Raw genomic sequence first — 55860 nt, forward strand, 5'->3', positions numbered from 1 at the left:
AGCACCCGGGGCCTAAAAACCCCCGGACCTGGCGCCGTCGCCCACATGTCCCTTCATCTAAATATCACAATGTCAAAGAGCCGAACCGGTTTGACCCGGTTACCACCGACAAAAAAGCGGACACCTAAGGTTCCCTGATATTGCTACCAGAGGAGTAGGTGACCCGTTTGTTGGCGACCGAACCGCAGAAACTCTTGCTTCCCGTCCGGTGAGAGGGCCTCTAAAGTGACTTCAGGATTCGGTCAACCGCCATTTGCAATTTTATTACAAAAAAAATGCACTTCTGTCGTAAATCTACGGTTTTCTGCGGCCTTCAACCAATCCGACCTTCGTGGATTTCGCGCGATTAGATAATGTCCCTGACCGACGAAAGTTCCATTTTCGGCCAAAATTGGCTGTTTTTGCCTATTCCGATACTCTGATTCTTACTGGGCACGGCATTTGGGATGCGATTCTCGCTGCTGCTCCGAATCTTGAATGTCGGTCACGCACGCCCAGTTGGCATATTATGCCTTCAGCAAACCAATCTCGATCAACCGTTCGCGCAGATAGTCATCGGCGAGAATCGGGTTAGGGTAACGATTGGGATTCTCTGCGCCCACGCATTGCGGCAACGTCGATATTGGAAAGTCCGATCGCAAATGTAAGAAGAAGGGCATTGAGTAACGACTAAACCGCGAGCGCTCCCCGGTCGGGTTCACCACACGGTGCGTGGTCGATGGCAGCATATGGTTGGTTAACCGCTGCAACATATCGCCTACATTGACCGCCAAGCCCCCCTGCGGCGGCGAGACATCCATCCAGCTACCATCGGGCCGCAATATCTGCAGACCTGCCTCCTCTGCCCCCAACAGTAAGGTAATGAGGTTTATGTCCTCATGCGCACCTGCCCTAATACAGCCCTCCGCATCGCCCGATATGGGAGGATAATGCAAAAGCCGCAAAATCGAGTTTCCGTCCGCAATCGCGGGATCAAACCAGTGCGCTGGCAAATCAAGATAGCGCGCGATCGAGGACAATATCCGGGCGCCGACCTTATCCATCTCTGCATAAAGCAGCTGAAACGTCTCTTTAAACTCCGGAACATCCGGCCAGATGTTCGGCAGCATGGATCCCGCAAGCGGACTCTCCGGCGCCACGTCACGACCGACATGCCAGAATTCCTTCAGGTCATGAAAGTCCGCGCCCTTGGCAATTTCGGTTTTAAACGGCGTGTATCCGCGCTGGCCAGCAATGGCCGCGTCAAAGCCCGCGCGCTTTTGCGTTTCGGATTGTTCGAACAGCGCCTTTGTGAGCGCCCACGCCTTCGCGACCAAGGCGGGATCAAGACCATGGTCAATGACGGTCGCAAAGCCATAGGTCTGGAATGAATTGCCAAGTTGCTGGCCAAGAGCATCGGCATCGCCGGTGCTGAGTGAGATTACGGGCATAACTGTCATGGACAGCGCATTACTGCCTGCCGTAAAGGCTTGCTAGCGAAAAGGAGTGACAGGTGGCGAAACAATTTTGGCTCATGAAATCAGAACCCGACGTTTACAGCTATGACGATCTGGTGGCGGAGGGCGAAGGCACATGGGACGGCGTGCGCAATTACAGCGCCGCAAATAACTTACGGTCTATGAAGGTCGGCGATGAAGCTTTTTTCTACCACAGCAATATCGGGCTTGAGATTGTGGCCATCATCACGATCAGCCAAGAGCATTTCATTGATCCCACCGATGAGAAGGCGCGCTTCGTCGCGGTCAAGGTCAAACCTGCGCATAAGTTAAAGCAGCCTGTGACGTTGAAAGCAATTAAAGCGAACCCCAAGCTGGCCGAAATGGAAATGCTTCGGCAGTCCCGCCTGTCCGTTGCCCCAGTCCGCCCGACCGAGTGGAAAGAGATATTGAAGATAGCGGGCGAATGAGCGGTCTTCGTATCGCGATATTGTGCCCGACGCCCGAGTATGAAGAAGATTGGTCACATATAAAGGGCGATTACGCGCGTTTGTTAGGTGACAGCGCTGTTTTCATCGACTGGACCAAGGCGAACGACTTTAGCGGCTATGACCTTGTCACGCCTCTGCTGGCCTGGGGCTATCCCCGTGACTGCGCGCGTTGGTTTGCTTTGCTGGACCAATTGGAGGCCGAAAATGTGCGGGTAAGCAATCCGGTCAGCATATTAAGGTGGAACAGTGATAAGGCCTATCTGGCCGAATTAGAAGCCGCCGGCATTCCTTCGGTCCCCACAATATGGAGCGCGCTACTCGACAGGGTCGCACTTGAAGACGCGCGGAAAAGCTTCAATGTCGAAACGTTAATCGTCAAGCCACCCATATCGGGCGGCGCAGACGGAACCTTTCGCTTGAACCGCGACGATAATGTGCCGGATTCGGTTGCTGGCCAGCGCATGATGATCCAGCCTTATGTGCCTAATATTGCAGAGGAAGGCGAATATTCGCTCTTCTATTTCGCCGGGGCATTCAGCCATTCCATCGTCAAACGCCCGGCCAAAGGTGATTTTCGCGTTCAGGAACAATATGGCGGTCGGGAAGAAGCTGTCACTGCCCCCGACGGCGCGCTGATATTGGCCCAGCGGACATTGGCCGCGACAGCGAAGATAACCAAGTCCGGACCGCTGGCTTATGCGCGGGTCGACATATTGCGCGACGGTAATGGCGTTTTCCGCCTGATGGAGCTGGAACTTATAGAGCCGTCTTTATTCCTGCGCTTTGCGCCCGATGAAGGCGCCGCATTTGCCCAAGCGTTGGTTTCAAGCGCTTAACCGCCAGACACATTGGAACCAACGGCCACCCGCCGGGTTCACTCCTCGCACCGTCCCGCAATTCATGCGCGGCCGGCTGGCACAGAAAGGACGATCTGTATGGGCGAACTAAATGACAAGGCCAAAGGCCTCGGCAACGAAATCGTAGGAAACATCAAGCAAGCTGCGGGTAAGATATCTGGCAATGCACATCTGCAGGCTGAAGGCATGGCGCAAGAACGCAAAGGCGAAGGCCAGAATCTTAAGGGCAAAATAAAGGGCGTAACCGGCGACAAAGTCTAGGTCCCGTTCATTCCCAAGAAAAAGGCCGCCCAAAAGGCGGCCTTTTTCATGTCCGTCCTGCTTTAGCCCTGACGATAATCGGCGGTTATCACACCGCAGTCCCGCAATTCCGCCTCATGGCCCGCTTCGCGCCAGCTCTCGGTCAACGCATCTTTCTCCCAAGCCAGCATCGGCGCGAGCCCAAGCATATGATTCACCCATTCTTTGCCCGCTTGCCCCACATCCAATCCATATGTCCGCACTCGGAACGCGACAGGCGCGAAAAAGGCATCCGCCGCGGTAAATTGGGGCCCAGCTAAAAATGGTCCGCCAAAACTGTCCAGTCCTTGCGTCCATAATTCTGTCAGGCGGGCAACGTCACGCTTCAATGCGGCAGACATCGGCTTGGGTTGCACCCTGACACCGACATTCATCGTGCAGTCGTTCCGCAGGGCGGCAAAGCCACCATGCATTTCCGTGACGGCACATTGCGCCCACGCGCGTGCAGCGGGATCAGACGGCCAGACGCCTTCGTGCCGATCTGACAGATATAAAGTGATGCCTAGCGAGTCCCAGATTGTCCGCGCGTCGTCCAACAGCACGGGCACTTGGCCAGTCGGTGAAAATACACGGAATGCATAATAATTGCTTGCCGCCGCAAAGGGCTCGATGCGGTCCTCAAACGGAATACCCAGCATCGTCATCAGCACCCAAGGCCGTAAACTCCAGCTCGAATAATTACGATTCGCGGTAATAAGCGTATAACCCATGCAGTCTTCCTTTCGGTTTCCGAAGCAGACCAAGCGCTTACCTATTCCGTCAATCCAGTTCCAACCAGCGCGAATCTGTGCGTTGATGGTAACTGTCAAACACGGCAAATGGAATGCGGAAGGGCGTGCCCCAGTTGCTGTTCCACATGGCGACAACACCAACACGCGCTGCCGGATCAAAAATCATGGTCGCGCGGTAGCCGTCAACGGCGCCGGAGTGCCCCACCAAGATATTGCCGTCATATTTGAAGTTGCGCCAGCCAAGGCCATAATGCGCCTCCGAATTTGCCTGTCGCAATTCGCCGCCATAAATCGGGGCCGTATTCACGCGCGGAGATTGCGCAATCCGCAACGTTGATTCGGGGAGCACATCGGGGCGATCGCCCATTGTCGCCTGCATCCAACGGGCAAAATCGACGATATTGCTTTCAACACCCGCAGCCGCCGGGACCCGCCAATAAGTTTCTTTCACGGTACGGACCATGCGCCCATTATGCGGCCGCGCCCAATCTTTCGCATTGGTAAGGCCAGCCATGCCGAAATTGGCGCTATTCATGCCCAAGGGCAGAAAGAAACGCTCGCTCACCGCATCGGGGTACGACCGCTTCGCTGCTTGCTCCAAAATCTCGGTTACGGCGTCAAAGGCGATATTCTGATAGGTGTGACACGAACCCGGCTGACACTGCAACGGCGCGCTGGCCAGACTGGCCCGCAGAGCGCGCGGATCTTGGCCATCCTCCAACCGTTCGTCAAAAGCGTTTTTGGTGAGGCCGGTTTGCTGAGAAAGCAATTGCTGGAAACTCACGCGCGATTCAGCCCCTTCGGGCAAACGCAGCGTTGTATGATAACGCGCAACTGGCCGGTCCAAATCAACCAGCCCCTCATTGGCGAAAGTTGCTGCCAACGTCCCCGCAACGGTCTTGGACACCGAAGCCCATCGGAAAACCGTTCCCAGCGTCACCGGCACATTCGTGTCCCGGTCAATCACGCCATATGTGCGGACAAAGCGCAGTTCGCCATCTTCGACAATAGCAATGGCAAGACCCGCCATTTCCGACCTTTGTGCCATGGCCGCAAATTGTTGGTCCAGTTGGGCATAATTTATTCGACCGCGCCATTCATCAGGCTGGTCCGGCAAATTCGCCTGGGGTTTGGTGAATTCGCGCAATATGGCTACGACCTGATTATCATCAGGCGCGGCACGCATGGCATATAGGCCAGTCAGTCCCAACACAGAAACCGCGATCAAGGCTAATAAAGTCCGCCGCATGTTGGTGATCAGACCGCAACCTCAAAATGCGCCGTTGTCTTTGCCCGTACATCATCAACGCTGACACCGGGTGCAACCTCAATCAACTTGAACGCAGAGGTTTTATTGGCGCGCTGAAACACGGCGATGTCGGTGATGATCATGTCGACGACGTTTTTACCCGTGAGCGGCAGAGTGCAAGCCGGAATGAATTTGGGGCTTCCATCCTTGGCCGTGTGTTCCATCACCACAATGATCTTCTTAACCCCAGCAACCAAGTCCATCGCACCGCCCATGCCCTTAATCATCTTGCCGGGGATCATCCAATTGGCAATGTCCCCTCTTTCGGAGATTTCCATTGCGCCCAGCACGGTCAGGTCAATATGTCCGCCACGGATCATGGCGAAGCTGGCGGCGCTATCGAAATACGCGGTCTGCGACAGCTCACTGATGGTTTGCTTGCCTGCATTGATAAGGTCGGCATCCTCTTCCCCCGCAAAAGGGAAAGGCCCGATGCCCAACATGCCATTTTCCGACTGAAGCGTTACTTCGACACCCGCCGGAATATGGTTGGCCACCAGCGTGGGGATGCCAATGCCGAGGTTCACATAATATCCGTCGCGCAATTCCTTTGCAGCGCGGGCGGCCATTTCGTCACGGGTCCAGCTCATGAATTATCTCCCCGCTCACGTACCGTGCGGAACTCGATCTTTTTGTCATAAGGCGCGCCAACGATCATGCGTTGCACATAAACGCCGGGCAAATGGATGCAGTCGGGGTCGAGTGAGCCAACAGGCACCACTTCCTCCACCTCAACCACGCAGACCTTTCCGCAGGTGGCGGCGGGCAGATTGAAGTTGCGGGCGGTCTTGCGGAATATAAGGTTCCCGCTTTCATCGGCTTTCCATGCTTTGATGATCGACAGGTCAGCAAATATCCCGCGTTCGAGGATATATTCCTCGCCGCCAAATTCTTTCACTTCCTTACCTTCGGCGACCAAAGTGCCAACGCCAGTTTTGGTGTAAAAGCCGGGAATGCCAGCGCCGCCAGCGCGCATCCGTTCGGCCAGCGTCCCTTGCGGGCAAAACTCAACTTCCAATTCACCCGCCAGATATTGCCGTTCAAATTCTTTGTTCTCGCCAACATAAGACGAGATCATTTTCTTGACCTGTTTGGTGCGCAGCAGCTTGCCAATGCCTTCATTGTCGATGCCAGCATTGTTCGACACGAACGTGAGGCCAGTCACCCCGCTGTCGCGCACAGCATCCAACAGGCGTTCAGGAAGCCCGCAAAGGCCAAAGCCGCCGCTTGCAATCAGCAAGTCGTTTTTCAGCACGCCTTCAAGCGCCGATTGTGCATCGGGGAAAAGTTTTTTCGCCATGAATTGCTCCAGATAATGGGAGAGACGGAACAGTCTTTCGCCTAGACCCCAAGTGGCGTGAAGGTCAACGCCAATAGCGCGCCTAAATCCTGCAAAGCTTGATCACCGCTTGTGACTTTGATTGCAGCCATCCCCATGAAAGCAGCCGGTTTGCAGTTAATACCAAGATCGTCCAGATAGATGCATTGCGAGGGCACAACCGCTAAAGCTTCGCACATCATCGCATAAATACGCGGGTCGGGTTTGCGCACCCCTGCTTTGCTCGATTCGATAATATGGTCGAACCGCCCCATGACCGCAGCGATCGCCGCCGCTTTCTCATCGCTCCCGGCCATGCCAGCGCCTTTGCCAGACGGCACATTGTTGGTGATGCAGCCAAGCGCAAAGCCCTTGGACTTCAAAACATCCAATGCGGTCACCATAGCGGGGCGGATGTCACCCGATAGGCAGGCTATCACCGAAGCGCCGTCAAGCTCATGCCCTAATGCCCGCGCTTCCGCAGCGAACAGCACGTCAAATTCTGCAGCATTGCATTCCGCCCGTTCAAACTTTGCCCAGGCATTATCATTCGGGTTGCGGGTGTTCACGCTCCGGACGAAATCATTGGGCAGGCCGCGTATCGCCTCCATGCGGTTGAATGCCTCAAAAGGCGAGGTCGTAATGACTCCGCCAAAATCGAAGATAACAGTATTGAACGCCATGTTTTTCCTATCGCCGCGTTGGCCGTCCTTATGCCTTAATATTGCAGCTTCAATCCCGGCCGCGCCCATCGGGTTTTAACGAGGCGTCCGCTGCCCGAGAGGCAGATATAAGCGTCCATCATATCATCGCCGCCAAAGGCGATGTTGGTTGTAAAAATATCATCGGTAGCAACAAATTCGACCAGCTCGCCAGTAGGCGAAATGACGCTGATCCCGCATTCGCCGATGGTGGCGACGCAGATATTGCCATTGGCCTCCATGCCCAGGCTGTCGAAAAACTTATATCCCGCTGGACGATAAACTGGAATGCCCGGACCGCCAGGGCCCACATCCCCAGCAACCTTGCCTGGCGCGGTGATGTTGAACTGCATCAAGCGGCAGGTGTAGGTTTCGGCAGCGTAAAGCGTGTTCCCATCGGGGGACAGGCCAACGCCATTGGGGTTGTTTGACGGGAAGATAACTTCTTCCAAATGGCTGCCATCCGCCTTGGCATAGAAAATACCGACGACATCATGACTTCGTTTTGCATAATCGATCTTGCCATGATCGGTGAACCAAAACCCGCCATGTGCGTCGAACACAATGTCGTTCGGTCCACGCAGACTGCAGCCGAAGTCGCCGGATTTATACAATATTTCGACTTCGCCAGTTTCGATATCGATGCGTTCAATCCGGCCGCCTGAATAATCCTTCGCAATACCGTGCGGCGCAAGAAAGCCATTGGCTTCGATATATTCGAACCCGCCATTGTTGCAGCAATAAAGCTTTCCATCCGGCCCTATCGCCAGGCCATTCGGTCCGCCGCCGGGCTTAGCGATAACGGATGTGCTGCCATCGGGGCGCACGCGCGTGATTTGGCCTTGCGCGATCTCCACCAATATGATGCTGCCATCGGACATGACCACCGGTCCTTCGGGGAAGCGAAGCCCATCTGCGACCAATTCAAACTCAGCCATATTTTCTCTCTCCTTTACGCACGTCTATCGCACATTCATCCTGTAATCGATTAGGCAGGCTCTCGCGCTGGCGCTGATCGGTCTCCCTCACCAAGCTCGGCTTGCATATAGACGGTGTCAAGCCAGTGACCGAATTTACGACCAACGTTGCGCATACGTCCGGCATGGGCGAACCCCATCTTATGGTGTAAAGCAACCGAGGCGGGTTCGCCGCCGCCAATGACTGCAATCATTTGCCGAAAGCCGCAATTGCTAGCTTGTTCCATTAAAGCGCGCATCAATTGCGCGCCCACGCCCTGCCCTACACAGGCTGGATCGACATAGATCGAATCTTCGCAGGTAAAGCTATAAGCAAGCCGGTTACGAAACGCGGTCACATAGGCATAGCCCATGATCGTTTCGGCACGTTCTGCCACGATGAATGGCCATCCCTTGGACAAAATGTCTAGGATCTTCTCTTCGGTTTGAACCGGTGTGCGGGGAATAGCATCAAAGCTGGCAGTGCCATGTTGCACATGATGCGCATAAATACGGGCAATGGCTTCCGCATCCGCCGCACGCGCAGTTCGTATCGCCAAATTCGTTAAAGCCAGTCTTCCTTCATTCATGCCTCATGGCTGACATAATATCCCACGATTTGAAAGTTTTTTGCAGTGTTTGACGTCCATCAATGACTTTGCCGCGTTTAGGTCAAGAATGGTTTCTGTGAGACCGGCGCAACACATCCGGCCGTTAGGTAAGGAAATGACAATGAAATCTATCATGGTGCATGCAGGCGGTGATACCGCCTTTGAAGGTAGGCTGCAGGTGGGGCTTGACCTTGCTCGGCGTTTCCACGGGCATATGTCGCTCATATTGCCGCGGCCAACGCAGGATTATGTCGCGTTCGACATGTTCGGCGGCGCGCATTTCGTCGCCGAGGCATTTGAAGCAGCCGGAAACGAACGCGAAAAACTGTGCGCACGGATCGATGCGCGGTTGAAGGCAGAGGATGTGCCTTGGGATTGGCAAATGTTTGATGGCACGACATCAGACGCGCTAATCGATGCCGCACGGTTGGCAGATGTCTTGGTCATGTCGTTGGATCCAGTGGGCACTGCGGGTGCTGCTCGCGCTTGGATCAGCGATGTGGTAACAGCATCGCGCACCCCGGTTCTGGCAGTACCTGCGAAAGCCAAACGTCTCTCATTCGACCGAGCTATGGTCGCATATGATGGCGGTTTTGAAGCCGCCAATGCATTGCGTGCAGCATTGCCATTGCTTCAAGCCGCATCTTTTGTCCGCATATCGGAGATTGAAATAGTGCCGGAGCAATTCCCAGTCACCAACGCTGCGATGTACTTATCGCGCCATGGCATCAATGCCGAAATAGCCGTTGCCGCAAAAGGCGATCAGAGCGTCGAGGAGAGGCTTTTGGTAGAAGCCAATGCTTGGGCGCCCGATTTCCTCGTCATGGGCGCCTATAGCCATGGCCGGTGGCGTGAAACATTGTTTGGCGGCGTAACACGGTTCATGCTCGGCGAGCTTGGCATCCCGGTCTTATTGGCTCATTAAACAAAGATTGGCTTTTGCCCCTGTTCATGCCAGCGTGGGATAATGAGGGGGAAAGTCGTGAAGCAAGAGACAGTCGCAACAGAACGGCCGATGGGGTTCTGGATGGCGCTCGCTTTGGTCATGGGCAGCATGATCGGGTCAGGCGTATTCTTGCTTCCGGCAAGCCTTGCACCCTTGGGGTGGAATTCGGTTATTGGTTGGGTGATAACCGTGTCCGGCGCGTTATGCGTCGCATCGGTCTTTGGCGTACTGAGCAAAGCATTGCCCAAGGCTGGCGGGCCTTATGCTTATACAAGAGCTGCGTTCGGCGATGGTGCGGGCTTTGCGATTGCATGGGCCTATTGGATTTCGATGTGGGTTGGCAATGCCGCAATAGCGACAGCGGCGGTCAGCTATCTTAGCCAATTATTCCCTGTAGTCGGCACCCACGGCGTGTCCGCCGCCGTTACCATAGCCATCGTCTGGGCTTTCACGCTGATCAACATTCGCGGTACAAAGCTTGCGGGGCAAGTGCAGATCATCTGGACGATTGCCAAGTTGCTGCCGCTCATCGCGGTTATTGGCCTTGCCGCGTATATATTGACGGTTCAAGGCACTGGCGTTGTCCGCAGCTTCGAACTGTCAGACATTTCAACGGCAAGTATTTCGACGGCTACCATCTTGACGCTGTGGGCCATGCTTGGCCTTGAACTGGCAACGGTGCCAGCAGACAAGGTGCAAGATCCAGAACGCACCATCAATCGCGCGACATTATTCGGAACCGCTAGCGCAGGCGGCATTTATATTTTGGTCTGCTCAGCCGTCGTTTTGATGTTGCCTGTCGCCATCACCAGCGTCTCTGCTGCGCCATTTGCCGATTTTGTGAGCGTCTATGCGGGCACCAACGCTGGCACCGCTATTGCTGCCATCGGCGCAATCAGCGCACTTGGCGCGTTGAACGGGTGGATTATGTGTCAGGCCGAATTACCCGCCGCTTTGGCACGTGATGGTTTGTTTCCGGCATTCATGGGAAAGGCCGCAGCTAATGGCACGCCGCGCAATGCGCATCTGTTCTCCACCAGCCTGTTGACGCTTGTCATCCTGATGAACAGCAGCCGGACGATGGCATCGATGTTTGAATTTCTGATATTGCTGACCACGGCCATCGTGTTGGTCATGTATTTCGGTTGCGCTGCGGCTGCGTTCCGCCTCATCCAGACGGGCATATTGAAGGTCAGCCCAGGATTTAAAGTCATCTTATTGCTGGCCGCTGTTTATTCCTGCTGGACAATTTATGGCGCAGGCGCCGAAGCCTTGGTCTGGGGCATTGCGTTATTACTCGCGGGCTTTCCGGTTTTCTGGCTCTTGCGACTTGCAAGGGGTTCCAAAGCCGTCACCTGACGCCTACAAGCAAGGCACATTAGATTTGCAGGAAAACCGATGAGCTATTCCACTGATTTAGGTCTATATATTGACGGCAGCTGGCGCATGGGCGAAGGCCGCGATACGCATTCGGTTATCAATCCGGCCACTGGTGAGACGCTAGCAGAATTGCCGTTGGCTGCGTCTGCTGACCTTGATGAGGCTCTTGCCGCCACGGCAAAAGGCTTTGCCCATTGGCGAAGCGTAGACGTGAATGCACGCGCGGTTATACTGCACAAAGTCGCTGAACATATTCGCGAACGCGCCGAAACAATAGCCGTGCTGCTCACCACCGAACAGGGCAAACCACTCTCCGAAGCGCGCACTGAGGTGCTGTCCTGTGCCGCGCAGTTCGATTATTTCGCCGAGGAAGCCAAACGCAGCTACGGACGCGTGCTTGTGCGGCCAACCGGGCAGCGGGCGTTGGTACTGAAGCAACCAGTTGGGCCAGTGGCCGCATTTTCACCGTGGAACTTCCCAGTGAACCTGATGTGCAAGAAAATGGCGGCTGCTTTGGCTGCAGGATGCTCGATCATTGCAAAGCCGCCGGAAGAAACCCCCGCAAGCACGAGCGCTATCATGCAATGTGTCATCGATGGCGGTGTGCCTGGTAATGTAGCGCAATTGATCTACGGCGTGCCCGATATGGTCAGCCGTCATTTGATCGCATCTCCCATCATCCGCAAGGTGAGCTTCACAGGATCCGTGCCAGTTGGCAAACATCTGCTTAAGCTTGCCGCCGATGGCGTGAAACGGACCACTATGGAGCTGGGCGGTCATGCGCCCGTGCTAATTTTCGACGATTGTGATCTTGAAAAAGCGATCAGCTTGTCGGCCACCACCAAGTTCCGCAACGCGGGCCAAGTGTGCATCTCGCCCACCCGATTTTATGTGCAAGAAGGCGTATATGACCGCTTCGTTGCTGGCTTTGCGGCGCATACGAAACAGATTCAAGTCGGCAATGGCCTCGACGCCGACACCGTCATGGGTCCATTGGCCAATGCGCGGCGACCGTCGGCTATTGCCGCCTTGGTCGAAGATGCGACGTCCAAAGGCGCCAATTTGCTAACCGGTGGGTCGCGGGGAAATCATGGCTTTTTCTTTACGCCAACGGTGCTGTCCGATGTACCAATGTCGGCCAAGGTTATGGACGACGAACCCTTTGGCCCTATCGCCTTGATGCGGCCGTTTAAGACTTTTGATGAAGCCATTGAACAGGCAAACCGCCTGCCCTTTGGCCTTGCCGCTTATGCTTTCACCGAAAATGCACGCCAGGCGAACCTCGTCGCCGACGCGCTGGATACCGGCATGGTTGGACTAAACAGCTTTATAATCTCAATGCCTGATGCGCCCTTTGGCGGGGTCAAGGAATCCGGCTTTGGCAGCGAGGGCGGTCCCGAAGGGCTTGATAGCTATTATGTGACCAAGGCGGTTCACCAATATTGATAAAGCAGCAGCTTTATCTGTGGGCCGGCTTGCTGGCTCTTGCCTTGGGTACGACAGGCATTGCCCTACCCTTGCTGCCGACGGTGCCGTTCATGATCTTGGCCGCCTTCTGTTTCGCACGCAGCAACCCGGCGCTTGAAGCGCGACTGTTGAACCATCCAAAATTTGGTGCTCATCTTGTGGCGTGGCGGGAAAAGGGCGTCATTAGTCGGCGCGGAAAATGGTCAGCGACTATCGCATTTGGTATCAGCATCGCGATTGGCTTTGTGGCTTTAACCTTGCCATGGTCGCTTGTGCCCGGGGGCGTGGCTGTGCTTTGCCTTAGCTGGATTTGGCTTAAGCCAGAAGCTTAAGGCCAGGACCTTTTAAATGGCAGCATCGCGGACAATCGCGGTGCCAGCCTCGCGTTGTTTTTTAAGGTCAGCTTTCAACTTGGCAGGATCGCGCGCGAATACGAAGCCAAAGCTTACGCCGCCTTCCTTGCCAATAGTTGCATGGTGTAGCTTGTGCGCCTGCACCAACCGTTTCGCATAACCACTGCGCGGGACATATTTGAAATAACGTTGATGCACGAGACCATCATGCACCACCGTATAAATGATGCCGTAAACCATAACGCCAAGGCCAATCCATGTCGCGGGTTCCCAAGCATTGGAGCCAAGGATTAAAGGGCTACCGATTGCGAACAGTGAAATGCTGGTGACTGCACCTACAATGCCATATAAATCGTTCTTTTCCAGTACATTATCATGCGGCTCATGATGGTCACGGTGCCATCCCCAACCCCAGCCATGCATGATATATTTATGGCTGGACCAAGCCACCCCTTCCATGACGAAGACCGTTGCAAGCACGATAAGGATGATGCTGAAAATGCTCATACCTCATTCAATAGACGTAAAGTTTGTAACTTTGAAGTGCAAGCAACGCTACCTCACTTGATTTCGCTGCAATCGCTTCTATGGCATTTTTATTATGTCAGCACCGCAAACACTGTACGAAAAAATCTGGAACGCCCATGTCGTGGAACAACGCGACGACGGGACATGCTTGATCTTCATCGACCGCCATTTGGTTCACGAGGTCACTAGCCCGCAGGCTTTTGAAGGCCTTCGCGTTGCCGGACGCCGTGTAAGGCGACCAGATCTGACCTTGGCTGTGCCGGACCACAATCTTCCAACTACGGCGCGCTTGGACGCCAATGGCATCAATATCCCGATTGCGGACCCCGAAAGCGCGCAGCAATTGGAAGCATTGGAACGTAACGCGCCAGAGTTCGGTATAGCTTATATTGACGCCACGGACGTTAAGCAGGGCATCGTCCATGTCGTAGGGCCAGAACAAGGTTTTTCTTTACCCGGAACGACAATTGTCTGCGGGGATAGCCATACCGCCTGTCATGGCGGGCTGGGCGCTCTGGCCTTTGGTATTGGCACGTCAGAGGTTGAGCATGTTTTGGCCACCCAAACACTTCAGCTCAGCCAGTCCAAGTCGATGGAAGTCCGTGTTGAGGGCGAACTTGCCCCCGGCGTTTCGGCGAAGGATGTTGTCTTACATATCACGGGCGTCTTGGGCGCATCGGGTGGGACGGGTCATGTCATCGAATATACAGGCTCTGTCATTCGCGCGCTCAGCATTGAGGGCCGCTTGACCATTTCGAATATGGCCATCGAGCATGGCGCACGCGCTGGCTTGGTCGCGCCGGACGATGTGACCTATGCCTATCTGAAGGGCCGCCCGATGGCCCCCAAGGGCGACAATTGGAACGCAGCGGTGGCCTATTGGCGTTCACTCGCAACCGATGCAGGCGCAACTTATGACAAGGTCGTAATCATCAACGCCGCCGACATCGCGCCAAGCGTGACTTGGGGCACGAGCCCAGAGGACGTGTTGCCGATTACAGGCGTCGTTCCCGATCCGTCGTCCTTTGCCGATCCATCCAAGCAAGCAGCGGCCCAAAAGTCGCTGGATTATATGGGTCTCACTCCCGGCACACCGATGACCGATATATCGGTGGAAAATATCTTTATCGGCAGTTGCACCAACAGCCGCATTGAAGATCTACGCGCTGCTGCTGCCGTGCTCAAAGGCCGCAAAAAGGCGGCTAACGTCAAATGGGCAATCGTCGTACCCGGCAGTGGCCTGGTGAAGCAGATGGCAGAAGCCGAAGGGTTAGACCGAATCTTCTTAGACGCAGGCCTCGAATGGCGTGAGCCGGGTTGCTCGGCCTGCTTGGGCATGAACCCCGACAAGGTACCCACAGGAGAGCGTTGTGCATCCACCAGCAACCGCAATTTTGTGGGGCGGCAGGGTCCGGGCGCTCGCACGCATTTGGTCAGCCCAGCTATGGCGGCGGCCGCTGCCGTTACTGGAAAGCTGACTGATGTGCGCGCGTTGATGGACTGACATATAGCGTCGCCATTCGCATTTGCGGGCTCTACCTTTCGCACAGATAAGCTATTTTCTTTACTTGTCATAGAAGCCAAAGCTAAGGTTTAACCTATCAAGGAAAAGACATATGACCGATAAAAAATCCGATGGCAGCGACAAATGGTCGACCACTGCAAAGGTTGGCGCAGCCGTAGGATCAGCTGCATTGGTGGCCGCATTATTATATGCTGGACGGCGCAGCCTGACACAAAAAAAGGGCAAACTTGAACCCTTATCGCCGGAACCCGAGGGCTCGCCGATGGGCCACAATCAGCCCAAGACAGATACGGACTAAATGCATGCAGCCGATCAGCAACGTTAAGGGTAGGGCCTATCCGCTTGGGCTCAAAAATGTCGATACGGACATTATCATTCCGGCAGCGTGGTTAAAAACCATAAGCCGGTCTGGGCTTGGAAAAGGCGCGTTTCAATCTTTGCGCAGCGTGCCAGGCAATGTATTTGATGATCCGGCATATGCAGGCGCCCCCATATTAATTGCCGGCGACAATTTCGGTTGCGGGTCAAGCCGCGAACATGCCGCTTGGGCTATGGCTGATCTAGGTATCTCAGCGGTCATCGCCCCTAGTTTCTCAGATATTTTTTCAGGCAACGCGTTCAAAAACGGACTACTAGCCATCGTGCTACCACAAGATGCCATCGACCGCCTGATGGAAGTGGCAAAGACCGATGATATCCATATCGATTTGGAAACGCAGACCGTTACCACACCGTTTCAGGATCGCTTTGCATTTGAAATTGACCCCTTCCGCAAACATTGCCTGATCAACGGCGTCGATGAAATCGGCCTTACGCTCAAAAGCAGCGATGCCATTTCGGCCTATGAAAACAAGTTATCGGCGAGCCAGCCCTGGCTGTCGCCCAACCACGCCTAGGAGACAGACATGCGCGCATTATTATCAACCGCCAGCGGCGGCCCCGAAACGCTTGTTATGGGCGAATTGCCTGAGCCCGTTGCTGGTCCTGGCCAGGTCGTCGTTGCGGTAAAGGCATGCTCAATCAACTTTCCTGACACGTTGATGATTGTCGACCTGTATCAGTTCAAACCAGAACGCCCCTTTGCGCCCGGTGGCGAAATCGCTGGTGTCATCGAAGCGATTGGCGATGGCGTCAGCGGATTTGCCATCGGCGACCGCGTGATCGGTCTGTGCGGCAATGGCGGATTGACCGAAAAGGTCGCGGTTGCGGCGTTCAATTGCTTCAAAATGCCCGACGCCATGTCTTTTGACGATGGCGCGTCGTTGCTGATGACCTATGGCACGTCGATTCATGCTCTAAAGGATCGTGGACATATGAAGGCTGGGGACAATGTCCTTGTCCTTGGCGGGGCTGGCGGTATTGGCATCTCGGCGATTGAATTGGCCAAGGCCTATGGCGGCCGCGTCGTTGCCGGCGTTTCCAGCGAAGCCAAAGCGGACATCGCGCGTGCGGCTGGCGCCGATGAAGTTGTTGTTTATCCGCATCAACCATTTGATAGAGATCAATCCAAGGCCGTGGCCGAAATGTTCAAGGCCGCCGCTGGCCGCGATGGTTTCAACATTATCTATGACACGGTCGGAGGTGACTATAGCGAGCCTGCGGTCCGCTCGATTGCATGGGAAGGTAAGTTTCTGGTCGTTGGCTTCCCCGCAGGCATCGCGAAACTGCCGTTAAACCTGACATTGCTGAAAAGCTGCGACGTCTGCGGTGTCTTCTGGGGTGCCTTTGCCGCGCGCACGCCGCAAAAAAACCACGCCAATATTTCGGAATTGTTCGATCTTTATGCTGCGGGCAAAATCAAGCCACGCATTTCAGAGACGTTCGCACTGGCCGATGCCGGGACCGCGATTGCCCGGCTTGGTGATCGTGCGGCTGTCGGAAAGCTAGTGGTGCATATTTGACGCCATCAGCCTTGTTGATCGGACGCAAAGCCATTATCTTGGGCCGGCAACAGATAGGAACTGCAACATGACAAGTTTCGATAACCGCGAGACCGCTTTTGAAAACAAGTTTGCGCATGACGCAGAAATGCAGTTCAAGATAACCGCTCGCCGGAACAAGCTGCTTGGGCAATGGGCCGCTGAAAAAATGGGCCTTACGCCAGAAGAGACCACCGCTTACGCCACTTCCGTGGTGCAAGCGGACTTTGAAGAAGCTGGCGACGAAGATGTTGTGCGCAAGTTGCTTGGTGATTTGACGTCGGCGGGTGTTGAAATTGACGATGCCATGATTCGTAGCGCGCTTGAAGACAAGATGGTTGAAGCGCGCCGCCAGTTTATCGAGACTGCATGATGGCAATGCAAGCGGACGAAATAGAAGACATGATCAGGGCAGCTTTACCCGACGCCTTAGTCGAAATTACCGACCTTGCAGGTGACGGTAACCATTATGCCGCGCGTGTAGTGAGCGAGAGTTTTCGCGGGCTATCCCGCGTAAAACAGCATAAGGCGGTTTATGACGCGTTGGGTGGACGTATGGGCGGCGTTTTACATGCCTTACAGCTTACAACAGCCATTCCTCAGAATTAGAATTTTTGGAGTATTATACATGAGCATTCACGACCGGATCGAAGAGATCGTCAAAGGCAATGATGTTGTCCTGTTCATGAAGGGTAGCCCCCTATTTCCGCAATGCGGCTTTTCAAGCAAGGCAATTGCCATTCTCGACCACCTGAACGTTGCCTATGAAAGCGTCGATGTGTTGCAAGACATGGAAATCCGCGCTGGCATCAAGGACTACAGCGATTGGCCAACGATCCCCCAGCTTTACGTTAAGGGCGAATTTCTGGGTGGTTCCGACATCATGATGGAAATGTACGAAGCTGGCGAATTGCAGGAACTTGTGGAAACCGAGAGCCTCACAAAAACAGCATAAGCTTTCGATAACTTAGAACTTCATGTGGCGGGTGCCTCGGCTTTCTCAACGCGCCGAATATTTGGTAGCAGCCAATGCAGCCAGCCCAAAGCGAGTAAATAAGACGCAGCCGCAAAGATAAACAGAGGTGTAAAGCCCAGCCCCGCCGCCAAGACGGCGCCTGTCACCAACTGGATCAATGCGCCGCCCATATTGCCCATGAATGCGCCAAAAGCAGTCACGCGCCCTACCTTGCCGCGCGGAACGACATCGGTAATGATAGAGAATATCGACAACGAAAAACCCTGATGCCCTGCCATCACCACGCCCATCATAATCGCCACGGGCCAGAAAGAGTCCAGCGTGAGAACGAAGGGCAAAGGCACCACAATCGCAGCGGAGCCGAACATTATTGTCTTGCGCACGCGGTTGACACTCCATCCCGCCTCCAAAAGCCGCGTTGATAGCCACCCTGCGAATAATGCGCCTGCCCCCGACCCAAAAAAAGCAATAGCCAAAGGAATCGCCAACTCGCCTGTTGTGAGGCCAAATTCTTTGCGGTAAAAATCTGGCAGCCAGAAATTGATCAGCCACCAAGTCGCGTCGGACAACATTTTGGCAATGACAATTGCCCATGTGCGTCGTTCCCTCAATATCGGACCGTAAGGAGCGCCGTCGTCTGCAAAATCGTGATTAGCGTCCTCGGCCTTATCGTCGAACCTCACCCCGCGCGCGAACCACAGCCACAGCGCCAATGTTATAAAACCGCCGATCCCGGCAAAGATGAGTGCGCCGCGCCATCCCCAGATAGCGGCAATCACCGGGATGAAAAAAGGCATAGTGATGGTGCCAATACCGGCAATCGCTGTGCCCACACCAAAGGCAAACGAGCGCTTGTCTGGAGGAAAAAGCGTGGCGACGGTCTTGATCGTCAGTGGCGTCTGCACGGCCTCGGTCGCGCCAAGGCCAATGCGCGCAGCGACGACATGCCAGCCAGCAATTGCCCAGCCATGGGCCATCGCCGCAAGGCTCCACGTCGTGACGCCAGCAATCATTGAGCGGAGCACGCCGATTTTATCAACGAGCCACCCAGTGAACAGGAAAGACAGCGCTGCTGCAACCTGCGTTACAAAAGCGAGGTTGGCAAAATCGGTATCGCTCCAGCCGAGGTCAGCTGAAATATCGGGCTTCAGGATTGCGATAACGGGTCTGTCCATGGCATTGAAAATACCGGCTACACACAGCAGCCCGAATAGGATCCAACGCAGCGTTGGCGTAATTGGCTTCATGTCACTTGGCCCCACTGCATTATTGTCCCCGCTTGGTCGATCGCGCATCCCGCTTTATGCTGGAACTCCTCGCCGACTTGCCTATAGAAGGCCATATGACACCGCAAGACATAAACGCGAATTACATCGCTGATCTGTACGGCGAAACCTACCTTGCAGAGGATAAACCTGTGCGGGCCAAACGGTTGTTGATCAGCGCGCTATTTCCAGGACTTGCGGTCGTCGGTGTAGCCGCTGCGGCTGCAACTTGGTTTTCCGAACATTATGGCATGCCTGTCATCTTGGCGGGTTTGTTGCTTGGCCTTGCACTCAATTTTGTGTCGGCAGAACAAAAGGTGCATCCGGGCCTTGATTTCTGCGGCACCTCTTGCTTGCGCTGGGGCATTGTTTTGTTGGGTACACAGGTCACCGCTATGCAGATTGGCGGGCTTGGCGCGCTCGCATTTTTGGGGCTTATTGGCATCATGTCTTTGGTCATGGGGGCTGGACTTTTGGGCGCGCAGCTTAGCGGGCAAAGCCGCTACGCGGGCTGGTTAGCTGGCGGCGCAACCGCCATTTGCGGTGCATCCGCAGCCTTAGCAATTTACGCCGTCATCGGTCGCGAACGCCTTAATCAATCGCAGTTTACACTCATTCTCGTTGGCGTAGCATTGGCAAGCGCTGTCGCCATGTCCTTCTACCCGCTCATTGCAGCGCAGCTCGATTTCACCGACAGACAAGCCGGCTTCTTGATGGGCGCTGCGGTGCATGATGTCGCCCAATCTTTGGGTGGCGGCTACAGTTTTTCCCAATCGGCAGGTGAGACGGCGACGATCGTGAAGCTGTCCCGCGTCGCGCTTCTCGCGCCAGCAGTCGCGCTGGTCGGGCTCGCCATTGGATCAAGCGATGGACGCTCCAAAAGCCTCGCTTCCAAACTTAAATTGCCGTGGTTCATTATCGCCTTCTTTGTTGCCGTTGCCGTAAATTCGGTCATTGACGCACCCGAGTGGGTGGCGGAATATGGCCTGATCGCATCCAAGGCGATGCTATTGTTTGCGGTGACGGCCACCGCTATGCGATCACGACTTGATTTGTTGCTTACCCAAGGGTGGAGGGCACTGCTTCCGGTGATACTGGCGACCCTCACCGCCTTTATAACTGCAGCAGCATTTGCATGGGCGTTTTTATGAACCAGATAATATATGATTTGGCCGTGATTGGCGGCGGTATTAATGGCGCTGGTATCGCAAGGGACGCCGCTGGCAGGGGTGCGAAAGTTATCCTGCTTGAACGCGGAGATTTGGCGCGGGGCACATCGTCAGCCTCGACGAAACTGATCCATGGCGGGCTCCGCTATCTGGAACATTATGAATTTGCGTTGGTGCGCGAATCCTTAATTGAACGCGAGCGTCTTTGGGCGATTGCACCGCATATCATCTGGCCACTGCGATTCATTTTACCGCATCAAAAGGGCATTCGTCCTGCATGGCTCGTGCGACTTGGTTTGTTTCTTTACGACCATATTGGTGGCCGGAAACTTTTGCCCGCAACGCGGACGGTCCGTTTGAAAACCGAGCCGGCTGGTAAACCGCTTCGGCCCGAATTTGTGAAGGCTTTTGAATATTCGGACTGCTGGGTCGATGACGCACGCTTGGTCGTTTTGAATGTTATGGATGCCGCCGAACATGCAGCAGACGTTCGCACTCGGTCCGAAGTCACGCATCTCGAGCGCCGCGATGGATTGTGGCATATAGAAATTGCAGGACAAGAGCCCGTGTTGGCGCGCGCGGTTGCCAATGCGGCGGGGCCAGCGGTACTGGACTTGCTCGCACGAACAAGTGGGCATGACCGTCCATCCGGTGGCACAATCCGCTTAGTAAGGGGATCGCACATCGTGGTCCGCAAGATGTTCGACACACCGCAGGCCTATTTCTGTCAAAACCCCGACGGGCGCATATTCTTCGCTATCCCGTATGAGGATGACTTTACCCTCATCGGGACGACGGATGCCGATCATAAGGGTTCGCTGGATGATATTCACGCGACGGCAGACGAGATTGATTATATCTGCGCGTCGGCTGCGGCCTATTTCACGCAACCCCTCACTGCGACAGATGTGCTGTATAGCTTTGCCGGCGTGCGGCCATTGGTCGATGACGGCTCAGGCAAACCTGAAACCGCATCGCGCGGATATCATTTCGAAATGGATGTTGACCCGGATGGCGCAGCGCCCATCCTCTCGGTCTTTGGCGGCAAAATAACCACCTATCGGCACCTGGCAGAGAGTGCGGTCGAGCGGCTTTCGAAGCACTTGGCTGTTCTGAAAGGCCAAAGCTGGACATTGCGTCAACCATTGCCAGGTGGGGATTTCCCAATTGATGGCGCCAATCGCCTCGCTTCGGATATTCAACAGGAGCATGCCTATTTACCCGCCGCGCTCGTTCACCGTTGGGTGCGCAGCTACGGAACAAAGACCCGTGCTTTATTAACAAACGCCCGCGCACTTGCCGATTTGGGCACGGACTTTGGACATGGCCTTTATGCCGTTGAGGTGGACTATCTCGTCGATCACGAATGGGCGCAATCCGCCGAGGATATATTGTGGCGGCGCAGTAAGCTGGGTTTGCGTTTCAATACTGAAGAGGCGCAGAAGTTAGAGGATTATATTGTTAGCCGCCGATGCAATTAGGCGCATATAGGCGATATTCGACTTGCAGGACCGGTGCGCCTGATATCTCAACTCAAAGCGGCACTGGCCATTTCCGCAATATTGAATCCTTTCTGGCTTGATTTCCACCCATAAAGGGACCATCTGCCCCAAATCGGAGTAAATTTATCTGATTAGGGGACGCGAGATGCGTTTGTCGAATATGGCTGATTATGCAGTGGTGATTATGAGCGCAGCTTCGCGTCACTGCGGCTTTGCGCGCGTGTCAGCCACTGATCTTGCCGCCGAAACCGGCTTGGCCCTGCCGACAACGCAAAAACTGGTGAGCATATTGACAAAGGCGGGCCTTTTAAGGTCGGCCCGTGGCACGGGCGGCGGTATCACGCTTGCCCGTCCCGCAGCGGCGATCACGATGGCCGACATCATTGAAGCTGTTGAAGGTCCAATTGCGCTGACCACATGTTGCGATTCGCACAAACAGGCGATGGGTCAGCATTGCGTCAAAGAAGGCAGCTGCAACGTCCAGGCACACTGGCCAGTGGTGAATAATGCAGTGCGCGGTGCCTTGGCGCAAATTAATTTGGCGGGATTAACGCGATGAGCGATGACATAGATATCAAGGATAAGGCCGCTTGGGATGCCGCAGATCGCGTGGCGGATTATGAGCATGGCTGGTCGTCAGACATCGAAACCGACTTTGCGCCTAAGGGCCTAACCGAGGATACCGTCCGCTTTATTTCCGCCAAGAAAAATGAGCCCGAATGGATGCTCGAATGGCGGTTGAAAGCGTTCGCAAGCTGGAAAACGATGACGCCGCCTGATTGGGCTAAGCTCAACGTGCCGCCCATAGATTATCAGGACGCTTATTATTATGCCGAGCCCAAAGCCAAGCCAAAGCTTGGTTCGCTGGACGAGGTCGATCCTGAAATTCTGCGCATTTATGAAAAGCTTGGCATTCCAATTGCCGAGCAAGAAGTGTTGGCTGGTGTCGAAGGCGCGCGCCGCGTCGCAGTCGACGCCGTGTTCGATAGCGTATCGGTCGCCACAACATTTCGCGCCGAACTTGAGCGCGCAGGCGTTATCTTCCGCAGCATTTCGGAGGCGATTAAGGAATATCCGGAGCTGGTGAAGAAATGGCTCGGCAAGATCGTGCCGATGCACGACAATTATTTCGCGACATTGAACTGCGCGGTCTTTTCCGACGGAACCTTCGTTTATATCCCCGAAGGCGCGCGTTGCCCCATGGAGCTCAGCACCTATTTCCGTATCAACGCGGAAAACACAGGGCAGTTTGAACGCACGTTGATTATCGCCGATAAGGGAAGTTACGTGTCCTACCTTGAAGGCTGCACCGCGCCGATGCGCGATGAAAACCAACTGCACGCTGCAGTTGTCGAATTGGTCGCCCTCGACGATGCCGAGATTAAATATTCTACCGTACAAAACTGGTATCCCGGCGATGCCGAGGGCAAGGGTGGAATCTATAATTTCGTGACCAAGCGCGCTTTGTGCCAAGGCAAGAACAGCAAGGTTTCATGGACACAAGTTGAAACCGGAAGCGCGGTGACTTGGAAATATCCAAGCTGCGTTTTGAACGGCGAGAATTCGGTGGGCGAATTTTACTCGGTCGCCGTCACCAACAATTATCAGCAAGCCGATACCGGCACCAAGATGATTCATAATGGCAAAGGCAGCCGCTCTACCATCGTCAGCAAGGGTATCAGCGCCGGCCACAGCAACAACACGTATCGCGGCCTCGTCCGCGTCGCGCCAAACGCCGAAGGCGTGCGCAATTTCACACAATGTGATTCCTTGCTCCTAGGGTCTTTAAGCGGGGCACATACCGTGCCTTATATCGAAGTGCGCAACCCAAGCGCGCAGATTGAACATGAGGCGACCACGAGCAAAATCAGCGACGACCAAATGTTCTACGCAATGGCCCGCGGCTTGAACGCCGAAGAAGCGGTAACGTTGATCGTCAACGGCTTTGCCAAGGAAGTATTGCAGCAACTGCCAATGGAATTTGCTGTGGAGGCGCAGAAGTTGCTGGGAATTTCGCTTGAGGGGTCGGTTGGATAAACCAACCAACGCTCAATGACCGAACAAAGCTTTGATGGATAAAAGAAGTAACATGCTCAAAATTACAAATCTCCACGCCAATGTTGGCGACAAGCCTATTCTTAAGGGCCTTACGCTTTCGCTCAACGCGGGCGAAATCCACGCAATCATGGGTCCGAATGGCGCAGGCAAATCGACGCTGGGTTATGTCCTGTCCGGTCGTCCCGGCTATGAGGTGACTGAGGGTGAGGTGACATTTAACGGACAAAACCTCCTCGACCTCGAGCCCCATGAACGCGCGGCGACTGGGTTGTTCTTGGGCTTCCAATATCCCGTCGAAATTCCCGGCGTATCAAATGTCCAGTTCCTGCGCGAGGCGCTCAACGCGCAGCGTAAGAACCGAGGTGAAGCGCCATTATCCGGCGCCGAATTCCTTAAGGTGGCGCGCGAACAAGCGGGCGCGCTTGGCATGGATATGGACATGCTCAAGCGCCCGGTAAATGTCGGCTTTTCTGGTGGCGAGAAGAAGCGCAATGAAATGGTGCAAATGGGCATCATCGATCCGGCGCTCGCGATCCTCGATGAAACCGACAGTGGTCTGGACATCGACGCATTGCGTATTGTGGGTGACGGCATCAACCGTATTATGCGCAAGCCTGACAAGGCCGTGTTGCTCATCACCCATTATCAACGGCTGCTCGATTATGTGAAGCCCGACTTTGTTCACGTACTTGCCGATGGCCGCATCACGCGAAGCGGCGGACCTGAACTCGCGCTGGAGTTGGAGCGAGATGGGTATAAGGAACTAGCGGCTTGAACATGCCCGCACCCACCCGCCACGACGAAGCGTGGCGCTACAGCGATATTGCCGCTGTTGAGGCTGCGTGGCCATTGCCCGCCCCTGAGAGCATCATCGTGCCCTCAGGCGGCCATTTCGCTCGAACAATTGTTCAGGATGCTGGCTCAATTCATCAGCTTGAAATCGCCATTGGCAGGGGTGCAACAGCCGTCATCTATATCCTCAACATCGGCGGCAATTATGGTCGTGTTGAATTGAACGTTACCTTGCATGAGGGCGCGGATTTCAAACTGGGCGCAGTTCAGATTGGAGGCAACACTCAGACGCTCGAGATCATTACGACCGTCACCCATGACGAACCCAACGCAACATCGTCACAGATCGTGCGCTCGGTCCTCGCTGGCACCGCGACCGGGACCTATTTGGGCAAGGTTGCCGTTGCGCGCGATGCGCAACTGACCGACAGCGTGCAGTCGGTGAAGGCTATGTTGCTTGACCGCAGCGCGACTGCCAATGCGAAGCCCGAACTCGAAATCTACGCCGACGACGTCAAATGCGTGCATGGTTGTGCCATTGGTGAGTTGGACCCCATGGGGCTATTCTATCTGCAAGCACGCGGCCTATCGCCAGCGGATGCGAAAAAGTTGATGTTGCAAGCCTTTGTCGCTGGCGTGTTTGAAGGCGCCGTGGACGAGGAAATGCTCATTGAAGCCGCGTTGAAGAAATTAGGCGAATTGGTGTGAGTGCGCTGTTCTCTCTAAGTCGTCGTCACCCTGAACTTGTTTCAGGGTCTATTTTGCCTCTCGTACCTTCAGTCTCGGTTGCACAATGGATACTGAAACAAGTTCAGCATGACGGTGTTTTGGTATGCTGAAATCCACTTCACCCATCCGTGACCAATTCCCTGGCCTGGCTAACAACTGGCATTATCTCGATACCGCCGCGACAGCGCAAAAACCACAGGTCGTGCTCGACGCGATGATGCGGGCGGGCGGCGTAGATTATGCCACCGTCCATCGCGGCGTCTATGCACGTTCGGCCAATATGACCGTTGCGTTCGAAGCGGCGCGGACCCGCGTTGCGCGCTTCATGGGCGCGGCTTCGGCAGATGAAATTGTGTTTGTTCGGGGTGCAACCGAGGGCATTAATCTGGTCGCACATAGCTGGGGTGCAGCGAATCTCAAGGCCGGCGACCGCATCATGCTGAGCCAGTTGGAGCATCATAGCAACATCGTTCCATGGCAAATGGTTGCCGAGAAGGTTGGCGCGCATATTGATGTGTGTCCGCTGACGGACGACGGCCAGATTGACCTTGATTGGCTCGAAGCGCATTTGACGCCAGCGCATAAAATGGTCGCTCTCGCGCATGTGTCCAACGTGCTTGGTTCCGTGCTCGACGCAAAGCGGGTAGCGAATGCTGCACATGCGGTTGGCGCAAAATTACTGCTCGACGGCTGTCAGGCGGCACCCCGAATGCATTTGAACATGGCGGCGTTGAACTGCGACTTTTACGTGATGTCCGGGCATAAACTATATGGCCCGACTGGCGTTGGCGTGTTGTGGGCGAAGGCCGAAACGCTGAACGCGATGCCCCCCTATCAAGGCGGCGGCGCGATGATAGATCGAGTTACCTTCGAAAAGACCACCTATGCCCCTGCCCCATCGCGATTTGAGGCGGGGACGCCAATGATCATCGAGGTGATAGGGTTGCACGCCGCCATCGACTTCATCGATAGCTTTGGACCAGAGGCATTATTCGCACATGAAAGCGCGTTGGCCGCGCAGACACGGGATGCACTGCGTGCGATCAACGCGATCACATTATATGGCCCAGACAAATCTGCGGGTATTGTCTCTTTTTCAATGGAGGGCGTGCATCCGCACGACATCGGGACGATATTGGACGAAGAAAATGTCGCCATTCGCGCTGGCCATCATTGTGCGCAGCCATTGATGGGCCATTTGGGCGTGCCTGCCACCGCGCGGGCGAGCTTTGGTATTTATAATGATGAAGATGATGTCGCGGCGCTGGTGCGCGGCCTCGAACGGGTGAAGAGGATTTTTGGATGAACGAGAACATCCGCGTTGAAGAAGTCGATAGCGTAGAGAAGCCCCCCAAAGCACGGGTCGATGGCCCAAGCGAGACCGTCGAACGCAAGAAGGATTATCTCGAAGGCTTCCTCGCACAAAAGCCTGCCGCGCCTGCGCCAAGTGAACCCGATGGCGATTTGTACGAGGCGGTGATTGCTGCGCTCAAGGAAATTTATGATCCCGAAATTCCGGTGAACATTTATGACCTCGGTTTAATTTATAATGTCGAAATCAACGATGGCCATGCTGTCGTAGCGATGACGTTGACGACACCGCACTGCCCCGTAGCAGAATCCATGCCAGGCGAGGTTGAGCTGCGCGTTGGGGCGGTTCCCGGCATTGGCGATGCCGAAGTGAATTTGGTGTGGGAGCCAGCATGGAGCCCGGCCAATATGACGGATGAAGCCCGTCTGGAGCTTGGAATGTTATGACCGACGTGAAAACACGCGCGCGTCCTGCCGCAGTTAAACTCACCGCGGCATCCGAAGCGCGGATTGCCGAACTTATGTCCAAAGCACCCGAAGGTGCCATTGGTGTAAAGCTGTCCACCCCACGTCGAGGCTGTTCAGGGCTTGCCTATTCGGTCGATTATGTGACTGAGGCCGTGGCGTTCGACGAAAAGATCGAAACCCCGGGCGGCGTTTTATATATTGATGGCGGCTCGGTGCTGTATCTCGTTGGTTCAATCATGGATTGGGTCGAGGATGAATTTGCCGCTGGTTTTGTATTTACCAATCCCAATGCGACGGGAAGTTGCGGCTGCGGTGAGAGTTTTACCGTTTAAAAGTTGAACTGCAGACGGAAGGCCACGCCCATGTCATCGAGCGCGTTTTCAAAATGCCCCGGCTCATGCCGCCAAAACAGGTTCGATGAGAAATAGCCCCGTCTGATGGGAATACTCCATGTAAGCTCGCTGGCGATCTCCCTCCCCTTGGGTACAAGCGAAATCTGGCGGACAGCAAATGTCGTCCCAAGCGTCCCATAATCATAGGCCACAGGTAAATTGAGCGCCAGCCCGCCGTGGGTGACGCGCAAGGGTTGGGCAACACGAAACGCAACTCGGTCATGATTGGTCAGGAGATTGCCGCCCAATAGATCCAACGAAAAGGCATTGCTGTGCAGCGCGCTTTGGCCCGTAAGCGATGCCCCGGCATTGGCGTGTGTCCATCCCTGCCGCCAGCTTGCGCCAAGCGACCAAGCGCCAATAAGTGTGACATCACCCCGGCCGTCGACAAACAGGCTGCGCGCGCCATTTTGGCCAATGAAGTTGGCGAAGCGCGCGCCAAGCACGGTTTCGTTTTCCCGCGTCCAGTTTGCACCAACAGCGAATTTAGCAGGGCCAATCTGTCGATCGAGCGACACGCCGACAGAGGCATAGGGATAGCGATTGAAACTCTTGCGCATAAACTTTGGGCCGCCACGTTCAAACAAACGCGCTTCGCCTGCCTCAACGCTTCCGGTTAATCCGAAGCGCCCAAGTTGATGGCGCAACGCAAAGGACTGCGCCGGCATGCGCTCAAACCCGCTGTCCATTTGCGCGTCGGTGGCGGTCAGAAACGCAGGCCCCGACATGCCCTGCAATGCCACAACTTGGCCTGCAGCCGCTTGTCGGATACCTAGGCTAAGCCGTGTGTCGCGTGCAATGGTGGCACTGATGAGGCCCGCCAGAATACGCGCTTGGTTCTGCTGCCCATTAGACAAAAGCAATGGCGAAAGGCGCAGGTTGCCCGCGTGGTCGGCGCTGATGGAAAAGGCGATGTCGGTTGTTCCGCGCGACATGCTGACGGATCGTCCCTGATCCACCAGAGCAGGGGTTAGCCGAAGACCGGACGCGCTTGGACCTATCCCTTCAGCAATGTTGATCTCATAAGCACGGCCATAAATGTCTAACACTACCGCATTGACGGACATAAGCGACGATGCTGCATCACCCATGGATGCCGATGTTGTCCCACCATTTCCATTCAGTGCAACAGCCGTATTTGTGCCAGCTAGCGACGTTGTTCCCGCGGGCGCAAAGGCTCGACCAATATCCAATATGCCGCGCCCATAAAGCGCGTCAGTGCCAGCATCCCCGGCGTCACGCGCCGACGTCAACAGCAGGTTCACAATCTGCGCGCCGGTTAAATTCGGAAAGGCTTGCGCCAGTAAAGCTGCGGCACCCGCGATCTGTGGCGCGGAATAGGATGTGCCATTATACACGCGCACAGAAGTCCCACCATTCACATCAAAGCGATAAATAGTGTCGTTGCGATATTCGCAGCAAATGCCTTTGCCTAGCGCAGACAACACCGCGTTCTGGGCAACACCCGCTTTGTTGCTGAATTTTGTTATTACACCATTATCATCAACGGCAGTGGCAATGATGACATGGCCATTACCATTGGCCAATAACGCTTGCGCAAAAGGGCTTGGGCTATTCGGGTCAAATGCTGGATCTAATTCATCCGCCTCATTTCCCGCTGACACGACAACCACAATGCCAGCCGATGTCGCACGACTTATCGCGGTACGCAGCGCGCTACTCGCGCCACCCGCGCCACCGAGCGAAATATTAATAACACGCACTTTATTGTCCACGGCACGGTCAACACCAGCGGCAATGGCAGAATCGAAGAACGAGCACCCCGCTTCATCCACGCCCGTGCTTGCTGCGGTGCAGCTTCCCGCTTGATCGGCGCGTAATGCCAATATTGTGGCGTTGTAAGCTATACCGTGGACATCGCGGTCGTCCTTGGCGGCAGCCAAAACGCGGGAAACACTTGTCCCGTGACCATCGTCGTCGCCAAGCGGTCGGTTCGCGCCTGTTACATCCCCAGACTGCGCATGAACTCGGCCCGCAAACTCATGGCTATTTGGGTCAATCCCTGAATCAATTACACCAACAGTGACCCCGCGCCCACTGGCCCCTGCTTGATAAGCCGCGATAGCCCGATGAAAACTTGGGCCGTCTGACTGGATATACTCTGGGGTTGTAAAACTAGGCGGTGAAGGTGGTGGCGGAGGAGGAGGAGGTGGTGGTGGTGGCACCGGTGGCAAATTTGACGAAGGTGGAGCTGGCAGCGGTGTCGAGCGGACGTCGCTTCCACCGCAAGCCGACAGTGCCAGCGCAAAAATGACCGAACTGCCGATTGCAATTTTACGTCCAAAGCGCGGTTCACCCATCAGAATGCCACTTTCAGCGATTGAATTTAAATTTATGCTTAGTTCGCTTTTGCTAATCCTAACGTCCCCGTTGAGTAAAGCTGCTTTTCTGGCTAGGCAGCTGGATGCTTTCGCGTTTCGAACATATCGACAGTTGGATTTTTGATCTAGACCTTACCCTTTACGGGCCAGAGGCAAATATCATGGCGCAAGTTCGGGACCGAATTGCGTTATATGTTGAACGGCATTTTAACATCGGCTCAGACGCTGCGCACCAAATCCGGCATACTTATTGGAAGAAATATGGAACCACGCTGGGTGGATTGATGGCCGAGCATGGCGTTGACCCGCATGGTTATCTCGATTTCGTCCATGATGTGGACATGAGCCTGTTGCAGCCTGCTACCGATCTCCGCGACCAGATCGAAGCTTTACCGGGACGCAAGCTGATCTTCACCAATGCAGATGCACCTTATGCACAGCGGGTTTTGATGGCGCGGGGTCTTGATGGCGTGTTTGAAGATATATTCGACATTCACCGGATGCAGCATCTGCCAAAGCCGGCACCCACGAGTTATGACAGGCTGTGCACTGAGCTCCATATTGACCCCACCCGCGCGCTTTTTGTCGAGGACTCAGCGCATAATCTCGGTCCCGCAAAAGCCTTGGGCATGACAACTATTTGGGTGAATCACGACATCGGAGCTGATAGCAGCGGTGTAGAAGCATTCATTGATCATGAGATTGCCGACATAAGTGGATGGCTTTCCTCAATCCACGCCATTGAAAGAACGATATGACCGACCAACTTGCCACGATCATTGATGCTGCATGGGATGCACGCGATAGCATTTCTAGCGCGACCCAAGGCCAAGTGCGCGACGCGGTGCAGACGGCTTTGGCTGGCTTAGATGATGGGTCATACCGCGTTGCGGAGAAGCTGTCGGGCAGTTGGCAGGTTCACCAGTGGTTGAAAAAAGCTGTGCTTTTGTCGTTCCGCCTGAACGACAATATTTTGGTCGATGGCGGGGCGTCCGGTGCGCCTGCTTATGATAAGGTGCCTTCGAAATTCAGCGGTTGGGATGCCGACCGTTTCCGCAATGCAGGTTTCCGCGTCGTGCCCGGGGCCGTCGCCCGACATGGCAGCTATATAGGCAAAAACGTCATCCTGATGCCCAGCTTTGTCAACATTGGCGCGCGCGTGGACGATGGAACAATGGTCGATACTTGGGCCACAGTCGGTAGTTGCGCGCAAATTGGTAAGAATGTGCATTTGTCTGGTGGCGTTGGCATTGGCGGCGTGTTGGAACCATTGCAGGCCGGGCCAGTAATCATCGAAGACAATTGCTTCATCGGAGCGCGGTCGGAGGTTGTCGAGGGCGTGATCGTCGAAGAAGGCGCCGTTCTATCCATGGGCGTGTTCATCAGCTCAACCAGCAAGATTATCGATCGCACGACAGGCGAGATATTCGTTGGCCGCGTCCCCGCTTACTCGGTCGTGGTGCCAGGCTCGATCCCCGGCAAGGCCTTGCCCGATGGCAGCCCCGGGCCCAATTTGTCCTGCGCCGTTATCGTCAAACGCGTCGATGCGCAGACCCGTGCAAAGACCGCAATCAACGACCTGTTGAGGGATTAACTCGACGAACCGAGTTTCTTGAGACCCAATCCTGTTGCAATTCGGATTAAATCGCTCCATAACATGGCGGCGGACCGGGCCCCTCTGACGCTCGCTTCTTCGGAAGGAACGTGATGTCGGCCGCATCGGATGTTTCCGGTGCAGTGGTCAGGCGGTCTTCACATACCCCCGAAATACGCTAAACCATGCCCGGAACATCCGATTGAACTTAAACAATGTTCAAAGAGGATGAGCTATGACATTTTCGTCATTCCGATTGTTGCAATATCACCAGAAGATTGACCGCGAGTTACGCGCCGAAATTACGCGGCGCTGGCCCGATATGTTTCGCGTTCAAAAACTGAAGCGGCTTAAGCTGGCGATCAAAGATCGGCTTGAGAGCCATGCAAAAGCCCCTTTGCGAGGGCCATTGCGGCTTAGAAAAATCTAAAATTTTAAATCTTACGCACCACGCGGGTTTCGACCGCGTGGTGCACGACATTAGTTAAAACAGGGAATATTTCATGGAATTTTTGACAATGGATTGGTTGGGGACACCAGTCTGGTTTTGGCTCGCTTTTCTGAGCATTGTTATCACGCTCACGGCTTTTGACCTTGGCATCCTGCATAAAGAGGACAAGGAAATGGGCATCGCCGAGAGCCTGAAGCTGTCCGCTTTCTATATCAGCATTGCCATGCTGTTTGGCCTATGGGTCTGGTTCCAAAAAGGCGCCGACATGGGCATGAAATATTATACCGGCTTTTTCATCGAAAAGGCGCTGTCGATAGACAATGTCTTTGTCATCAGCCTGATATTCACCTTCTTCGCAATACCACGCAAATATCAATATCGTGCGCTTTTATGGGGTATTATCGCGGTAATTGTCTTGCGTGGTTTAATGATCGCGGCAGGTGCTGCCATTGTGCAGGAATATTATTGGACACTCTACATTTTCGCCGTCTTCCTGGTTGGAACTGGTATCAAGATGCTGTTCACGGGTGATCAGGAAATGGACGTCGCCAAGAACCCAGTCGTCAAATATATCTCGACACATATGCGCGTGACCAAGGAGCTTCATGCCGAGAAGTTTTTCGTCAAGGTGCCTGACGAGAAGACGGGCAAGATGGTGCGCGCTGCCACGCCATTGTTTTTGGCGCTGGTCGTCATCAACCTAGCTGACCTCGTGTTTGCGGTGGACTCGGTACCCGCGATCTTTGCGATCACCACCGATACCTTCATTGTCTATACGTCCAACATCATGGCCATATTGGGCCTGCGTGCTTTGTATTTTGCGTTGGCAGCGATGGTCCATCGCTTCCATTATCTCAAATACGCTCTGGCGCTTGTTTTGGTCTTCATTGGTTCAAAGATCTTCGTGTCAGACTTCCTGCTGGATGGAGACAAATTCCCGCCCGTCTTGAGCCTTGGCGTTACCTTCGGCCTTATCTTGGGCGGCATCCTGTTTTCCCTCTGGAAGACCAAGGATGACGGCCATTCACAAGCATCCCATTAAGGAGAAAACAGATGGCTATGAAATCAATATTTCTCTTTGCGCCTGCGGAAACCGCCGCGATTGGTAAAGGGCCAGTGGGTTTTGCTATCAGCCTCGCCAAAGCGTTCGGCGCACAGCTTACGATTTTCACTGTGGCGCTCGATGTTACGACGCCTGAACGCGATACAGATGTGCAATCCGTGGCGTTGCATTTGCGCTCTGCTGCTCAAGCGGCTGGTTTAGAGTGTACGTTAATTACCGAACATTCGCATGTCTTGGGTGTCCACGAAGTCGTGGCTGAACATGCGCGATTGCACGACATAAGTATAATTGGCAGCCAAAGCTCAGGACTTTTAAACGAACGGATGGTTGCCGAATATCTTATGTTCGAAAGCGGCCGACCAGTCATTGTTGTACCCGAAGCCTATGATGCGCCCTACCAAAACGGCGCGTTAGGTGTTGCTTGGGATAACACCTCGGCCGCTGCACGTGCGTTGGGCGATGCTATAACACTGCTTGGACCTGAACAGTTGCACTTCATCACGATCGTGGGCGAAAAGCCAATGCCAACAGACCTAGATACCCACGCACTTGTCCAAGTTACTACCCAACGCGGCGTCCAGGCGGACCATCTAAACGCTGCGCTGTTCGGACGCACTATTGGATCAGCGCTCCAACAAGAAGCAATTGCCGCTGGCTCCCATATGCTGATCATGGGCGCCTTTGGGCATTCGCGATTACGCAGCTTTATATTGGGAAGTGCCACTGCGGACATCCTCAAAAATGTTCAAATCCCCACCTTGGTTTCCCATTAAAAACTCGGGATTAGGATCAGTTTTTCGATGAAGCTGGAAGGAGGTTAAGCCTAGTATACCCTAACTCATATGTGCATTAACAATAGGAGAAAGATGAAATGAATAAGTTCGTTTTAAGTGCTTTCGCGATCGCGTCGGTTATTGCGGTTCCCGCTCACGCAAAGTCTTCTAAATCCATGCAATGCGCCGTCGTGACCCAGGCCGAGGTTGAATCGCTTTTTGGCGCGTTCAACAATGCATGGGCCACGAAAAATCCAGATACAGTGACGCAGTTGTTCACGAAGGACGCTGTGTTGCTGGCAACCGTTTCCAATACGCCGCGAACAGATCACGCCAGCATCCGTGACTATTTTGTCGGCTTCCTAAAGCCTAGCCCTGTCGGAACAATCAACAGCAGCACCGTCAAAATCGGCTGCAACACCGCTGCGCGGTTGGGAACATGGACGGTCACGGTGACGGACCCGTCCACAGGTGCCAAAACCGACATTAAGGCGCGCTATTCATTCCTGTATCGGATCGAAGACGGCGCGTGGAAAATCGACCATTTGCATTCGTCGATGATGCCAGAAAAAGCGGGCTAACGCCGGTCTTTGGTTGGTGCGTTAAAGTCGGGCGGTTTGTTGGCTATCCAGTCTACAAACCGTCCGATTTCGTCATGCGCCAATAAAGCGTCGACAGTAGCGAAGCGCTTTTCGAGATCGCTGTTCGAGAAATTGGCGTGGATGGTCCGGTGACAAATTGGGTGCACCGGTTGCCGCTCTTTCCCACCCCGGCTTTTCGGTACGGGATGGTGCCATTCAGTCACATTCCCCATTCGGCGCGAACAGAGCCAGCAGCTTAATTCTGGCTCAGTCGACGCATCATCCGGTTCGTAATGATCACGATTTTTGCGCGCCATAAAGGTTTCCCTGCACCTATCCGGTCCGGCCGATCAATTTTTGCTTGGTCCAAGCAAATCGAGCACGGCAGCCGTTGTTGCCTCAATCCCCAATCGCACGGATGGTTCCGGATCAATTTTGAACAAAGGCGAATGGTGACCAGCCACTGGCGGTCCGCCATTTTTGGCTGCGGCTATCCATGCAGGATTGCTCCCGCCAACGGCGAAATAATAGCCCGGAATGCCATGCTTCTGGTCCACGAAAAAGGCGAAATCTTCAGCGCCCATGGCCGTCTGTCGGAATGGTGTCACCACATCCTTACCTAAGGCATTGGCGATAGCCCCATTTAAACGGCGGGCAAGCGCGCCGTCATTGACCGTGACTGGTGTGCTCTCCGTCACCGTGACAATCGGCAACTTGTCTTGCGGCAAGCCATGTGCGGCGCCAATGCCCTTGGCGACGCGTTCAATAGAGGTAATTAGCTGGTCACGCACCGCCTGACTGTTAGACCGCACCGTTACCTGCAAGTCGGCATATTCGGAGATGATATTGTGCTTTGTCCCGGCGTGGAAAGCACCGACGGTAATCACGCCAGGGTCCAATGGTCCCTTTTCCCGGCTGATAATTGATTGCAGGCCGACAACGATCTGCGAGGCTATATAGACCGGATCGCGACCCAAATGGGGTGCGGCGCCATGAGTGGCAATGCCGGGAACCCGGATATCAACGCTATCGGCGGACGAATATTGAATGCCTTCTGATGCAGAGATTTTACCAGTCTCAAGTTCTGCCGCGACATGGAAAGCCAATGCATAATCCGGCTTTGGAAAACGGGTGTATAGCCCATCTTGTATCATCGCCTTTGCCCCACCAACGCGTTCTTCAGCAGGCTGGACGATGAACAATACCGTCCCCTTCCAACGATCCTTCATCCGGGCCAGCTGGCGCGCGGTGCCTACCAATGAGGTGATATGCACATCATGGCCGCATGCGTGCATCACAGGCATTTCAAGGCCATCGACCCCGACCTGTTTTACCGTGGACGCATTCGCAAGACCGGAGCGTTCTTGCACAGGAAGGCCATCCATGTCCGCGCGCACAAGGACAACTGGTCCATCACCGTTTTTTAACATGCCAACGACGCCGGTGCCGCCAACCTTCTCGGTGACAAGCATGCCGGGGACAGCGCGCAGTTCCTGCGCCATTCGCGCAGCGGTTTTGAATTCGCGGAATGACAATTCGGGGTTACGATGGAAATGGTCCCACAGGCTCGCCAGCGACTTGTCATAATCGGCCTTGATCGAGTCAGCGTAATCTGGTTGCGCGGCAGCTGGCGTTACGACCAATGCGCTGGCCAATAATGCGCCAAAAATTGTCCCTTTAATCATCTTATTCCCCCTAGTTATCCCAATTTTTATTTATCTGTCCGCGACGCTATCATGGGCACCGGTCAAAGCAATGCCCAACCGTTGAAAATTCATCGACCATAGTCACGTAGCGGTAAAAACCCCTGCGCTCGGCAGGGTTGATCCAAAAACCTGCGCGCAGCGAATATGCCTCCCCTACATGGCCGAACCAACGATTGCCGGCCTTGTCGGTTAACCAATGCACGCCGAGGCCATAGCCTGTAAAATAGCCTTTATCATCATCGCCATTTTTGCCGTCGAAAGTCCAGGCGGGACCAACCATCTCAGCAAAGCTTTTCGGCGACAATAACGGCGCGCCATCGCGCAATAGCAATTGACCAATTTTTACCAAATCACGCGCCGAAATGCGCAAGCCGCCTTGCGGGCTAAAAGCCGAGCCGTTGCGACCAAACTTGTAGAGCTTATCAACGTCGCAACTGCCGTCGCTGGCCGGATAGACCGCGCATGGATCAGGGCCATGCATCGGTGCATCAAGCGCAAGGTCTCCATTGGGCCGCAACAATGTGACCGCTTCCGCGCGCCGCCCGTCGCTGCACCCGGCACCCCAATTAAAACAGGCATCCAACCCGAGCGGCGTCAATACCAGCCGCGCCATCAGCCGGTCAAACCGTTCGCCTGTTGCGCCTTCCAGTACCGCCGCAATCAAAGGCGAATTGATATTGGCGTAAGCAAAATATGTGCCCGGCGCGTGGCCCAGTTCCCATGCCTTTGGGTCAGCAAGTACGGCCTCAAGGCTGCCATCCAATGGCACGATATAGTCCACAGAGTCACGCAAACCGCTTTGATGTGATAACAAGGCGCGTAAGGTAATCGGTGTATCCGGAAAAGCCGGGTTTCGGACCCGCCAACCCAGATAGTCATTCACGTCTCGATCGAGGTCGAGCTTGCCTTGCTCGACAAGCCGCATAACGCCAACGGCAACGACCAGCTTCGAAATAGACGCAACCCGCGCTGGGTCATCTATGGTCACGGCCCGCCCGGCAACGCCTGCATCGCCCTCGACCGTCGCGACGGTCAGGCTGTCTGACGTGAAGTCGACTTTGACCATTGCAGGCCGGATAGCGGTTTGGCCAGACAGCGTTTCCGCACGGCCGGACGCTGACCATCCGAAGGCCATCACTATCGCAAGCGTTGCGCAAGCTAACCATATGTTGCGTAGATATATCATGACGCGGGACAGTCCCCCAAATATTTGCCGTTTGCCTTGCCCTGCATCGCGACCTTGCCGACAATCGGCAGGCGAACTTCAACCTTGCTGTCATAGTTGAATTCGGTTTTGCCCATGACACCGGTAAGTACTGTGTCCACGCGGCCTATGCTATCCATGCCGCAAGACAATTTCATGCGCACATTTTGCCCGGAAACATCGAACGCCTCGTAAACGCATTTTTCGGCGCCATTGCCGACAAAGAAATCCGCCGCTGGCTTTTTGGCTTCGGCATCGGTCAAGCAACTTTGGCTGGAAGTGCTTTTCGACACTTTATCCATGATCTGCTGCTTTTGGGCTTTACCCAAGGTTGAGACATTGATGTCCGCAAAGACGAAATTGGTTTCCCAAAGCCCCACCTTCATCGGAATGAACCCATCATTGTCCATTGCGGTGGCGCGCTCTTGCCCATCTATTACGCCATTGCCGTCCTTATCTGCGTGGGTGCCGGCACCCTTGTCCGAGCATGCAGATAATGCCAGCGTAGCCGCGCTCAGAAGGAAAAGTTTAAGCAACGACGTAGCTCCTCATTTCTCTCGACCATATTTGTGTCGCCGCCTCCTCCAAAAGGCAACAGCGATAAAACAAATATCTACCGTGTAGGAAAGTAAATTTGATGCATTGGCCTGCATTCCGACGCACGCCTCTTGCCCTTGCTGCCTGCAAGGCACATAAAGCGAAGATGGCAGAGCTCATCATCCGCCGTGGGCTGGAAGAACCGGACACGGTTGGCACCTTCACCCCGCACCGCCCCGAACGCCCAGCCAAGTTGGAAGGTGGCAGGCCGTTTAAGATCGTGTCGGATTATGCGCCGGCGGGTGACCAGCCGACAGCTATTCGCGAACTTGTCGACACGGCACTGACGGGGGAAAAGAACCAGGTTCTGTTAGGCGTCACCGGGTCGGGCAAGACTTTCACCGTCGCCAAGGTGATAGAGGCATTGCAGCGTCCGGCGCTTATTCTTGCACCAAACAAGATATTGGCGGCGCAATTGTACGGTGAGTTTAAAAGCTTTTTTCCCGACAATGCCGTTGAATATTTCGTTTCTTATTATGATTATTATCAGCCCGAGGCCTATGTCCCGCGCAGCGACACCTACATCGAAAAAGAATCCAGCGTAAACGAGGCCATTGATCGGATGCGCCATTCGGCGACCCGGTCATTGTTGGAACGCGATGATGTGATCATCGTCGCATCGGTATCTTGCATTTACGGCATCGGCTCCGTCGAAACATACTCGGCAATGATTTTCGATCTGAAAAAGGGCGAGAGCGTGGATCAACGTGAATTGATCCGCAAGCTGGTCGCGCTGCAGTATAAACGCAACGACATGGGCTTTGCGCGCGGTAATTTCCGGGTGCGCGGCGACAATCTCGAAATATTCCCGTCGCATTATGAAGATACCGCATGGCGCGTCAGTTTCTTTGGTGACGAGATTGAGGAAATTGCCGAGTTCGACCCGCTAACCGGCCATACCGGCGCGAAGCTGAACAGCGTGCGCATCTATGCCAACAGCCATTATGTGACCCCCGGCCCAACAATGAAGCAGGCCAGCGAAGCGATCCGCTTTGAGCTGACCGAGCGATTGAAGGAGCTTGTGTCCGAAGGCAAGTTGTTGGAGGCGCAGCGGTTGGAAGAGCGGACGAATTTCGATCTTGAGATGATTGCCGCAACGGGTTCGTGCGCGGGCATCGAGAATTATTCGCGCTTTCTAACAGGCCGCTTGCCGGGTGAACCGCCGCCAACCTTGTTTGAATATTTGCCTGACAATGCGCTTTTGTTCGTTGATGAAAGCCACCAGACGGTGCCGCAAATCGATGCAATGGCCAAAGGCGATCATCGGCGTAAGCTGACCTTGGCTGAATATGGTTTCCGCCTGCCCTCCTGCATTGACAACCGGCCACTGCGCTTCAACGAATGGGACATTATGCGCCCGCAAACGGTCTGCGTATCGGCAACGCCGGGCGGGTGGGAAATGGAGCAATCGGGCGGCGTTTTTGCCGAGCAGGTCATTCGCCCAACGGGCCTTATCGACCCACCAGTTGAGATCAAGCCTGTCGAAGACCAAGTGCAGGATTGCATCAACGAATGCCGCAAAACGGCAGAGGCGGGCTTTCGCACTTTAGTTAACACGCTGACCAAGCGTATGGCGGAGGACCTGACCGAGTTCATGCATGAGGCAGGGTTGCGCGTGCGCTATATGCACAGCGATGTAGAAACGCTGGAGCGCATTGAACTGATCCGCGATTTGCGACGCGGTGTGTATGACGTGCTGGTGGGCATCAACTTGCTTCGGGAAGGTCTCGATATTCCCGAATGCGGGTTGGTCGCGATATTGGATGCCGACAAAGAAGGCTTCTTGCGCAGCGAAACGTCATTAATCCAGACAATCGGCCGCGCGGCGCGCAACGTAGAAGGCCGCGTGATCCTATATGCCGACCGTATGACCGGGAGCATGGAGCGCGCCATTCGCGAAACCGACCGCCGCCGCGAAAAGCAGCATGCGTATAATGTTAAACATGGGATAACCCCGGCCACAATCAAACGCGACATCCATGACATCGTCGCCGACACCGCGAGCCGGGATTCAGTGCTTGTTGAAATTGATGCCGATGGCGCCAACAACCTCGTTGGGCATAATTTGCGGGCCTATATTGACGATCTGGAAAAGAAGATGCGCGCGGCTGCCGCTGATTTGGAATTTGAAGAGGCGGGCCGCCTGCGCGACGAAATCCGGTCACTGGAGGCAACCGAGCTTGGCCTGCCGCAACAGCAACATGTCGCTGCGCCAAAAGGCCGTGCAACCGAGGGGCAGCCTGGCACACGCAAAATGCGTTATGGTAAGACGCAGCGTAAGTTCGGTAAATAGAGCCTAGTTCAGAAGCCGCAGCACCGCCGAAAGACCAGCGACGCCAAGGACGGCCGCGACAAAACTGCGCCACACAGTCGGTGGCACCCTGCCAAAAGATTTCGCGCCAAGCCAATTACCGGCAAGCACCGACGGGAACAACAAAAGCGACAGCCACAATAAGCGCGCATTCGCAAGTCCCAGGGCAAAAGCCGATATCGTGCCCGCGATTGCGGTGGCGAAAAACACCAGCATCATCGACGCACGGGCTTCCGTGGGTGGGATAGGTTGCCGCAGATAAAAAGGCACAACAGGTGGGCCGGGCATCGCGGCGAAACCGGTTAAGATGCCCGAGGCTATTCCCGTCAGCGCGGTTTCCTTTGGCCCGGGGCGAAGTTCACCTCTTTGCGGCAGCAGCACGAGAACAAACGCCGCAATGGCGATGGCAGCTATCATCAGCCGCGCCACATCCGGACTTGTGTGCATGAGCAGCCATATCCCCAGCGGCGTTGCCAACATGGCGAATGCCGCAATCATCAGAGCACTTTGCCGGTGGGCGTCGGCGTAAATGACTTTCAAGCCGACAGGCCCAATCAACACCTGGAGTAATATGGCGATGACCACAGCATCACCCGGCTTAACAATCAACCCAAACAAAGGCACAAGAATGATGGCCATGCCAAAGCCGGTCAGCCCGCGAATATAGGCCGCGCCGAACGTCATTGCCGCCAATAGCAACAATTGCCCCGCGGCGATTCCAATCAGGTCTTGAATGTTCAGTGCCCCATGGCGGCATGATCAGCCGCGGTCAGTGGCTTTTCCGCAGCCACGTCCTTTTTGTCGAGCCATGCCTGCATGTCCTTTATCTCGGCTTCTTGCGCGGCAATGACCTTTTGCGCCAGCGCGCGGACTTCGGGGTCCTTACTATGCTCCAGCGCAACCTTCGCCATATCAACTGCTCCCATATGGTGCGGGATCATGCCTTGCATAAACGCGACATCGGCGTCGGCATTGATATTGCCCATACCGGAATGCATCTTGTCATTGGCAGCTGCATAAGCCTTTTGTGCGGCATTGTAGCTGGCGGTCGCATCTGCTGTTGCCGCTGGGGTTTCGGCGGCTTGTTCCGCCGCTGGTTGCTGGCACGCCGTGAGAACCATTATAGCGGCAAGCGTGAGTGGAACTGTTTTCATCACCATCTCCTTGAATAACGTCTATTGGTTCAACGCAAATCGGGCGGCGTTGCTTCATGCGACAGCATCGCAATGGCCTCTTCCAGTGTCATGATGCGCTGACCGTCGGAACCAAGGCTACGGATTGCAACTTTGCCTTCTTCGGCCTCACGCATGCCGACCACCAGCAAATGCGGCACCTTGGCAACGCTATGTTCGCGCACCTTGTAATTGATTTTTTCGTTGCGCGTGTCGGCCTCGATACGAATGCCCGCAGCCCGCAACTTCGCGGTGACGTCATGCGCATAGCCATCGGCCTCGGACGTGATTGTCGCGACTACCGCCTGCACAGGCGCCAACCAGACAGGGAAGCGGCCCGCATAATGTTCGATCAAGATACCGATAAAACGTTCATAGCTGCCGAAAATCGCGCGGTGCAGCATGACGGGGCGATGGCGCGCGCCATCCTCTCCAACATAGCTTGCATCTAGGCGCTCAGGCAGCACGCGATCGGACTGAATCGTGCCCACCTGCCATGTGCGGCCAATCGCGTCGGTCAGGTGCCATTCCAGCTTTGGCGCATAGAACGCCCCTTCACCTGGCAATTCTTCCCAACCAAATTCGGCGGTCGCAAGGCCAGCGCGGACCACTGCATCGCGCAGTTCATTCTCCGCCTTGTCCCAATCCGCATCCGATCCGAACCGTTGGTCAGGACGCAGCGCGAGCTTGATAGAATAAGTGAAACCAAATTCTTTGTAGACCCGGTCGGCAAGCGCACAAAATGCCTGCACTTCTTCGACAATCTGGTCTTCGCGGCAGAAGATATGCGCATCATCCTGTGTGAACTGACGCACGCGCATCAGGCCATGTAAAGCACCATGCGGTTCATTGCGGTGGCAGCAACCATTTTCATAAATGCGCAGCGGCAGGTCGCGATAAGATTTAATACCCTGACGGAAGATGAGGACATGTGCAGGACAGTTCATCGGCTTCAGCGCCATCCAGTCAGCATCGCCAGAAATCACGGGACCCTCATCATCGACATTGGGCACTTCGTCAGGGATCACGAACATGTTGGCGCGATATTTGCCCCAATGCCCTGATTGCTCCCACTGCCGCGCGTCCATAACCTGCGGCGTTTTGACTTCCTTATAACCGGCGCCATCAATCGCCCGGCGCATATAGGCCTCAAGTTCGCGCCAGATCAGATAGCCATTGGGATGCCAGAAGACTGAACCATGTGCCTCTTGCTGCAAATGGAACAGGTCCATGTCTTGGCCCAAACGGCGATGGTCGCGTTTGGCGGCTTCTTCGAGCCGAAGCAGATGGGCATCGAGTTGCTTTTTGTTCAACCAGCCCGTGCCGTAAATGCGGCTTAATTGCGGATTATTCTGGTCGCCGCGCCAATAAGCGCCAGCCACCCGCGTCAGTTTGAACGCCGCCGGATCCAACTTTCCGGTTGAGGCCAAATGCGGCCCACGGCACATGTCCATCCAGTCATCACCGGACCAATAGACCGACAATTCCTCGCCCTCGGGTAGTTCCGCTGCCCATTCGGCCTTGAAGCTTTCGCCTGCATTTTGCCATGTCGCAATCAACGCATCACGCGCCATCACTTCGCGGCGCAGCGGCTTGTCGACGCGGATGATTTCGCGCATTTGCTCTTCAATCGCGGGCAGGTCATCCATGGTGAATGGACCACGCGAAGCAGGTGCCATCACGTCATAATAAAAACCGTCATCGGTCGATGGACCAAAAGTGATTTGTGTACCAGGAAACAGCGTCTGCACCGCCTCTGCCAAGACATGCGCAAAATCGTGGCGGGCGAGCTCAAGCGCGTCCGCCTCATCACGGGCAGTCACCAACGCCAGTTCAGCGTCAGCCTCAATAGGACGCATGATATCGCGCAATTCGCCATCCACCCGCGCCGCGATCGCCGCCTTGGCAAGACCAGGGCCAATGGCAGCCGCAATATCCGCAGGGGTAGTGCCACGCGCAACTTCACGGGCGGAGCCATCGGGAAGGGTGACACGGATCATCTCGGACATGGATTATCTTGCTTTCAAATGCGGTTAGAAGCGCCCCTTTGCCAGCCTAGAGGCGAAGTCGCAAGTGGGCAGCCATTGTCCCCCGAACAAGATCGCCGCATCACAAGAAGTTCAACTAGTCCTTGGCCTTTTCGCTACGATAGGGGACGAAGTCACCCAGGCTGCAAACGCCGCCGGTCATACCTGTGGTCCGGTCCACCAGACGGATGATGTCGCCTTTGCATTTCTGGCTGCCAAATTGCTCAGACACCATGATGTCATCGTCGCGCGCCAGACCGCTGCACGCGGAGCGCAGGTTGTTTTGGTACACCAAGCGGCCTGACACACGGTAGAGCAAGATATTGTCGCTAACGCGGATAGTGTTGGTGGCGTTAAAGTCGCTGATGCAATTGACGGGCGTGCCCGCGACCTTGCCGTTCAGTTCTTTCGCTAAGACTGCGCTCTGCTTCTCGGTCAGCGGCTTTGGGGTGCTATCCACCTTTCCGCATGAAGCGACCAGTGTCAAAGGAAAGGCCAAGACAGCCAATTTGAGAATGTGCATCGATTTTCTCCGGTTCCAATGGCTGCATAGCATAAGTATCGAAGGATGAACCGTAGATTATCCAATTAGTGCAGCAATATGGCGTTTTTCACCTGGGGTGACGTGCACGATCGCGGTGCCAAGATCGGCATCCACAGGGCCGTCCATCACTGCCATGGCACGCGCGCCACCTTCGGTTTCCAGCAACAATGTTGCCGGACCGAAACCGTCCTTGCCCGCGGACCGCACAAAGCTGCGCACCCGCGCCTTGCCGTTGGGCGTATCATCGAGCGCTACTGGCGTTGGCGCATAGCCCTTTGCCACATTGCCGGACCAGGCGATAGTTGGCTGCGTAGCTGTATAAATGCCAACCGCCTGCTTCGACATCACGCCGCCATTGGCGGTGACCAAGGCGGGCTTAGATCCATCATGGCGCAACGCGTCAACCATTGCGACGATGTTATACATGCCATAGCCATTGCCCGGGCCGCCAAAGAAGCTGAGCCCGCCGGTGAGCGTATAGTCGCCAAGCGCCCGCATTGCATCTTGCATGCTGTCCACCGCCGCGAATACCGCGCAGGGAAAGCAGCTATAAATGTCTACAGGACCAAGGTCGGCCGCCGCGATTCCGGCTTGATCCAGCGCCGCAGGAATGGCGAAATCCAACGCGGCAGACCGGTGAATGACCGCACGTTCGGACAAGGGTGGCTCCGCGGCCTCAGCAGCGCCAGCCAACCACACCCATTTATCTTGCGGCACACCCAATTCGCGGGCCTTGCCGGCGCTGGTCAGGATGACCGCGCCGCCCAAATCGACCGCATCCTGCGCCACATGCCAGCGACGGTAGATGTCCGTCAGCGGGTAATTGCCATTGTCATCGCTCTGCAGCGCCTCTGGGGATCGAAAACCGGGAAATTGGGCATGGGTGCGGGTTTCGGCCTTAATGGAAAAGGCGGACCATAAGGCTGACATTTGGTGCGCATAAACGTCACCGTCCAACTTCAGCGCCATCCGCCGCGCATTTTCAATCAGGCTGTACGCCAGCGGCATGGAAATGATGCCATGGCGGATTTCCGTTCGGCTTAAAATCGGGAAGGTGGAAAGGCGATTGTCGAACGGGGTGTCCGAAGGCAAGCCCCAGTCCAAAGTCACGCCCGCCTTACGGGCGCGCTTTGCGGTCCCGGTCGCTTCGGCGGCCACGAGCACAGCAACCGCACAGGTCCCGTGGCGGATATCGCCCGCCAGTTCGTTCAGCATCGCCTGCGGGCTTTGACCACCGACATCAGCGTAAATCAGCCGCGCCGCGCTGATGCCGCCAGCTGCTCCAAAAGCTTCGGGCGCATTGTCAGGCGACCCTGTGCCTAGGCTGACGCCGCTGTCCTCGAATGTGCGGATCGCGGCAATGGTGTCAATCGCCGCCGCAACCGATAGGGACTGGCCTGTATCGGCAAGTGCAACCTTGATAGCTGCGCCAGCCAATTCGCGCGGGCTTGGCCATTCGCCGGAAACTGTCTTTCGGCTGGCTTCGCCGACACCAATAATGACCGGCGCGCTTGCATCAAAATTGCTCATCATTCACTCCCGATTATCTCTTAACTGCACGCTTAAATATGCTAGCAGTCGATGCAAGAGATAAGGAGAGCGCACATGGCGAAATGGCCGAAATTGACATGGGACACAGAACCAACCGGGCCGTTGAAGGGCATTAAGGTCGTAGACATGGCCACAGTTGTGCTTGGTCCTTATGCCACTGTGCAATTGGCCGATTTGGGCGCTGAGGTAATCAAGATCGAAAATAGTGAGGGTAATACGCCAGGCGACATGATGCGTCATGGAGGCGATTCGCCCACCAAACAGCATGGTCCCATTTTCACTGCGCTCAACCGCAACAAAAAAGCCATCAACCTCAACATTAAAAAGCCTGAGGACAAAGCCGTGCTCGAGGCTTTGTTGGAAGAGGCCGACGTGTTCATCCACAATGTCCGCATGGCAGGCGTCGAGCGGCTTGGTTTTGGTTATGAGGCGGTGAAGGCCATCAACCCCAACATCGTATACGTGCATTGCGCTGGCTTTGGCGCGGGCGGTGCTTATGGCGAGCGGCAGGCATATGACGACCTCATTCAGGCCGCGTCCGGCTTTGCCGCCTTAAGCGAACAGCGCGATGGCGGGCGACCCACCTATTCACCCAGCCTTGTCGCCGACAAAGTCAGCGGGCTGTTTGCCGCCAACGCCACGATGGCTGCACTGCTTGGCCGCGCAGGCGGTCAGGGCGGGCAGTTTGTGCAAGTGCCGATGTTTGAATGCTTCACCTGGTTCAACATGGTCGAAAATTTGTGGGGCGAAACCTTCATCCCCGGCAATGGACGCATGGGCTATACACGCTCGGTCAACCCGCGTCGGCGGCCTTATCCGACCAAGGACAGCTACATTGCTATCGTCCCATATAATGACCGGCAATGGGCAACATTTTTTGAACTGGGCGGGCGGCCCAACGTCTTCGATGACCCCCGCTTTTCGACCTATCAGGAACGTACCAAGCACACTGGGGAATTATATGCGCTAATTGAGGAAGTCAGCGCAACGCGGACCGCCGCCGAATGGCTTGACCTATTGGCGCAGCATGACATCCCGGCGATGAAATATAACCGAATGGCCGATGTGCTGGCCGACCCGCATTTGGCCGATGTTGGGTTTTTTGAAGAACGGGAATCGCCGGACATCGGCAAATACCGGTCGATGAAACATCCCGTGCATTATGCAGGGACGCCCGTGTCCAATTATGCTCATCCGCCGATGCTGGATGCCGATGGCGACGAGATTAAGGCGGCATTGGGGATGCAGCTCCCTCTCCCTGAGGGCAGGATAACCTAAACCAGCAATCCGCGCATGATCAGATCAATGGTATGCTCGCGATAGGCATCGCGCATATTCTCGTCGAAATCGTCCTGATTGTAACAATGGCGCAGCACCAACCGAGATGAATAGAAACGGTCGGCAGCGCCTGTTACCGTGAAGTAGAAAAATTGCGGGTCTGTTTTGCGGAATTTGCCCGCTTTTATGCCTTGCGCAATCAGCACTTCATAAACGTTCGAAATCGGCTTGAGATATAGTTCCGCAATGCGCGCCGCTTCAGCAGGGGCGCTGTCACGGACCATACGCATCAGCAAGAGGTTGAGATAGGGAAAGGCGTGATAAGTGTCGATGACAGCGCCAATATGGATACGCAATTTGTCAGCCGGCTGCATGTCTTTGGCCACCAAAGCGCCAAGGCTTTGCACAATATTGCCCATGTCGCGATCGAGCAATGCCAGCATGAGGCCGTTCTTATTGCCGAAATAATATTTGACCAAAGCACTGTTCAGGCCAGCACGCAGCGATAATTCCGATAATGACAAGTCAATCGTGTCGCCTTCGCGCATGATCTGGCTAGCGGCCTCAATCAATTGGTCGCGCGCATTGTTGCCATCGGCTGAATCGCTTGCCACTCTTGGTCCTGTTGCCGCCATTGGTGCCCGCTTCCCCTTTACCTAAGGTTACTTATAAACAGGTTCGTCCCACCATGGGAAGAAATCTGGCAAGCCTGTGGACACCTTGTCAGGATAGGCCGGGCTGCGTTTCTCCAGAAAGCTCGCAATGCCCTCTTTCGCATCACCGGACCGCGAACGGCGGTAAATTGCCCTGCTGTCGATCGCATGCGCAGCCATCGGGTGCTCGGCCGCAGAGAGCCGCCACAACATGGCACGCGTAAGGGCAATTGATACCGGCGCCGTATTGTCAGCTATCTCACGCGCCAGCGCGCGCGCCGCTTCCATTAACTCGGTCGGCGCGTGTACAGAGCGGACGAGGCCACCGTTCAATGCCTCCACGGCGTCAAATACCCGGCCAGTCATGCACCATTCCAACGCCTGTTGCATGCCAACCAAGCGCGGCAGGAACCAACTAGAGGCAGCCTCTGGCACAATCCCGCGCCGTGCAAAAACAAAGCCAATGCGCGCAGTGTCACTGGCCAAGCGGAAGTCCATGGGCAGTTGCATGGTCGCGCCAATTCCGACCGCAGCGCCGTTGATGGCACCAATGACAGGCTTTTTGGATTGAAAAATTCGTAGCGTCAGCCGCCCGCCAGAGTCGCGCACGCGCTCGTCTGAAAGCGATTCTACCTCCGATCGGCTAGCAAACACATCGCCACCCGCATCCGGCGTAAGGTCCGCGCCCGCACAAAAGGCGCGTTCACCGGACCCAGTAACGATGACAGCACGCACGGCATCATCGGCGTCGACCAAATCAAATGCCGTGCACATTTCGCGCATCATAACATTGGTAAAAGCATTCATCTTTTCGGGACGATGCATCGTGATCGTGGCGATGCCGTCAGCGACAGCATATTGGATTTGGGTGAATTCAGTCATCGCTTGCACACCTCTGTTTCAGTTCCACCCGCACCCTTTATTCTATCGGTGTCGCGCCCAGTCTAGACATTTATAAGTCATCCACGACCTCAAAATGTCTCAACGATGCGCGACACGAACGGAATGTGTTGCGTTTACCGCGGCGCCATCCGGATCGCACCGTCGATACGCACATCTTCACCGTTGAAATACCCGCATTCGATCATCGTCATAGCAACTTGGGCAAATTCATGCGGATGGCCAAGGCGCTTCGGGAAGGGCACAGATGCAGCAAGCGCATCTTTTACGGCTTGCGGTGCACCATTCATCAACGGCGTGTTGAAAATGCCCGGCAGGATAGTGTTCACGCGAATGCCCTCGCTCATCAAATCGCGCGCGATTGGCAAGGTCATGCCGACAACGCCGCCCTTGGATGCGGAATAAGCCGCTTGGCCCATCTGGCCGTCCTCAGCCGCTACCGACGCAGTATTCACCATCGCGCCACGCTCGCCATCTTCCATGGGCTCAAGCGTCAACATGCCAGCCGCCGACTTTGCGATGCAGCGGAAGGTACCAACGAGGTTGATCTGAATAATGCGGTCGAAAGCATCGAGGGGAAAATGCTTAATCGAACCGTCTTCCTTGGAACGGCTGGCGGTCTTCGCCGCGTTGCCCGTTCCGGCGCAGTTCACCAAGATACGTTCCTGACCATGCGCGGCGCGTGCCTTGGCGAAGCCAGCATCAACGCTTTCGTCGCTGGTGACATTGACGTTGCAAAACACGCCGCCAATTTCAGCGGCCAGCGCTTCGCCCTTGTCGGCTTGAAGATCGAAAATCGCGACCTTCACACCCTTTGCAGCCAGCGCACGCGCGGTTGCTTCGCCAAGGCCCGATGCACCGCCAGTAACGACTGCTGCGACTGTTGAATCCAGTTTCATGTAAATTCCCTTTTTAAAAACCTAAGTGCTGAGCCTGTCCAAGCACGTTCAACCGAAACGCGCCCTTTGACAGGCTCAGGGCTACGGCTATGCTTATGTCTGCGCTAAATTACACCCGCTCGATGATGGTAACGTTGGCCTGACCGCCGCCTTCACACATCGTCTGCAAACCATATTTGCCACCACGGGCTTCAAGCGCATTCAGCAATGTCGCCATCAACTTTGTACCCGACGCGCCAAGTGGATGACCCAATGCAATCGCGCCGCCATGGACGTTGATTTTTGAACGATCGCCGCCTGTGTGCTTCAACCAAGCCAAAGGCACTGGCGCAAAGGCTTCATTGACCTCATACAAATCGATGTCGGATATTTTCATGCCCGAACGCTGAAATGCGCGGTCGGTTGCAAACAATGGTTCTTCCAACATGATCACCGGGTCACCCGCGGTCACCGTCAGGTTGACGATCCGCGCGCGCGGAGTCAGGCCATGTTCTTTCAACGCCTTTTCCGACACGATTAGAACCGCCGATGCGCCGTCGCAAATCTGGCTGGCGTTGGCGGCCGTAATGCTCCCGCCTTCCTGAAGCAATTTGACGCCGGACAGGCTTTCAAAGGTCGCGTCATAGCGAATGCCCTCGTCGCTATTGTGGATTATCTTTCCTTCTGGCGTATCAACTTCCATGCCGACAATTTCATTGGCAAATGCGCCGCTTTGCGTGGCCGCAATAGCCTTTTGATGCGATTCCAGCGCGAACTGGTCGAGATCTTCGCGGCTAAAGCCGTATTTTTTCACCAGCATTTCAGCGCCCATAAACTGGCTGAACATGATGCCGGGATAGGCCTCTTCCAAACGCGGGCTTTTATATGTGCCCATGCCTTCTTTTTTAAACAGCATCGACGTTGAGCCCATTGGTACGCGCGTCATGCTTTCGATACCGGCGGCAAGGACAATATCCTGCGTGCCCGACATAACGCCTTGCGCAGCAAACATCATCGACTGCTGTGATGATCCGCACTGGCGATCTATGCTGACCGAAGGGATAGAATTCGGAAGGCGTGAGGCCAGCACGATGTTGCGGCCAACGTCACCTGCTTGCTCGCCCCCTTGCATGACGCAACCCATAATGACGTCTTCAATCGCCGCAGGGTCGAAATCATTACGGTCGGCAATAGAATCGAGAACCGCAGCACCCAAATCCACCGGATGCACACCGGCAAGCTTGCCGCCGCGACGGCCACCTGCGGTACGGACCGCATCCACAATATAGGCGTCTGCCATTTTCACTCTCCTGTTGTTCAAAATTTAATCAGACGATTAAACTTTGAAGGGGAAGAGTCAAGGCCCTCCCCATCTTTAACCGATGGGGAGGTTTTAAGCTTAAGCCGCTTCGCGGGCTATCGTGATCACTTGCGGATAGGTGAATTCAAGCAAGCCTTCCTCACCCAATTCGGCACCGAAACCAGACTGCTTATGTCCGGCAAAAGGCGCGTTGGGAGCGAGGTGCATGGATTCGTTAATCCAGACTGTGCCGGTTTCCAACTGCTCGGCAACTTCCACAGCAGCTTCTGGGTTGCTGGTCCAGATAGAACCGGCAAGTCCATAATCCGAAGCGTTGGCACGGCTAATGACTTCATTGATTGTCGAAAATTTCATTAACGGCATGACTGGACCGAATTGTTCTTCGGCCACAATCCGCGCATCTTCGGGCGGATTATCAAGCACAGTCACCGGCACGAAATAGCCAGGAATCGATGGGTCATGGTCGCCGCCAGCGAGGAATTTATAGCCCTTGTCCTTTGCGTCCTGAATAAGCTCCAACACGCGCTTATATTGTGGCTTGTTCTGGATGGGGCCAATTGCGGTGCCCTGTTCAGCGCCGTCGCCAACCTTGACCGCCTTGGCATAAGCCGCAATCGCGCCCGACAATTCGTCATAGATATCTTCGTGAATATAGATACGCTTGGCCGCGATGCAGACTTGACCAGCATTGTAAAAGCTCGCCCAAAACAGCTTTTCAGCCACCTTGGTGACATCAGCATCGGGCAGAACGATTGCGGCGTCATTACCGCCCAATTCAAGCGTAATGCGCTTCAAATCCTTAGACGCAGACTCCATCACGCGCTTGCCTGTTGCAGTCGAGCCCGTGAAGGTGATCTTGTCGATGTCTGGGTGCGACGTCAGCAATGGTCCCAGCGCATCGCCGCCCGTGATGATGTTGAGCACGCCGGCTGGGAATACGCCCGCCACGAGCTCGGCCAATCGCAAGGTCGCCAGCGGCGTGAAGGGTGATGGTTTGAGCACCATCGTGCAACCCGACAATAAAGCAGGCACAATCTTCTGAATCGCCATCAATACAGGGAAGTTCCACGGCACGATGCCGCCAACCACGCCAACGGGCACGCGGCGGGTACGGCTCAAGCGCTTGTCGCTATCCTCTGTGATTTTCTCTTCCAAATTTAGCATCGGCAAAGCGCGCGTCATGCCTACGCAGCCGGCGATTTCATTGCCCGCCTGCATATGCGGCTTGCCTTGTTCCGCGGTGAGCAAACGCATGAGCTCGTCGCTGTTCGTCTTGATCACCTCTGCCATTTTCGCAAACAAGGCCCGGCGTTCTTCGACGCTTGTTTTCTTCCATGTCTGGAACGCTGCGCGGGCAGCGGCAACCGCCTTGTCGAGATCGGCCTGACCGCAATCCGGCACTTGGCCTATGACCTGTTCGGTCGCAGGGTTCACGACATCAATCCATTTGCCGTTATCAACCAGTTCACCGTTGATCAGATTTTTATATTGCGTGGTCATTGTCTATCTCCTGATGAGTCTGCGGCTTTATTGCCTCAAGTTGTCGGCTTGTCCTGCTTTGCCCAATATTCATCGCGCAGCAGGCGCTTATATAGTTTTCCGGTATCATGGCGAGGCAGCTCTTCGCGGAAATCAATGCGCCGTGGAATTTTTATGCCCGATAGCTTTTCCCGCGCGTAGGCGGTCAGTTCATCGCGTAAATCATCGCCCGCGTCGGCCATATCAAGCGGCTGCACCACGGCGATAACCTCTTCACCCATTTCGTCATGCGGCCCACCGATGACCGCAACATCGCGGACCCTTGGGTGCGTGACCAAATGGTTTTCAATTTCTTGCGGATAGATGTTTACGCCGCCCGAAATGATCATGAAGCTTTTGCGGTCAGTGAGATAGAGATAGCCCTCTGCATCCAGCCGCCCAACATCACCCAATGTGGTCCAGCCATGTTTATTGGTCGCACCTTTGGTTTTTTCGGGGTCATTATGGTAGCTGAAAGACGCGGCGCTTTCGAAGAACACCGTGCCTTCTTGGCCCACAGGCACATCGTCGCCTTCTTCGTCGCAAATATGCATCGTCGCATTCAACGCACGGCCAACGGAACCTTTATGCGTCAGCCATTCCTCACTTGAGATAAATGTAATTCCCTGCCCCTCGGTTCCGGCATAATATTCGCGCAGGACTGGGCCCCACCATTCAATCATCGCTTCCTTGATCGGTACTGGACATGGCGCGGCGGCGTGGACCGCAGTTTCCAAGCTGGACACGTCATATTTAGCGCGCACATCTTCGGGCAGCTTCAGCATACGTGCGAAATGCGTTGGCACCCATTGGCTGGCGGTAATCTTGTATCTTTCAATAGCTACCAACGCCGCTTCTGGATCAAATTTCTCCATCACCACAACCGTGCCGCCAAGGCGGTGCACCGCGGCACACCAACGTAAAGGTGCGGCATGGTAAAGCGGTGCTGGCGACAAATAGATGCTGTCGCCCGAAAATTTGAACGCCATCATGGCGAGGCCAGCAAGGACATTGGGAGCGGTAATATCGGCGTCCTCGGGCAGCGGAAAGCGAATACCCTTTGGTTGCCCCGTCGTGCCGGAACTATACAACATGTCAGTGCCAGCCCGCTCATCGACCACGGGTGTGATGGGCATTTCTGCGACAGCTAAGGCATAATTTTCCCATCCGGCATGTGCGCCGCCAAGGATGAAACGCGTCACCGGGCTTTCAATCTGGTCCAGCACCGCGCCAAGATAAGGCGAGGCAAAAAGTGCCTTTGACCCGCTATCCTTCAGAATATAATCGATTTCGGAGGCGGTGAGCCGGCAACTAATGGCGACGTAGATCAGCCCTGCACGCTGCGCGCCCCAGACAATATCGAAAAATTCAGCACGATTTTCGAGGCAAATTGCCACTGTATCGCCGTGCTGAAGCCCAAGCGTACGAAACAAATGGGCGCACTGGTTGGAACGTTCGTCAAGTTGCTTGTATGTGATAGTCTCACCCGACCCCGCCATGGTGACGGCGGGTTTATCGGGATTGGCGACGGCGTGAACGGTTGGATGGCCCATGTTATTCCCCCTGCCAGTTTGGTTTACGCTTTTCGGCAAAGGCCAATGCGCCTTCGCGTGAGTCCTTCGAGGCAAAAACAGGTGCGCAAATCTCGCTCTGTTTCTTCCACATCTCTGTGGAGTTCCAATCGGGTCGCTCATTGATAACACGCTTCGTCGCAATCAGCGCCAGCGGTCCGTTGGCAGCTACCTTTGCCGCAAGCTCAAGTGCAGCATCAATGGCAGCGCCGTCTGTCACGCGGTTCACAAAACCTATTTCATACGCCCGATGGGCCGAGATGAAATCTCCTGTCAGTGCAAGTTCCATAGCCATGCGCTTGCCGATAATCGATGGCAGCGTCAGCAAGCCTCCAGCGGCGGCGACAAGGCTCCGCTTCACCTCAGGGATACCAAACTGTGCTTTGTCATTCGCCACCAGCAAGTCGCAGGCAACCGCAATTTCCATGCCGCCTGCAAGCGCATAGCCTTCAACTGCACCAATGAGCGGCTTGGCGGGCGGGGATTCAATAAAGCCAGCAAAACCCTTGCCCTTGATGCTGGGCAGCTCTCCACGCAGAAATGCCTTCAGATCCATGCCAGAGCAGAAAGTCCCGCCTGCACCCGTGATGATGCCCGCGTTTAGGCTTTTGTCGCTATCCAGCTGCTCCATGGCCGCAGCAATGCCTTGTGCGACCGCCTGGTTGACAGCATTCTTCGCGTCGGGCCGGTTGATCGTGATGATCAGGACACCGTCCTGAGCTTGGGTTAGGACTTCGGACATTTACACTCTCCTAAACAAAAAGCTTTGCCCTGAGCTCAGTCGAAGGACGCTTGCCAGGCAATGACTGTGCCCAGTGGAGTCGTCCCGTCTAAACGCTCGGAGCTACGACATCCGTAATCGCTCACCGCCCTTTGGGCAGGCCAAGCACATGTTCACCGATGATATTTTTCTGGATTTGGCTCGTTCCGCCGCCAATCGTGGCGGAGAAGCTGTTCAAATAGGACCGGTGCCAATAGCCGTCATCTACCGCATTTTCGTCGCCAACATAATAGCCGGCGCGCGTGCCTTGGAACTGCAAGGAGAATTCGGTCAATTCGCGCACCAACTCGGTTCGTGCCAGCTTGTTCATCAACGCCAGCCCCATCGGGCGATCACTGGTGAGCGGGGCCATGCGGCGGCGCTGGTTGTTGAGGTTCAGCGCCTGAATTTCGATCATATAGTCGACAAGCCTGTCACGCATGACGGGATCATCCAGCACAGGCTTGCCGCCGCGCTTGGCCGAACGCGCCATATCGATAACGCCCATCACGTCCATTTCCTTGACGAAATAGCCGCCGACCGGATTGACCTTCGCTCCACGCTCATACTCAAGCGTCTTCATCGCGACCATCCAGCCCTGCCCTTCTTCACCGACGAGGCCTGAAGCAGGAATGCGGGCATCGGTGAAGAAACACTGTGTAAAGCCATATTCACCAGTCAATTTTTTCAGGCGCCGCGTTTCGACGCCGGGGATCTTCATCGGCGCAAGGAAGAACGAAAGCCCTGCATATTTGCTTGGCCCGTCATTGGATGTGCGGGCGAGCAGGATCATATAATCGGCGCGGTCGCCCAATGAGGTCCAGATCTTGGAACCATTGATGACATATTCGTCACCTTCACGAACCGCTTTGGTCTGCGCGCTGCCAAGGTCGGAACCATGCTCTGGTTCCGAAAACCCCTGACACCAGATTTCTTCAGCCGAGAGCATTGGCTTTATAAAGCGGCGCTTATCCTCCTCACGGCCAATGTCGAGCAACAACGGTCCCGTCCAGCCATTTGCAATCGCGTTGAGCATGATCGGCGCATCATGGCTTTTCATGATCCGCGTGGCGATACGCTGATATTCAGGGTGCATGCCATAGCCGCCATATTCGGTGGGCCAAGACATTCCGAAATAGCCCGCTTCGTAAACCTTACGCTGCCAATTGCGGAGGAAATCAAACTGCTGATCCGTCGACACTTCCATGAAGGTCAAGGGCAGCATGAAACCGGGGTCGCGCACCGTATTTTCGGCGAACCACGCGTCGCATTGCTTTTCAAAGGCGGCGAGTTCCTGGGGGCTTGGTGTGCTCATGGGCTGATTCCTCTCTCTGCATTTAATTGGGCGATTAAATAGAGGATTGCAACACTGAAATCCTCACCGGATTGCCTAGGATTAGCCCTTCTTGAAGGGGGCCATGTCGCCTAAAAATTCAATTTCGCGTTCCATGGCCTGTGTTTCGCGTTCCAGAAAATCGGCTACTGCCGCGCGGAATCCTTCATTTGCGATATAATGGGCGGAATAAGTCGGCACCGCCTCATAACCGCGCGCCAATTTATGTTCGCCTTGCGCCC

At 55.1% G+C, this 55860-nt stretch carries 60 protein-coding genes (1 of these 60 only partly in view); 31 read left to right on the forward strand and 29 right to left on the reverse strand.

From position 1 onward, the window contains the following. Nucleotides 1-506: 506 nt before the first annotated feature. Nucleotides 507-1439, reverse strand: a complete 933-nt coding sequence (locus ACILP4_RS04015; RefSeq protein WP_395619463.1) for an isopenicillin N synthase family dioxygenase — start codon at nt 1437-1439, stop codon at nt 507-509. 53 nt (nt 1440-1492) lie between these two features. On the opposite strand from ACILP4_RS04015, the gene ACILP4_RS04020 reads away from it, so the two are divergent. From ACILP4_RS04020 to ACILP4_RS04030, 3 genes are all read left to right on the forward strand, one after another. Further along, a complete protein-coding gene (locus ACILP4_RS04020) occupies nt 1493-1906 on the forward strand; it encodes an EVE domain-containing protein (protein ID WP_395619464.1) in 414 nt (137 codons plus the stop codon). After that, nucleotides 1903-2763: a RimK family alpha-L-glutamate ligase gene (locus ACILP4_RS04025; protein ID WP_395619465.1), complete on the forward strand. Its 861-nt coding sequence runs from the start codon at nt 1903-1905 to the stop codon at nt 2761-2763. The genes ACILP4_RS04020 and ACILP4_RS04025 overlap by 4 nt, the downstream gene beginning before the upstream one ends. A 99-nt stretch (nt 2764-2862) precedes the next feature. Beyond that, nucleotides 2863-3045 carry a CsbD family protein gene (locus ACILP4_RS04030; protein WP_395619466.1) on the forward strand — a complete coding sequence of 61 codons (183 nt, stop codon included), beginning with the start codon at nt 2863-2865 and terminating at the stop codon, nt 3043-3045. A gap of 62 nt (nt 3046-3107) precedes the next feature. On the opposite strand, the gene ACILP4_RS04035 is transcribed toward ACILP4_RS04030, so the two are convergent. Genes ACILP4_RS04035 through ACILP4_RS04065 form a run of 7 tightly spaced genes read right to left on the reverse strand, consistent with a single transcriptional unit; the run spans nt 3108 to nt 8689 of the window. Further along, complete coding sequence (locus ACILP4_RS04035) at nt 3108-3794, reverse strand: glutathione S-transferase family protein (RefSeq protein ID WP_395619467.1); 687 nt, start codon at nt 3792-3794, stop codon at nt 3108-3110. Between the two features lie 49 nt (nt 3795-3843). Continuing rightward, the gene (locus tag ACILP4_RS04040) at nt 3844-5043 is read right to left on the reverse strand and encodes a serine hydrolase domain-containing protein (protein WP_395619468.1); all 1200 of its coding nucleotides are present in this window, start codon (nt 5041-5043) and stop codon (nt 3844-3846) included. Between the two features lie 29 nt (nt 5044-5072). Then, entirely contained in the window at nt 5073-5714 is a 642-nt protein-coding gene (locus tag ACILP4_RS04045; protein WP_395619469.1) for a CoA transferase subunit B, read from the reverse strand. Further along, nucleotides 5711-6424, reverse strand: a complete 714-nt coding sequence (locus ACILP4_RS04050; RefSeq protein WP_395619470.1) for a CoA transferase subunit A — start codon at nt 6422-6424, stop codon at nt 5711-5713. The genes ACILP4_RS04045 and ACILP4_RS04050 overlap by 4 nt, the downstream gene beginning before the upstream one ends. A gap of 41 nt (nt 6425-6465) precedes the next feature. Beyond that, nucleotides 6466-7125: an HAD-IA family hydrolase gene (locus ACILP4_RS04055; RefSeq protein ID WP_395619471.1), complete on the reverse strand. Its 660-nt coding sequence runs from the start codon at nt 7123-7125 to the stop codon at nt 6466-6468. A gap of 35 nt (nt 7126-7160) precedes the next feature. Then, nucleotides 7161-8081 carry an SMP-30/gluconolactonase/LRE family protein gene (locus ACILP4_RS04060; protein WP_395619472.1) on the reverse strand — a complete coding sequence of 307 codons (921 nt, stop codon included), beginning with the start codon at nt 8079-8081 and terminating at the stop codon, nt 7161-7163. A 50-nt stretch (nt 8082-8131) separates the two neighbouring features. Continuing rightward, nucleotides 8132-8689: a GNAT family N-acetyltransferase gene (locus ACILP4_RS04065; RefSeq protein ID WP_395619473.1), complete on the reverse strand. Its 558-nt coding sequence runs from the start codon at nt 8687-8689 to the stop codon at nt 8132-8134. A 142-nt stretch (nt 8690-8831) separates the two neighbouring features. Between ACILP4_RS04065 and ACILP4_RS04070 the strand changes: the two genes are divergently transcribed. The 4 genes from ACILP4_RS04070 to ACILP4_RS04085 are packed head-to-tail and all read left to right on the forward strand — an operon-like array spanning nt 8832 to nt 12835. Further along, the gene (locus tag ACILP4_RS04070) at nt 8832-9635 is read left to right on the forward strand and encodes a universal stress protein (RefSeq protein WP_395619474.1); all 804 of its coding nucleotides are present in this window, start codon (nt 8832-8834) and stop codon (nt 9633-9635) included. Nucleotides 9636-9692: 57 nt separating this feature from the next. Further along, nucleotides 9693-11015, forward strand: coding sequence for an amino acid permease (locus tag ACILP4_RS04075; RefSeq protein WP_395619475.1), 1323 nt, complete (start codon nt 9693-9695; stop codon nt 11013-11015). Nucleotides 11016-11054: 39 nt separating this feature from the next. Further along, nucleotides 11055-12482, forward strand: coding sequence for an NAD-dependent succinate-semialdehyde dehydrogenase (locus tag ACILP4_RS04080; protein ID WP_395619476.1), 1428 nt, complete (start codon nt 11055-11057; stop codon nt 12480-12482). Beyond that, nucleotides 12482-12835, forward strand: a complete 354-nt coding sequence (locus ACILP4_RS04085; RefSeq protein ID WP_395619570.1) for a YbaN family protein — start codon at nt 12482-12484, stop codon at nt 12833-12835. Before ACILP4_RS04080 ends, ACILP4_RS04085 begins: the two co-directional genes overlap by 1 nt. A 12-nt stretch (nt 12836-12847) precedes the next feature. On the opposite strand, the gene ACILP4_RS04090 is transcribed toward ACILP4_RS04085, so the two are convergent. Continuing rightward, nucleotides 12848-13363 (reverse strand): sterol desaturase family protein, encoded by a 516-nt coding sequence (locus ACILP4_RS04090; RefSeq protein ID WP_395619477.1) that lies wholly within the window; start codon nt 13361-13363, stop codon nt 12848-12850. 94 nt (nt 13364-13457) lie between these two features. Here ACILP4_RS04090 and leuC point away from each other — a divergent pair, with 94 nt between their 5' ends. The 7 genes from leuC (at nt 13458) to grxD (ending at nt 17783) form a co-directional block, all read left to right on the forward strand. Beyond that, nucleotides 13458-14888 (forward strand): 3-isopropylmalate dehydratase large subunit, encoded by a 1431-nt coding sequence (gene leuC, locus ACILP4_RS04095; RefSeq protein ID WP_395619478.1) that lies wholly within the window; start codon nt 13458-13460, stop codon nt 14886-14888. Nucleotides 14889-15000: 112 nt separating this feature from the next. Next, the gene (locus ACILP4_RS04100; protein ID WP_395619479.1) at nt 15001-15207 is read left to right on the forward strand and encodes an isopropylmalate isomerase; all 207 of its coding nucleotides are present in this window, start codon (nt 15001-15003) and stop codon (nt 15205-15207) included. Between the two features lie 4 nt (nt 15208-15211). Continuing rightward, nucleotides 15212-15805: a 3-isopropylmalate dehydratase small subunit gene (leuD, locus tag ACILP4_RS04105; protein WP_395619480.1), complete on the forward strand. Its 594-nt coding sequence runs from the start codon at nt 15212-15214 to the stop codon at nt 15803-15805. A 9-nt stretch (nt 15806-15814) separates the two neighbouring features. Further along, a complete protein-coding gene (locus tag ACILP4_RS04110; protein WP_395619481.1) occupies nt 15815-16810 on the forward strand; it encodes an NADPH:quinone oxidoreductase family protein in 996 nt (331 codons plus the stop codon). Nucleotides 16811-16877: 67 nt separating this feature from the next. Continuing rightward, nucleotides 16878-17201, forward strand: coding sequence for a DUF1476 domain-containing protein (locus ACILP4_RS04115; protein ID WP_395619482.1), 324 nt, complete (start codon nt 16878-16880; stop codon nt 17199-17201). Continuing rightward, complete coding sequence (locus ACILP4_RS04120; RefSeq protein WP_395619571.1) at nt 17201-17437, forward strand: BolA family protein; 237 nt, start codon at nt 17201-17203, stop codon at nt 17435-17437. The genes ACILP4_RS04115 and ACILP4_RS04120 overlap by 1 nt, the downstream gene beginning before the upstream one ends. Nucleotides 17438-17456: 19 nt before the next feature. After that, on the forward strand, nt 17457-17783 hold the full coding sequence (grxD, locus tag ACILP4_RS04125) for a Grx4 family monothiol glutaredoxin (RefSeq protein WP_395619483.1): 327 nt from the start codon (nt 17457-17459) through the stop codon (nt 17781-17783). 20 nt (nt 17784-17803) lie between these two features. Here the strand turns inward: grxD and ACILP4_RS04130 are convergent, their stop codons facing one another. Further along, the gene (locus ACILP4_RS04130) at nt 17804-19051 is read right to left on the reverse strand and encodes an MFS transporter (RefSeq protein ID WP_395619484.1); all 1248 of its coding nucleotides are present in this window, start codon (nt 19049-19051) and stop codon (nt 17804-17806) included. A 95-nt stretch (nt 19052-19146) separates the two neighbouring features. Between ACILP4_RS04130 and ACILP4_RS04135 the strand changes: the two genes are divergently transcribed. The 9 genes from ACILP4_RS04135 to ACILP4_RS04175 all read left to right on the forward strand — a co-directional run bounded on the left by ACILP4_RS04135 (nt 19147) and on the right by ACILP4_RS04175 (nt 27430). Then, nucleotides 19147-20220, forward strand: coding sequence for a YeiH family protein (locus tag ACILP4_RS04135; RefSeq protein ID WP_395619485.1), 1074 nt, complete (start codon nt 19147-19149; stop codon nt 20218-20220). After that, a complete protein-coding gene (glpD, locus tag ACILP4_RS04140; RefSeq protein ID WP_395619486.1) occupies nt 20217-21719 on the forward strand; it encodes a glycerol-3-phosphate dehydrogenase in 1503 nt (500 codons plus the stop codon). Before ACILP4_RS04135 ends, glpD begins: the two co-directional genes overlap by 4 nt. Nucleotides 21720-21885: 166 nt before the next feature. Beyond that, nucleotides 21886-22299: an SUF system Fe-S cluster assembly regulator gene (locus ACILP4_RS04145; RefSeq protein WP_395619487.1), complete on the forward strand. Its 414-nt coding sequence runs from the start codon at nt 21886-21888 to the stop codon at nt 22297-22299. After that, entirely contained in the window at nt 22296-23777 is a 1482-nt protein-coding gene (sufB, locus tag ACILP4_RS04150; RefSeq protein WP_395619488.1) for a Fe-S cluster assembly protein SufB, read from the forward strand. The genes ACILP4_RS04145 and sufB overlap by 4 nt, the downstream gene beginning before the upstream one ends. A gap of 52 nt (nt 23778-23829) precedes the next feature. Beyond that, nucleotides 23830-24573, forward strand: coding sequence for a Fe-S cluster assembly ATPase SufC (gene sufC, locus ACILP4_RS04155; protein ID WP_395619489.1), 744 nt, complete (start codon nt 23830-23832; stop codon nt 24571-24573). Between the two features lie 2 nt (nt 24574-24575). Then, complete coding sequence (locus tag ACILP4_RS04160; RefSeq protein ID WP_395619490.1) at nt 24576-25298, forward strand: SufD family Fe-S cluster assembly protein; 723 nt, start codon at nt 24576-24578, stop codon at nt 25296-25298. A gap of 124 nt (nt 25299-25422) precedes the next feature. Next, nucleotides 25423-26625, forward strand: a complete 1203-nt coding sequence (locus ACILP4_RS04165; RefSeq protein WP_395619491.1) for an aminotransferase class V-fold PLP-dependent enzyme — start codon at nt 25423-25425, stop codon at nt 26623-26625. Beyond that, the gene (locus ACILP4_RS04170; RefSeq protein WP_395619492.1) at nt 26622-27077 is read left to right on the forward strand and encodes an SUF system Fe-S cluster assembly protein; all 456 of its coding nucleotides are present in this window, start codon (nt 26622-26624) and stop codon (nt 27075-27077) included. Before ACILP4_RS04165 ends, ACILP4_RS04170 begins: the two co-directional genes overlap by 4 nt. Continuing rightward, a complete protein-coding gene (locus ACILP4_RS04175) occupies nt 27074-27430 on the forward strand; it encodes a HesB/IscA family protein (RefSeq protein ID WP_395619493.1) in 357 nt (118 codons plus the stop codon). The genes ACILP4_RS04170 and ACILP4_RS04175 overlap by 4 nt, the downstream gene beginning before the upstream one ends. On the opposite strand, the gene ACILP4_RS04180 is transcribed toward ACILP4_RS04175, so the two are convergent. After that, the gene (locus ACILP4_RS04180; protein WP_395619494.1) at nt 27427-29811 is read right to left on the reverse strand and encodes a S8 family peptidase; all 2385 of its coding nucleotides are present in this window, start codon (nt 29809-29811) and stop codon (nt 27427-27429) included. The genes ACILP4_RS04175 and ACILP4_RS04180 overlap by 4 nt on opposite strands. A 104-nt stretch (nt 29812-29915) precedes the next feature. Between ACILP4_RS04180 and ACILP4_RS04185 the strand changes: the two genes are divergently transcribed. From ACILP4_RS04185 to ACILP4_RS04210, 6 genes are all read left to right on the forward strand, one after another. Further along, nucleotides 29916-30590, forward strand: a complete 675-nt coding sequence (locus tag ACILP4_RS04185) for a pyrimidine 5'-nucleotidase (protein ID WP_395619495.1) — start codon at nt 29916-29918, stop codon at nt 30588-30590. Beyond that, nucleotides 30587-31426: a 2,3,4,5-tetrahydropyridine-2,6-dicarboxylate N-succinyltransferase gene (gene dapD, locus ACILP4_RS04190; protein ID WP_395619496.1), complete on the forward strand. Its 840-nt coding sequence runs from the start codon at nt 30587-30589 to the stop codon at nt 31424-31426. Before ACILP4_RS04185 ends, dapD begins: the two co-directional genes overlap by 4 nt. A gap of 235 nt (nt 31427-31661) precedes the next feature. Beyond that, complete coding sequence (locus tag ACILP4_RS04195; RefSeq protein ID WP_395619497.1) at nt 31662-31856, forward strand: DUF465 domain-containing protein; 195 nt, start codon at nt 31662-31664, stop codon at nt 31854-31856. Between the two features lie 73 nt (nt 31857-31929). After that, nucleotides 31930-32919: a TerC family protein gene (locus tag ACILP4_RS04200; protein WP_395619498.1), complete on the forward strand. Its 990-nt coding sequence runs from the start codon at nt 31930-31932 to the stop codon at nt 32917-32919. Nucleotides 32920-32930: 11 nt separating this feature from the next. Then, the gene (locus ACILP4_RS04205; protein ID WP_395619499.1) at nt 32931-33713 is read left to right on the forward strand and encodes a universal stress protein; all 783 of its coding nucleotides are present in this window, start codon (nt 32931-32933) and stop codon (nt 33711-33713) included. A gap of 191 nt (nt 33714-33904) precedes the next feature. Further along, the gene (locus ACILP4_RS04210) at nt 33905-34294 is read left to right on the forward strand and encodes an SgcJ/EcaC family oxidoreductase (RefSeq protein WP_395619500.1); all 390 of its coding nucleotides are present in this window, start codon (nt 33905-33907) and stop codon (nt 34292-34294) included. On the opposite strand, the gene ACILP4_RS04215 is transcribed toward ACILP4_RS04210, so the two are convergent. The 4 genes from ACILP4_RS04215 to ACILP4_RS04230 are packed head-to-tail and all read right to left on the reverse strand — an operon-like array spanning nt 34291 to nt 37740. After that, nucleotides 34291-34611: an HNH endonuclease gene (locus ACILP4_RS04215; RefSeq protein ID WP_395619501.1), complete on the reverse strand. Its 321-nt coding sequence runs from the start codon at nt 34609-34611 to the stop codon at nt 34291-34293. The genes ACILP4_RS04210 and ACILP4_RS04215 overlap by 4 nt on opposite strands. Nucleotides 34612-34644: 33 nt before the next feature. Next, complete coding sequence (locus ACILP4_RS04220; RefSeq protein WP_395619502.1) at nt 34645-35979, reverse strand: amidohydrolase; 1335 nt, start codon at nt 35977-35979, stop codon at nt 34645-34647. Between the two features lie 49 nt (nt 35980-36028). Continuing rightward, the gene (locus tag ACILP4_RS04225) at nt 36029-37135 is read right to left on the reverse strand and encodes a serine hydrolase domain-containing protein (protein ID WP_395619503.1); all 1107 of its coding nucleotides are present in this window, start codon (nt 37133-37135) and stop codon (nt 36029-36031) included. Nucleotides 37136-37182: 47 nt separating this feature from the next. After that, the gene (locus tag ACILP4_RS04230; protein ID WP_395619504.1) at nt 37183-37740 is read right to left on the reverse strand and encodes a DUF3617 domain-containing protein; all 558 of its coding nucleotides are present in this window, start codon (nt 37738-37740) and stop codon (nt 37183-37185) included. 167 nt (nt 37741-37907) lie between these two features. Between ACILP4_RS04230 and uvrB the strand changes: the two genes are divergently transcribed. Beyond that, nucleotides 37908-40094, forward strand: a complete 2187-nt coding sequence (gene uvrB / locus ACILP4_RS04235) for an excinuclease ABC subunit UvrB (RefSeq protein ID WP_395619572.1) — start codon at nt 37908-37910, stop codon at nt 40092-40094. Nucleotides 40095-40097: 3 nt separating this feature from the next. Here the strand turns inward: uvrB and ACILP4_RS04240 are convergent, their stop codons facing one another. The 5 genes from ACILP4_RS04240 to ACILP4_RS04260 all read right to left on the reverse strand — a co-directional run bounded on the left by ACILP4_RS04240 (nt 40098) and on the right by ACILP4_RS04260 (nt 45385). Continuing rightward, complete coding sequence (locus tag ACILP4_RS04240) at nt 40098-40796, reverse strand: sulfite exporter TauE/SafE family protein (protein WP_395619573.1); 699 nt, start codon at nt 40794-40796, stop codon at nt 40098-40100. A gap of 53 nt (nt 40797-40849) precedes the next feature. After that, nucleotides 40850-41266, reverse strand: coding sequence for a DUF305 domain-containing protein (locus ACILP4_RS04245; RefSeq protein WP_395619505.1), 417 nt, complete (start codon nt 41264-41266; stop codon nt 40850-40852). 29 nt (nt 41267-41295) lie between these two features. Further along, complete coding sequence (gene thrS, locus ACILP4_RS04250; protein WP_395619506.1) at nt 41296-43293, reverse strand: threonine--tRNA ligase; 1998 nt, start codon at nt 43291-43293, stop codon at nt 41296-41298. Nucleotides 43294-43408: 115 nt separating this feature from the next. Next, a complete protein-coding gene (locus ACILP4_RS04255; protein ID WP_395619507.1) occupies nt 43409-43834 on the reverse strand; it encodes a hypothetical protein in 426 nt (141 codons plus the stop codon). Nucleotides 43835-43891: 57 nt separating this feature from the next. Then, the gene (locus tag ACILP4_RS04260) at nt 43892-45385 is read right to left on the reverse strand and encodes a hypothetical protein (RefSeq protein ID WP_395619508.1); all 1494 of its coding nucleotides are present in this window, start codon (nt 45383-45385) and stop codon (nt 43892-43894) included. Between the two features lie 75 nt (nt 45386-45460). On the opposite strand from ACILP4_RS04260, the gene ACILP4_RS04265 reads away from it, so the two are divergent. Next, entirely contained in the window at nt 45461-46684 is a 1224-nt protein-coding gene (locus tag ACILP4_RS04265) for a CaiB/BaiF CoA transferase family protein (protein WP_395619509.1), read from the forward strand. On the opposite strand, the gene ACILP4_RS04270 is transcribed toward ACILP4_RS04265, so the two are convergent. The 9 genes from ACILP4_RS04270 to ACILP4_RS04310 form a co-directional block, all read right to left on the reverse strand. Continuing rightward, complete coding sequence (locus ACILP4_RS04270; RefSeq protein WP_395619510.1) at nt 46681-47298, reverse strand: TetR family transcriptional regulator; 618 nt, start codon at nt 47296-47298, stop codon at nt 46681-46683. The genes ACILP4_RS04265 and ACILP4_RS04270 overlap by 4 nt on opposite strands. Before the next feature lie 48 nt (nt 47299-47346). Next, nucleotides 47347-48219 carry a crotonase/enoyl-CoA hydratase family protein gene (locus ACILP4_RS04275; RefSeq protein ID WP_395619511.1) on the reverse strand — a complete coding sequence of 291 codons (873 nt, stop codon included), beginning with the start codon at nt 48217-48219 and terminating at the stop codon, nt 47347-47349. A 134-nt stretch (nt 48220-48353) separates the two neighbouring features. Then, nucleotides 48354-49136: an SDR family NAD(P)-dependent oxidoreductase gene (locus tag ACILP4_RS04280; RefSeq protein WP_183939022.1), complete on the reverse strand. Its 783-nt coding sequence runs from the start codon at nt 49134-49136 to the stop codon at nt 48354-48356. 109 nt (nt 49137-49245) lie between these two features. Next, nucleotides 49246-50415: an acetyl-CoA C-acetyltransferase gene (locus ACILP4_RS04285; RefSeq protein WP_395619512.1), complete on the reverse strand. Its 1170-nt coding sequence runs from the start codon at nt 50413-50415 to the stop codon at nt 49246-49248. 99 nt (nt 50416-50514) lie between these two features. Then, nucleotides 50515-51936: an aldehyde dehydrogenase family protein gene (locus ACILP4_RS04290; protein ID WP_395619513.1), complete on the reverse strand. Its 1422-nt coding sequence runs from the start codon at nt 51934-51936 to the stop codon at nt 50515-50517. Between the two features lie 35 nt (nt 51937-51971). Beyond that, nucleotides 51972-53507, reverse strand: coding sequence for an acyl-CoA synthetase (locus ACILP4_RS04295; protein WP_395619514.1), 1536 nt, complete (start codon nt 53505-53507; stop codon nt 51972-51974). Nucleotide 53508: 1 nt separating this feature from the next. Next, a complete protein-coding gene (locus tag ACILP4_RS04300; RefSeq protein ID WP_395619515.1) occupies nt 53509-54267 on the reverse strand; it encodes a crotonase/enoyl-CoA hydratase family protein in 759 nt (252 codons plus the stop codon). 121 nt (nt 54268-54388) lie between these two features. Further along, nucleotides 54389-55600 (reverse strand): acyl-CoA dehydrogenase family protein, encoded by a 1212-nt coding sequence (locus tag ACILP4_RS04305; protein WP_395619516.1) that lies wholly within the window; start codon nt 55598-55600, stop codon nt 54389-54391. An 81-nt stretch (nt 55601-55681) separates the two neighbouring features. After that, on the reverse strand, nt 55682-55860 hold the final stretch of the coding sequence (locus ACILP4_RS04310; RefSeq protein WP_395619517.1) for a GNAT family N-acetyltransferase. 955 nt of this gene lie beyond the right edge of the window; 179 of the gene's 1134 nt are visible here — the last part of the coding sequence; its start codon lies beyond the right edge, outside the window; the stop codon is at nt 55682-55684.

Origin of the sequence: Sphingorhabdus sp. (assembly GCF_044239045.1) — a bacterium.
Lineage (GTDB): Bacteria > Pseudomonadota > Alphaproteobacteria > Sphingomonadales > Sphingomonadaceae > Sphingorhabdus_B.

What these genes read in the sequence shown, in the direction of transcription:
- ACILP4_RS04255 (WP_395619507.1), bottom strand. Translation starts at nt 43,834, where the DNA reads ATGCACATTCTCAAATTGGCTGTCTTGGCCTTTCCTTTGACACTGGTC.
- ACILP4_RS04055 (WP_395619471.1), bottom strand. Translation starts at nt 7,125, where the DNA reads ATGGCGTTCAATACTGTTATCTTCGATTTTGGCGGAGTCATTACGACC.
- leuC (WP_395619478.1), top strand. Translation starts at nt 13,458, where the DNA reads ATGTCAGCACCGCAAACACTGTACGAAAAAATCTGGAACGCCCATGTC.
- ACILP4_RS04240 (WP_395619573.1), bottom strand. Translation starts at nt 40,796, where the DNA reads ATGACGTTCGGCGCGGCCTATATTCGCGGGCTGACCGGCTTTGGCATG.
- ACILP4_RS04170 (WP_395619492.1), top strand. Translation starts at nt 26,622, where the DNA reads ATGAACGAGAACATCCGCGTTGAAGAAGTCGATAGCGTAGAGAAGCCC.
- ACILP4_RS04115 (WP_395619482.1), top strand. Translation starts at nt 16,878, where the DNA reads ATGACAAGTTTCGATAACCGCGAGACCGCTTTTGAAAACAAGTTTGCG.
- ACILP4_RS04285 (WP_395619512.1), bottom strand. Translation starts at nt 50,415, where the DNA reads ATGGCAGACGCCTATATTGTGGATGCGGTCCGTACCGCAGGTGGCCGT.
- grxD (WP_395619483.1), top strand. Translation starts at nt 17,457, where the DNA reads ATGAGCATTCACGACCGGATCGAAGAGATCGTCAAAGGCAATGATGTT.
- ACILP4_RS04175 (WP_395619493.1), top strand. Translation starts at nt 27,074, where the DNA reads ATGACCGACGTGAAAACACGCGCGCGTCCTGCCGCAGTTAAACTCACC.
- ACILP4_RS04220 (WP_395619502.1), bottom strand. Translation starts at nt 35,979, where the DNA reads ATGATTAAAGGGACAATTTTTGGCGCATTATTGGCCAGCGCATTGGTC.
- ACILP4_RS04305 (WP_395619516.1), bottom strand. Translation starts at nt 55,600, where the DNA reads ATGAGCACACCAAGCCCCCAGGAACTCGCCGCCTTTGAAAAGCAATGC.
- ACILP4_RS04070 (WP_395619474.1), top strand. Translation starts at nt 8,832, where the DNA reads ATGAAATCTATCATGGTGCATGCAGGCGGTGATACCGCCTTTGAAGGT.
- uvrB (WP_395619572.1), top strand. Translation starts at nt 37,908, where the DNA reads ATGGCAGAGCTCATCATCCGCCGTGGGCTGGAAGAACCGGACACGGTT.
- ACILP4_RS04200 (WP_395619498.1), top strand. Translation starts at nt 31,930, where the DNA reads ATGGAATTTTTGACAATGGATTGGTTGGGGACACCAGTCTGGTTTTGG.
- ACILP4_RS04290 (WP_395619513.1), bottom strand. Translation starts at nt 51,936, where the DNA reads ATGACCACGCAATATAAAAATCTGATCAACGGTGAACTGGTTGATAAC.
- ACILP4_RS04090 (WP_395619477.1), bottom strand. Translation starts at nt 13,363, where the DNA reads ATGAGCATTTTCAGCATCATCCTTATCGTGCTTGCAACGGTCTTCGTC.
- ACILP4_RS04035 (WP_395619467.1), bottom strand. Translation starts at nt 3,794, where the DNA reads ATGGGTTATACGCTTATTACCGCGAATCGTAATTATTCGAGCTGGAGT.
- ACILP4_RS04045 (WP_395619469.1), bottom strand. Translation starts at nt 5,714, where the DNA reads ATGAGCTGGACCCGTGACGAAATGGCCGCCCGCGCTGCAAAGGAATTG.
- ACILP4_RS04060 (WP_395619472.1), bottom strand. Translation starts at nt 8,081, where the DNA reads ATGGCTGAGTTTGAATTGGTCGCAGATGGGCTTCGCTTCCCCGAAGGA.
- ACILP4_RS04065 (WP_395619473.1), bottom strand. Translation starts at nt 8,689, where the DNA reads ATGAATGAAGGAAGACTGGCTTTAACGAATTTGGCGATACGAACTGCG.
- ACILP4_RS04275 (WP_395619511.1), bottom strand. Translation starts at nt 48,219, where the DNA reads ATGACTGAATTCACCCAAATCCAATATGCTGTCGCTGACGGCATCGCC.
- ACILP4_RS04180 (WP_395619494.1), bottom strand. Translation starts at nt 29,811, where the DNA reads ATGGGTGAACCGCGCTTTGGACGTAAAATTGCAATCGGCAGTTCGGTC.
- thrS (WP_395619506.1), bottom strand. Translation starts at nt 43,293, where the DNA reads ATGTCCGAGATGATCCGTGTCACCCTTCCCGATGGCTCCGCCCGTGAA.
- ACILP4_RS04110 (WP_395619481.1), top strand. Translation starts at nt 15,815, where the DNA reads ATGCGCGCATTATTATCAACCGCCAGCGGCGGCCCCGAAACGCTTGTT.
- sufC (WP_395619489.1), top strand. Translation starts at nt 23,830, where the DNA reads ATGCTCAAAATTACAAATCTCCACGCCAATGTTGGCGACAAGCCTATT.
- ACILP4_RS04080 (WP_395619476.1), top strand. Translation starts at nt 11,055, where the DNA reads ATGAGCTATTCCACTGATTTAGGTCTATATATTGACGGCAGCTGGCGC.
- leuD (WP_395619480.1), top strand. Translation starts at nt 15,212, where the DNA reads ATGCAGCCGATCAGCAACGTTAAGGGTAGGGCCTATCCGCTTGGGCTC.
- ACILP4_RS04245 (WP_395619505.1), bottom strand. Translation starts at nt 41,266, where the DNA reads ATGAAAACAGTTCCACTCACGCTTGCCGCTATAATGGTTCTCACGGCG.
- dapD (WP_395619496.1), top strand. Translation starts at nt 30,587, where the DNA reads ATGACCGACCAACTTGCCACGATCATTGATGCTGCATGGGATGCACGC.
- ACILP4_RS04185 (WP_395619495.1), top strand. Translation starts at nt 29,916, where the DNA reads ATGCTTTCGCGTTTCGAACATATCGACAGTTGGATTTTTGATCTAGAC.
- ACILP4_RS04280 (WP_183939022.1), bottom strand. Translation starts at nt 49,136, where the DNA reads ATGAAACTGGATTCAACAGTCGCAGCAGTCGTTACTGGCGGTGCATCG.
- ACILP4_RS04225 (WP_395619503.1), bottom strand. Translation starts at nt 37,135, where the DNA reads ATGGCCTTCGGATGGTCAGCGTCCGGCCGTGCGGAAACGCTGTCTGGC.
- ACILP4_RS04135 (WP_395619485.1), top strand. Translation starts at nt 19,147, where the DNA reads ATGACACCGCAAGACATAAACGCGAATTACATCGCTGATCTGTACGGC.
- ACILP4_RS04300 (WP_395619515.1), bottom strand. Translation starts at nt 54,267, where the DNA reads ATGTCCGAAGTCCTAACCCAAGCTCAGGACGGTGTCCTGATCATCACG.
- ACILP4_RS04030 (WP_395619466.1), top strand. Translation starts at nt 2,863, where the DNA reads ATGGGCGAACTAAATGACAAGGCCAAAGGCCTCGGCAACGAAATCGTA.
- ACILP4_RS04215 (WP_395619501.1), bottom strand. Translation starts at nt 34,611, where the DNA reads ATGGCGCGCAAAAATCGTGATCATTACGAACCGGATGATGCGTCGACT.
- ACILP4_RS04195 (WP_395619497.1), top strand. Translation starts at nt 31,662, where the DNA reads ATGACATTTTCGTCATTCCGATTGTTGCAATATCACCAGAAGATTGAC.
- ACILP4_RS04015 (WP_395619463.1), bottom strand. Translation starts at nt 1,439, where the DNA reads ATGACAGTTATGCCCGTAATCTCACTCAGCACCGGCGATGCCGATGCT.
- ACILP4_RS04120 (WP_395619571.1), top strand. Translation starts at nt 17,201, where the DNA reads ATGGCAATGCAAGCGGACGAAATAGAAGACATGATCAGGGCAGCTTTA.
- glpD (WP_395619486.1), top strand. Translation starts at nt 20,217, where the DNA reads ATGAACCAGATAATATATGATTTGGCCGTGATTGGCGGCGGTATTAAT.
- ACILP4_RS04145 (WP_395619487.1), top strand. Translation starts at nt 21,886, where the DNA reads ATGCGTTTGTCGAATATGGCTGATTATGCAGTGGTGATTATGAGCGCA.
- ACILP4_RS04265 (WP_395619509.1), top strand. Translation starts at nt 45,461, where the DNA reads ATGGCGAAATGGCCGAAATTGACATGGGACACAGAACCAACCGGGCCG.
- ACILP4_RS04050 (WP_395619470.1), bottom strand. Translation starts at nt 6,424, where the DNA reads ATGGCGAAAAAACTTTTCCCCGATGCACAATCGGCGCTTGAAGGCGTG.
- ACILP4_RS04100 (WP_395619479.1), top strand. Translation starts at nt 15,001, where the DNA reads ATGACCGATAAAAAATCCGATGGCAGCGACAAATGGTCGACCACTGCA.
- ACILP4_RS04295 (WP_395619514.1), bottom strand. Translation starts at nt 53,507, where the DNA reads ATGGGCCATCCAACCGTTCACGCCGTCGCCAATCCCGATAAACCCGCC.
- ACILP4_RS04130 (WP_395619484.1), bottom strand. Translation starts at nt 19,051, where the DNA reads ATGAAGCCAATTACGCCAACGCTGCGTTGGATCCTATTCGGGCTGCTG.
- ACILP4_RS04165 (WP_395619491.1), top strand. Translation starts at nt 25,423, where the DNA reads ATGCTGAAATCCACTTCACCCATCCGTGACCAATTCCCTGGCCTGGCT.
- ACILP4_RS04260 (WP_395619508.1), bottom strand. Translation starts at nt 45,385, where the DNA reads ATGAGCAATTTTGATGCAAGCGCGCCGGTCATTATTGGTGTCGGCGAA.
- ACILP4_RS04205 (WP_395619499.1), top strand. Translation starts at nt 32,931, where the DNA reads ATGGCTATGAAATCAATATTTCTCTTTGCGCCTGCGGAAACCGCCGCG.
- ACILP4_RS04160 (WP_395619490.1), top strand. Translation starts at nt 24,576, where the DNA reads ATGCCCGCACCCACCCGCCACGACGAAGCGTGGCGCTACAGCGATATT.
- ACILP4_RS04025 (WP_395619465.1), top strand. Translation starts at nt 1,903, where the DNA reads ATGAGCGGTCTTCGTATCGCGATATTGTGCCCGACGCCCGAGTATGAA.
- sufB (WP_395619488.1), top strand. Translation starts at nt 22,296, where the DNA reads ATGAGCGATGACATAGATATCAAGGATAAGGCCGCTTGGGATGCCGCA.